The organism is Bacillus sp. CZDM1, from assembly GCF_055502545.1.
Genome location: NZ_JBUESO010000012.1, coordinates 1 through 57671, shown reverse-complemented (window position 1 = coordinate 57671; position 57671 = coordinate 1). Strand labels below are relative to the sequence as shown.

Annotated in this window: 48 protein-coding genes, 8 tRNA genes and 1 riboswitch; of the genes, 3 read left to right on the top strand and 53 right to left on the bottom strand. The window is 38.8% G+C overall.

The window, feature by feature from the left end; translation table 11 throughout:
* Positions 1-42: 42 nt before the first annotated feature.
* From ppdK to ACY3XC_RS22550, 19 genes are all read right to left on the bottom strand, one after another.
* Positions 43-2712, bottom strand: coding sequence for a pyruvate, phosphate dikinase (gene ppdK, locus ACY3XC_RS22640; RefSeq protein ID WP_464870629.1), 2670 nt, complete (start codon positions 2710-2712; stop codon positions 43-45).
* Positions 2713-2714: 2 nt separating this feature from the next.
* Positions 2715-3530, bottom strand: coding sequence for a pyruvate, water dikinase regulatory protein (locus ACY3XC_RS22635; protein ID WP_179160600.1), 816 nt, complete (start codon positions 3528-3530; stop codon positions 2715-2717).
* An 18-nt stretch (positions 3531-3548) separates the two neighbouring features.
* Positions 3549-4190, bottom strand: coding sequence for a helix-turn-helix transcriptional regulator (locus ACY3XC_RS22630; RefSeq protein ID WP_179160557.1), 642 nt, complete (start codon positions 4188-4190; stop codon positions 3549-3551).
* Between the two features lie 180 nt (positions 4191-4370).
* Positions 4371-5180, bottom strand: coding sequence for a bifunctional DNA-formamidopyrimidine glycosylase/DNA-(apurinic or apyrimidinic site) lyase (gene mutM / locus ACY3XC_RS22625; protein ID WP_464870565.1), 810 nt, complete (start codon positions 5178-5180; stop codon positions 4371-4373).
* Positions 5181-5280: 100 nt separating this feature from the next.
* Positions 5281-5354: transfer RNA gene (locus ACY3XC_RS22620), tRNA-Ile, on the bottom strand.
* Positions 5355-5366: 12 nt separating this feature from the next.
* Positions 5367-5440, bottom strand: a tRNA-Gly gene (locus ACY3XC_RS22615).
* A gap of 61 nt (positions 5441-5501) precedes the next feature.
* A complete protein-coding gene (locus ACY3XC_RS22610) occupies positions 5502-5777 on the bottom strand; it encodes a DUF1450 domain-containing protein (protein ID WP_464870564.1) in 276 nt (91 codons plus the stop codon).
* Between the two features lie 134 nt (positions 5778-5911).
* Positions 5912-6034, bottom strand: coding sequence for an FbpB family small basic protein (locus ACY3XC_RS22605; RefSeq protein WP_179160560.1), 123 nt, complete (start codon positions 6032-6034; stop codon positions 5912-5914).
* Between the two features lie 177 nt (positions 6035-6211).
* Positions 6212-6529 (bottom strand): DUF6092 family protein, encoded by a 318-nt coding sequence (locus ACY3XC_RS22600; protein WP_464870563.1) that lies wholly within the window; start codon positions 6527-6529, stop codon positions 6212-6214.
* A complete protein-coding gene (locus tag ACY3XC_RS22595; RefSeq protein WP_464870628.1) occupies positions 6507-7022 on the bottom strand; it encodes a nitroreductase family protein in 516 nt (171 codons plus the stop codon). Before ACY3XC_RS22595 ends, ACY3XC_RS22600 begins: the two co-directional genes overlap by 23 nt.
* 27 nt (positions 7023-7049) lie before the next feature.
* On the bottom strand, positions 7050-7907 hold the full coding sequence (locus ACY3XC_RS22590) for an NADPH-dependent oxidoreductase (protein WP_464870562.1): 858 nt from the start codon (positions 7905-7907) through the stop codon (positions 7050-7052).
* Positions 7908-7947: 40 nt separating this feature from the next.
* Positions 7948-8895, bottom strand: coding sequence for an aminopeptidase (locus tag ACY3XC_RS22585; RefSeq protein WP_464870561.1), 948 nt, complete (start codon positions 8893-8895; stop codon positions 7948-7950).
* 13 nt (positions 8896-8908) lie between these two features.
* Positions 8909-9580 (bottom strand): AroM family protein, encoded by a 672-nt coding sequence (locus tag ACY3XC_RS22580; protein ID WP_464870560.1) that lies wholly within the window; start codon positions 9578-9580, stop codon positions 8909-8911.
* A 56-nt stretch (positions 9581-9636) separates the two neighbouring features.
* Entirely contained in the window at positions 9637-10584 is a 948-nt protein-coding gene (locus ACY3XC_RS22575) for a DUF1177 domain-containing protein (protein WP_464870559.1), read from the bottom strand.
* A gap of 19 nt (positions 10585-10603) precedes the next feature.
* Positions 10604-11665, bottom strand: a complete 1062-nt coding sequence (locus ACY3XC_RS22570) for a DUF917 domain-containing protein (RefSeq protein ID WP_464870558.1) — start codon at positions 11663-11665, stop codon at positions 10604-10606.
* 11 nt (positions 11666-11676) lie between these two features.
* Positions 11677-13302 (bottom strand): OPT/YSL family transporter, encoded by a 1626-nt coding sequence (locus ACY3XC_RS22565; RefSeq protein ID WP_179160568.1) that lies wholly within the window; start codon positions 13300-13302, stop codon positions 11677-11679.
* A 65-nt stretch (positions 13303-13367) separates the two neighbouring features.
* Positions 13368-14303 (bottom strand): DMT family transporter, encoded by a 936-nt coding sequence (locus ACY3XC_RS22560; RefSeq protein ID WP_464870627.1) that lies wholly within the window; start codon positions 14301-14303, stop codon positions 13368-13370.
* Positions 14304-14392: 89 nt separating this feature from the next.
* Positions 14393-15049, bottom strand: coding sequence for an aspartate/glutamate racemase family protein (locus tag ACY3XC_RS22555; protein WP_464870557.1), 657 nt, complete (start codon positions 15047-15049; stop codon positions 14393-14395).
* 162 nt (positions 15050-15211) lie between these two features.
* On the bottom strand, positions 15212-16741 hold the full coding sequence (locus tag ACY3XC_RS22550) for a PucR family transcriptional regulator (protein WP_464870556.1): 1530 nt from the start codon (positions 16739-16741) through the stop codon (positions 15212-15214).
* Between the two features lie 241 nt (positions 16742-16982).
* Here ACY3XC_RS22550 and ACY3XC_RS22545 point away from each other — a divergent pair, with 241 nt between their 5' ends.
* The gene (locus ACY3XC_RS22545; protein ID WP_464870626.1) at positions 16983-17354 is read left to right on the top strand and encodes a VOC family protein; all 372 of its coding nucleotides are present in this window, start codon (positions 16983-16985) and stop codon (positions 17352-17354) included.
* A gap of 99 nt (positions 17355-17453) precedes the next feature.
* Here the strand turns inward: ACY3XC_RS22545 and ACY3XC_RS22540 are convergent, their stop codons facing one another.
* The 18 genes from ACY3XC_RS22540 to ACY3XC_RS22455 form a co-directional block, all read right to left on the bottom strand.
* Complete coding sequence (locus ACY3XC_RS22540) at positions 17454-18740, bottom strand: MFS transporter (RefSeq protein ID WP_464870555.1); 1287 nt, start codon at positions 18738-18740, stop codon at positions 17454-17456.
* A gap of 50 nt (positions 18741-18790) precedes the next feature.
* A complete protein-coding gene (locus ACY3XC_RS22535) occupies positions 18791-19966 on the bottom strand; it encodes a M24 family metallopeptidase (protein WP_464870554.1) in 1176 nt (391 codons plus the stop codon).
* Between the two features lie 36 nt (positions 19967-20002).
* Positions 20003-21439, bottom strand: coding sequence for an aldehyde dehydrogenase family protein (locus tag ACY3XC_RS22530; RefSeq protein ID WP_464870553.1), 1437 nt, complete (start codon positions 21437-21439; stop codon positions 20003-20005).
* Between the two features lie 26 nt (positions 21440-21465).
* A complete protein-coding gene (locus tag ACY3XC_RS22525) occupies positions 21466-22521 on the bottom strand; it encodes a homoserine dehydrogenase (RefSeq protein WP_464870552.1) in 1056 nt (351 codons plus the stop codon).
* Positions 22511-23764, bottom strand: a complete 1254-nt coding sequence (locus ACY3XC_RS22520; RefSeq protein WP_464870551.1) for a M20 metallopeptidase family protein — start codon at positions 23762-23764, stop codon at positions 22511-22513. Before ACY3XC_RS22520 ends, ACY3XC_RS22525 begins: the two co-directional genes overlap by 11 nt.
* A 33-nt stretch (positions 23765-23797) precedes the next feature.
* A complete protein-coding gene (locus ACY3XC_RS22515) occupies positions 23798-24994 on the bottom strand; it encodes a cystathionine gamma-synthase family protein (RefSeq protein ID WP_464870550.1) in 1197 nt (398 codons plus the stop codon).
* Positions 24995-25009: 15 nt separating this feature from the next.
* Complete coding sequence (locus ACY3XC_RS22510) at positions 25010-26014, bottom strand: cyclodeaminase (RefSeq protein ID WP_464870549.1); 1005 nt, start codon at positions 26012-26014, stop codon at positions 25010-25012.
* 25 nt (positions 26015-26039) lie between these two features.
* The gene (locus tag ACY3XC_RS22505; RefSeq protein ID WP_464870548.1) at positions 26040-27224 is read right to left on the bottom strand and encodes a M24 family metallopeptidase; all 1185 of its coding nucleotides are present in this window, start codon (positions 27222-27224) and stop codon (positions 26040-26042) included.
* A 217-nt stretch (positions 27225-27441) separates the two neighbouring features.
* Positions 27442-28443: a hydroxyectoine utilization dehydratase EutB gene (gene eutB / locus ACY3XC_RS22500; protein ID WP_464870547.1), complete on the bottom strand. Its 1002-nt coding sequence runs from the start codon at positions 28441-28443 to the stop codon at positions 27442-27444.
* 221 nt (positions 28444-28664) lie between these two features.
* Positions 28665-30353 carry a PucR family transcriptional regulator gene (locus tag ACY3XC_RS22495; protein WP_464870546.1) on the bottom strand — a complete coding sequence of 563 codons (1689 nt, stop codon included), beginning with the start codon at positions 30351-30353 and terminating at the stop codon, positions 28665-28667.
* A gap of 376 nt (positions 30354-30729) precedes the next feature.
* A complete protein-coding gene (locus tag ACY3XC_RS22490; RefSeq protein ID WP_464870545.1) occupies positions 30730-31440 on the bottom strand; it encodes an ABC transporter ATP-binding protein in 711 nt (236 codons plus the stop codon).
* Positions 31433-32206 carry an ABC transporter ATP-binding protein gene (locus ACY3XC_RS22485; RefSeq protein ID WP_464870544.1) on the bottom strand — a complete coding sequence of 258 codons (774 nt, stop codon included), beginning with the start codon at positions 32204-32206 and terminating at the stop codon, positions 31433-31435. The genes ACY3XC_RS22490 and ACY3XC_RS22485 overlap by 8 nt, the downstream gene beginning before the upstream one ends.
* Positions 32178-33155, bottom strand: coding sequence for a branched-chain amino acid ABC transporter permease (locus ACY3XC_RS22480; RefSeq protein ID WP_464870543.1), 978 nt, complete (start codon positions 33153-33155; stop codon positions 32178-32180). Before ACY3XC_RS22480 ends, ACY3XC_RS22485 begins: the two co-directional genes overlap by 29 nt.
* Before the next feature lie 4 nt (positions 33156-33159).
* Positions 33160-34044: a branched-chain amino acid ABC transporter permease gene (locus ACY3XC_RS22475; RefSeq protein ID WP_464870542.1), complete on the bottom strand. Its 885-nt coding sequence runs from the start codon at positions 34042-34044 to the stop codon at positions 33160-33162.
* A gap of 27 nt (positions 34045-34071) precedes the next feature.
* On the bottom strand, positions 34072-35241 hold the full coding sequence (locus ACY3XC_RS22470; protein ID WP_464870541.1) for an ABC transporter substrate-binding protein: 1170 nt from the start codon (positions 35239-35241) through the stop codon (positions 34072-34074).
* Positions 35242-35540: 299 nt separating this feature from the next.
* Positions 35541-36749 (bottom strand): acyl-CoA dehydrogenase family protein, encoded by a 1209-nt coding sequence (locus ACY3XC_RS22465; RefSeq protein ID WP_464870625.1) that lies wholly within the window; start codon positions 36747-36749, stop codon positions 35541-35543.
* A 17-nt stretch (positions 36750-36766) separates the two neighbouring features.
* Positions 36767-37954 carry a CaiB/BaiF CoA transferase family protein gene (locus ACY3XC_RS22460; RefSeq protein WP_464870540.1) on the bottom strand — a complete coding sequence of 396 codons (1188 nt, stop codon included), beginning with the start codon at positions 37952-37954 and terminating at the stop codon, positions 36767-36769.
* Positions 37955-38253: 299 nt separating this feature from the next.
* Positions 38254-38586 (bottom strand): DUF3870 domain-containing protein, encoded by a 333-nt coding sequence (locus tag ACY3XC_RS22455; protein WP_464870539.1) that lies wholly within the window; start codon positions 38584-38586, stop codon positions 38254-38256.
* A 309-nt stretch (positions 38587-38895) separates the two neighbouring features.
* On the opposite strand from ACY3XC_RS22455, the gene ACY3XC_RS22450 reads away from it, so the two are divergent.
* Entirely contained in the window at positions 38896-39423 is a 528-nt protein-coding gene (locus ACY3XC_RS22450; protein WP_464870538.1) for a CarD family transcriptional regulator, read from the top strand.
* A 219-nt stretch (positions 39424-39642) separates the two neighbouring features.
* Here ACY3XC_RS22450 and ACY3XC_RS22445 read toward each other — a convergent pair whose 3' ends face one another.
* From ACY3XC_RS22445 to norA, 8 genes are all read right to left on the bottom strand, one after another.
* A complete protein-coding gene (locus tag ACY3XC_RS22445; protein ID WP_464870537.1) occupies positions 39643-40467 on the bottom strand; it encodes a cobalamin-binding protein in 825 nt (274 codons plus the stop codon).
* A gap of 230 nt (positions 40468-40697) precedes the next feature.
* Entirely contained in the window at positions 40698-42266 is a 1569-nt protein-coding gene (locus tag ACY3XC_RS22440) for an IS200/IS605 family accessory protein TnpB-related protein (RefSeq protein WP_464870536.1), read from the bottom strand.
* Positions 42267-42420: 154 nt separating this feature from the next.
* Positions 42421-42969, bottom strand: a complete 549-nt coding sequence (locus tag ACY3XC_RS22435; RefSeq protein ID WP_464870535.1) for a cob(I)yrinic acid a,c-diamide adenosyltransferase — start codon at positions 42967-42969, stop codon at positions 42421-42423.
* Positions 42966-44345: a cobyrinate a,c-diamide synthase gene (locus ACY3XC_RS22430; protein WP_464870534.1), complete on the bottom strand. Its 1380-nt coding sequence runs from the start codon at positions 44343-44345 to the stop codon at positions 42966-42968. Before ACY3XC_RS22430 ends, ACY3XC_RS22435 begins: the two co-directional genes overlap by 4 nt.
* 32 nt (positions 44346-44377) lie before the next feature.
* Entirely contained in the window at positions 44378-45757 is a 1380-nt protein-coding gene (locus tag ACY3XC_RS22425) for an ATP-binding cassette domain-containing protein (protein WP_464870533.1), read from the bottom strand.
* Positions 45754-46824 carry a FecCD family ABC transporter permease gene (locus tag ACY3XC_RS22420; RefSeq protein WP_464870532.1) on the bottom strand — a complete coding sequence of 357 codons (1071 nt, stop codon included), beginning with the start codon at positions 46822-46824 and terminating at the stop codon, positions 45754-45756. The genes ACY3XC_RS22425 and ACY3XC_RS22420 overlap by 4 nt, the downstream gene beginning before the upstream one ends.
* Positions 46787-47764, bottom strand: a complete 978-nt coding sequence (locus ACY3XC_RS22415; protein WP_464870624.1) for an ABC transporter substrate-binding protein — start codon at positions 47762-47764, stop codon at positions 46787-46789. The genes ACY3XC_RS22420 and ACY3XC_RS22415 overlap by 38 nt, the downstream gene beginning before the upstream one ends.
* 194 nt (positions 47765-47958) lie before the next feature.
* A riboswitch (cobalamin riboswitch) is annotated at positions 47959-48160 on the bottom strand.
* Between the two features lie 146 nt (positions 48161-48306).
* On the bottom strand, positions 48307-49491 hold the full coding sequence (gene norA, locus ACY3XC_RS22410) for a multidrug efflux MFS transporter NorA (RefSeq protein ID WP_464870531.1): 1185 nt from the start codon (positions 49489-49491) through the stop codon (positions 48307-48309).
* Positions 49492-49592: 101 nt separating this feature from the next.
* Here norA and ACY3XC_RS22405 point away from each other — a divergent pair, with 101 nt between their 5' ends.
* Positions 49593-50420, top strand: a complete 828-nt coding sequence (locus tag ACY3XC_RS22405; RefSeq protein ID WP_464870530.1) for a MerR family transcriptional regulator — start codon at positions 49593-49595, stop codon at positions 50418-50420.
* 388 nt (positions 50421-50808) lie between these two features.
* Here ACY3XC_RS22405 and pelA read toward each other — a convergent pair whose 3' ends face one another.
* The 8 genes from pelA to ACY3XC_RS22365 all read right to left on the bottom strand — a co-directional run bounded on the left by pelA (position 50809) and on the right by ACY3XC_RS22365 (position 57576).
* Complete coding sequence (gene pelA / locus ACY3XC_RS22400; RefSeq protein WP_464870529.1) at positions 50809-55182, bottom strand: pectate lyase; 4374 nt, start codon at positions 55180-55182, stop codon at positions 50809-50811.
* Between the two features lie 835 nt (positions 55183-56017).
* On the bottom strand, positions 56018-56647 hold the full coding sequence (locus ACY3XC_RS22395) for a hypothetical protein (RefSeq protein ID WP_464870528.1): 630 nt from the start codon (positions 56645-56647) through the stop codon (positions 56018-56020).
* Positions 56648-56920: 273 nt separating this feature from the next.
* A tRNA-Leu gene (locus ACY3XC_RS22390) sits at positions 56921-57001 on the bottom strand.
* A 7-nt stretch (positions 57002-57008) separates the two neighbouring features.
* Positions 57009-57082: transfer RNA gene (locus tag ACY3XC_RS22385), tRNA-Trp, on the bottom strand.
* A 37-nt stretch (positions 57083-57119) separates the two neighbouring features.
* Positions 57120-57204, bottom strand: a tRNA-Tyr gene (locus ACY3XC_RS22380).
* Between the two features lie 28 nt (positions 57205-57232).
* A tRNA-Ser gene (locus tag ACY3XC_RS22375) sits at positions 57233-57325 on the bottom strand.
* A gap of 51 nt (positions 57326-57376) precedes the next feature.
* Positions 57377-57453, bottom strand: a tRNA-Met gene (locus ACY3XC_RS22370).
* 47 nt (positions 57454-57500) lie between these two features.
* A tRNA-Ala gene (locus ACY3XC_RS22365) sits at positions 57501-57576 on the bottom strand.
* Positions 57577-57671: the final 95 nt, after the last annotated feature.

The window sequence follows — 57671 nt, the reverse complement described above, 5'->3', positions numbered from 1 at the left end:
TCTCAAGAAAAACGGTACGTAGTACACGTCCTCATACAAAATTTATGCAGTTGTATAAACTTCTTTTTTATTTGATTCATGACGAATCGTTGCTTGTGCAGCCGCTAATCTTGCCAGCGGCACACGGTAAGGTGAGCAGCTTACATAATCAAGTCCAGTTTTGTAGCAGAAATCAATGGACGTTTTCTCGCCGCCATGCTCACCACAAATTCCGGTTTTTAATGTAGGTTTAGCTCCACGGCCGAGTCTAACTCCCATTTCTACTAATCTGCCAACACCGTCTTGATCAAGGACAGCAAACGGATTTTCTGGCAAAACCTTATTTTCAATATAATTTTGAAGGAATTTCCCTTCTGCATCATCACGGCTGTAACCGAATGTTGTTTGTGTTAAATCGTTCGTACCAAACGAGAAGAAATCTGCTTCTTGTGCAATTTGATCAGCGGTAATCGCCGCTCGTGGAATTTCAATCATCGTTCCAATTGTGTACTCAAATTGCTTTCCTGTTTCTTCCTGCACTTTTACAGCAGCATCGATCACAAGCTGGCGCATTTGTTTCAACTCATTAACATGACCAACAAGTGGAATCATGATTTCTGGCTGAACTTCCATCCCTTTGTCAGCAAGCTTAGCCGCAGCATAGAAAATTGCCTTTGCCTGCATTTCATAAATTTCTGGATATACCATACCGAGACGGCAGCCGCGGTGTCCGAGCATTGGGTTGTATTCATCTAATTGGCGAACCTTTTTCAATAGTAATTCTTTTTTCTTCAGCTCAGGAGAGGAAGGATCAAGAATTTGCAGCTTTGTCACTTCGACTAATAGCTCTTCCTTATCTGGTAAGAACTCATGTAAAGGCGGATCCAATAAACGAATCGTTACCGGGTATCCCTGCATCGCTTCAAAGATTCCTTCAAAATCGCCTTGCTGCATTGGAAGCAACTCAGCAAGTGCATCCTTACGCTCGCCGAATGTTTCAGCTAAAATCATTTTTTGAACGATTGGAATACGTTTCAAGTCCATAAACATATGCTCTGTACGGCACAATCCAATACCGCCGGCACCAAATTCAAAGGCTTTTTGTGCATCTTCAGGATTATCAGCATTTGCACGAACAGCTATTTTTCGCTCTTGGTCAGCCCAAGCAAGTAAGAGCTGGAATTCATCTGAAAGCTCTGGTTCAATCATTGGAATTTCTCCCAGCATGATTTCTCCTGTTGAACCATCAATCGTGATTACATCACCGTAGTTGATAACCTTCTCGTCCACTTTAAATTGTTTTGCTTTTACATCAATTTTTAATGCGTCACATCCGCAAATACATGCTTTACCCATACCGCGCGCAACAACTGCAGCGTGACTTGTCATCCCGCCACGGCTTGTAAGGATTGCTTGAGCTGCAACAATTCCGTGAATATCATCAGGTGTTGTTTCTGGACGAACAAGAATAACCTTTTTACCAGCATTTCCTAATTCCTCTGCTTCATCTGCATCAAATACAACCTGACCAGTAGCCGCACCTGGTGATGCTGGAAGACCTTTTGCTAATAAAGTACGCTCATACTTATCATCTATTCTGCGATGAAGCAGCTGATTTAATTGATCTGGGTCGACACGAAGCAAGGCTGTCTTCTTATCAATAATTCCTTCTTCAACCATCTCAACCGCAATCCGAATGGCAGCTTGAGCTGTCCGCTTACCATTTCGGGTTTGAAGAATAAATAAATTCCCGCGTTCTACTGTAAATTCAATATCCTGCATTTCTTGATAATGCTGCTCCAAACGTTTACATGTTTCTGAGAATTGTTTAAAAACCGCAGGCATCTCATCTTTTAAGGTTTGAATTGGCTGTGGTGTACGAATTCCAGCTACCACATCTTCACCCTGTGCATTAATTAAGTATTCACCATAAAGAACGTGCTCCCCAGTAGATGGATTTCGAGTAAAGGCCACGCCAGTCCCTGAATCATTGCCCATATTACCGAATACCATGCTTTGAATATTGACAGCCGTTCCAAGGTGATCCGGAATTTTGTTTAAGCGGCGGTAGACGATAGCACGCTGATTATTCCAAGAATCAAACACCGCGTTAATGGCAAGAAATAGCTGTTCCTTCGGATCCTGAGGAAAGTCTTTTCTTGTATGCTTTTTAACAATTCGTTTATACCCTTCGATGACCTCTTTCCAGTCCTCAGCAGTCATTTCTGGGTCTGCGCTATAACCCTTTTCTTCCCGTGTTTCTTCTAATAATTGTTCAAAATAATACGTATTGATATCAAGGACAACATTGCTGAACATTTGGATGAAACGGCGGTAAGAATCATAGGCAAAACGAGGATTATTCGTTAACTTCCCCATTCCAATAACTGTTTCATCGTTCATTCCAAGGTTTAAGACCGTATCCATCATCCCTGGCATTGAAAATACAGAACCTGAGCGGACAGAAACAAGTAAAGGATTATGTGCATCGCCTAGTTTTTTCCCCATTTTTTCCTCTAGAGTGTTTAGTGCTCCCAATACTTGACTTTCAACGAGCGATGGAATCATTTTTCCTGCATCATAATAGGCATTACATGCTTGTGTTGAAATCGTAAAACCATAAGGAACCGGCAGACCAATCCGCGTCATTTCCGCTAGATTTGCTCCTTTTCCTCCTAGCGTTTCCTTCATATCTCCATTTCCTTCATGAAATAAGTAAACGAATTTATCCATCATCATAAGCTCCTCTCTTTTTTCAACACTTCCAAAATTAGTCCAGCGGTTTCTTCGATTGCTTTATTTGAAACATTGATAATAGGACAGCCTACTCGCTTCATAATTTTTTCAGCATAATCCAGTTCATCAAGAATTCTTTCGAAACTTGCGTAACTTGCTTTAGAGCCTAACCCTAAAGCTTTTAGCCTTTCAATACGAATTTCGTTTAATTTATTGGGTGAAATAATTAATCCAATACAATTCTTCCTCGGAATCTCGAACAATTCCTCTGGTGCTGGTACCTCCGGAACTAACGGAACATTGGCAACCTTAAAACGTTTATGAGCCAAATACATCGATAATGGTGTCTTCGAGGTTCTTGAAACACCGATTAAGACAATATCTGCCTTGAGAATTCCTCGTGGATCACGCCCATCATCGTATTTCACCGCAAATTCGATGGCTTCTATTTTTCTAAAATACTCTTCATCTAGTTTTCTCATTAAGCCTGGCTGATGATGAGGCGTTTTATTAAAACTTGTGGTGAATGCATTCATCAACGGACTAAGCAAATCCACTGCCCTAATGTTTTCTTCTGCCGCACGACGATCTAAATACTCCTTTAATACTGGAATGACAATCGTATAGGCAATGATTGACTTTCCTTTTTTTGCTAGTATAAGGACATCTTCAATGTCTTCTAGATCATCCACATAGGAATTGCGTCGAATCTCTACATTTCCCCCGTTAAATTGTGTTGCAACCGCTTTTACAACAAACTCTGCTGTTTCCCCAACAGAGTCCGAAACCACATAGACTACTTCCTTCTCTACCAAAATTACTGCCACTCCCCTTTATACCGATTTTTGCTCCATTATTTCTAGGTATGCTCGTGTGATGGTTGTTTTTGTAATCCGACCGACAAGTAAATATGTATGGTTTCCCGGATTGATTTCTTTCACTACAGGTAAGGAGTCAATGTGATTCGTAATCATTTTTTTAGCAGCTTCTAACATTGTTTCCTCAGGTGTGATTGTGATAATGTTAGGCATTCTGGTCATAATGACACTGCAGGGTAATTCCTGCAAATCTTTATTGCCTATAGCTGTTCTTAGTAAATCTTTTCTAGAAATGACACCCGCTAAATAGCCGTTGCTATCTACCGCATATAGAGTACCGACATCTTCTAAAAATAGTTGAACAATCGCATCGTATACAGAAGTAGATTTTTCTACTACGATTGGATGAGCTTTATAATCTGCCACTTTTTTATGGAGAAATTTCTCTGCCTGATGCTTTACCTCTTGGTTATTATTAAAAAAATAACCAACTCGAGGTCTGGCATCCAAATTACCAGCCATTGTTAAGATAGCTAAGTCTGGTCTTAATGCTGCTCTTGTTAAGGAAAGCTTTTCTGCAATTTGCTGACCCGTAATAGGTCCACTTTCCTTTACAATCTTTAGAATCTCATCTTGGCGTTTCGTCAGTTTAATCACATTGACCCCCTTTTCAATTTAATTAAGTTATATTTTTTAACAAAAATACAAATGTGTTATACTTATTAATATATAGTATATTACATTTATACAATATAAGGAACAATTTGTTCAACATATTTTTGACAAATTATGAAACTCTTCAAAAAAAAGAATCCTGCCGAAGAGGTAGGATTCTTGCTATTTTTGACAATTGGGACAGAAATAGGTTTTACGAGAAGAAATCATTTCTTTAATAATGGTGCTGCCACATCTTTTGCACTTCTCTCCTTCCCGGTCATACACAAGACAGAGATTATTATAGCCCCCCGTTAAATTGTCCCCTTGGAAAAATGGATTTTCCATGTATCCACCATGCTTTAAAGCATCTAGGAGCACATGCTTCATCGATTGGTAAAGTTGATTTCGTTCAGGCTCACCCATGTCTTCTATACTCCGTTTCGTCTTAATTCCAGCATGATAACAAATTTCATCAGAGTAACAATTCCCAATCCCTCCAATAAACTCCTGATCAAGAAGTTTTGATTTTATTTTTCCACGTCTATCATCAAGTATTTTTAAAAATGCCGGCAAAGTGAACTGAGAGTCCAATGGCTCCGGCCCCAATGAAGATAATTCTTTTTGAACATCCAGTTCACTATATAAATGCAAATAACCCAGCCGCAATCCAATAAAATAAAGATGGTGATTTCCAAATGATAATCGAACCTGTATGGTTCTTTCCGGTTTATCTTCCTCTCTCCCAAAATACATCCAGCCGCCAAGCATCAAATGCAACAGGAGGACCTGCCCATTTTCTAAGTGAAATAATAAATGCTTACCTCTTCTGTTGACGGTCATAAGCTTCTGATTTGTGACACTATTAATAAAGAGCTTAGTGTTCACATTAACCGATTTCTCACGATTGATTTGTACCTGTGTAATGGTTTGACCTGCTATTTTTTGATTTAATAATCTTCGGTAATTTTCCATCTCCGGAAGTTCAGGCATCTATCTGCTCCTCTTTAAGGCTTTTTCATATCTTTTCCTCATAAACGCAAAAAAACCGAACTAATTAAAGTTCGGTTTTTGTATCGATAATTTATTAAAGTGGGCCTAAATGGACTCGAACCATCGACCTCACGCTTATCAGGCGTGCGCTCTAACCAGCTGAGCTATAGGCCCATTTAGATGAATTGGAGCGGGTGATGAGAATCGAACTCACAACATCAGCTTGGAAGGCTGAGGTTTTACCACTAAACTACACCCGCATTAATAGCACCCAACAAATAGTACATGAAATATTATAACACCCTGCAAATAAGTTGTAAACTACTTTTTATCAACCTCTAGATGTTTAAGTTTTTCCAATAATTGCTTTGAGTCTTTAGCTGCAATAAATTCACCATTTACAATCGCATAAGGAGATATTTTGCATTCCTCACATCTACTTTGACAATGGTACTCTTTATATTCAATATTTTTTTTACCCAAAAAAGCACTGTATTCATTTTGAAGCTCATCAGGCAAAAAGCGATTTAGATTTTTTTCACAGAAGTCAACTTTTAATTTTTTTTCCTTCGTAAAAAGTTTAGTAATAAAGTTCATTCGCTGCACATCTCCACTGCTAGGCATTTACATTAAGTATATCAATTTAATATAAATAATTCTCCTAAAATAAATGATAAAGAGCAACCATTTCTAATAGGGTTGCTCTTTTTTTATAGCAATATATGAAATTTTTATCTTTTTGAATGTTTTTTATCAATTTTCGCCTCAATTCTCTCCATTGCTTTTACATCACTTTTTAGTTCCTGTTTATTATCATCCACTAATTTCTTAAAGCTTATACTGCGTTTTCTCATTTGTTTCTCCACCTTTCTTATGTTTTTATTATACTAAAAGTAAAAAGCTTAAAATCAGCAGAAATATTACAACTTTTTGAACTTTTTTATTTTATCAGAACATTATAAAAAAGAATCACCTAAATTATGAACATAACTAGAAAATCCATTTAGTGGATAATTCCCCGCATCATAAAATTATTTATCAATGTTCATCGAAAGATTAACAATTTCAAGAACGGATTCATCAATTGCTCTGCCGAATTCTTTTGGATCTGTCATCGCACGCCATCTTTCTTTCCTTACATTCGATAACCCCTCTTCGAGCGCTTTATCCTTTATCCCAGCTTCTTGAAGAAGAGAAATAGCCCTTTCCATTGAATCTATCATTCTCATTGCTCCATAACTATGCGGTTCCCGATATAGACCTTTTGCGCTTGTAAGTGTGTATGCTACATAATCGCGTAGCTTTTCGATGATTTGTTCCTCTGACTTAATAGTTTCCATATTGGTCATGTGAAATCACCTCCACTGCCAGTTTGCTCGTTTTAGGACGGGGAGGCATGCTTGTATAGCCAAGACTAATTAATAATTCTGGTTCTACATCTTCTGGAAGCCTTAGAATCTTTTTAATAGATTTGCGATGAAAGGAACGGACAGGACAATTTCCAACACCATTTGAATGTGCAGCCAAAAGGACATATGCTGCTGCGATACCTAGATTTACAAAGCGAAGGACTTCAGCTGTATCCACTCCTCCACGATTTATTGATTCCGTTGCATTGGAGCAAAATACTACAACAGCAGCAGGATCTCCTGATAATCCTGGAGCAAAACGTTTGATTAGTCTTAATTGTCTATCATCCTGAACAATGACAAAGTGCGATTCTTGTGCGTTACTCCCAGACGGACTATTTAGTATGGCACTTTCAATATCTTGTATAAATTCAGGCGGTAATTTACTAGGTTCAAAGGACCTTGTACTACGCCTTGATTTCACAGCCTCCATTACTTCCACTTCATTCCACACCCTTCCTTATTTTAATGAAAAACCATACTCTTTCAGAATATGTTTAAGATTTTCTCTTAAGCTTGCAGATACAGCTATGGTTTCAGGACGAGTGCAGCGGCGGGCAGTATGCTCACACCACCCATACTCTATTCCCTCTTTTTCTGGTTCACCAGCTAAAGAAACGCGCCGTCCATCATATGTTCTTCGTGAAATCATTGTTTGATCATATTCATTCAAATACTTATCCAATTCTTCACTGGAATAGGTTTCTTCATGTACAGTCACTTTGGCAGGAAGCCGCGGTTTAACACCTCGCCTCACTCCCTCCCTCTCAAATCCAATCGCTAAACCTGAGACAGCAAATACACCCTTTGGCAGTTTAAGCTCCTTGGCAACCGCCATAGGATCATTCCTAATGGAACCTACCGGACAACATCCAAGGCCTAGAGATTCTGCTGCGACAATTGCGTTTTGTAAGGCCAACGAAGCATCCATTGCGGCAAGTAAAAACATCTCAAGTGTATCTGCTGCAAATCCATACTCTTGTCTAGCGGTAACATATTTCAACCGAAAAATATCTGCACAAAATAATAGAAAAACAGGTGCCTCATGGATAAACTTTTGATTTCCAGACAAACGGGCAAGTTTATCTTTTCGCTGTTCATTTTTGACAACGATGATACTGTAAGCCTGTAGATTGGATGATGTTGGAGCACTACGGGAAGCAGTGATAATAGCCTGCAGCATTTCTTCAGGAATTCGTTTTTGTTCAAATCCGCGGACGGATTCATGAGCAGTAAGCACATTTATCGTTTGATTATGGAAATTACTAGGTAGGTCAATCCCTTCTAGTTCTAACCTGCCGGTAATAAGTTTCGTCATACTAACCACCTTTTTCCCTATAGCAAACTTGGTGTTTCTTTTATTGTTTAAAACTTCCTTTTTCCATCAAACATTCATCATCAATATAAACATCCGGTATGGTAACGACCCCATCGATGTGTACACCGGCAGAGATTGTCCCACCAAAAGTGTTATTGCTTCCAAAAGCAACATGAATCGTCCCATATACTTTTTCATCTTCTAATACAACGCCTGTGATTCTTGCCTTATCGTTTGTACCTATTCCAAATTCGCCTAGCAGTCTACCGTCGCCATCACCAAGAATTTCTAAGAGTCTAACTCCTGCCTCTCCTTCGGCAGAGACAATCCTACCATTTTCAATTGTTAAAAGCACAGGAGTTTCTAGTCGGCCAATCCCTGCAATCGAGCCGTCAATTAAGATTTGTCCATTTGCTGTTCCCTCAAATGGTGCGACATAGGCTTCACCTGAGGGCAGATTACCTGATTCTCCAGCATTTAGATACATTCCTGTACTTGGAATTCCATCCCTGCCATCTATGGAAAAGGTGAGTGTATATCCTTCCTTTTCGATCCTGACCTCTTTTCCTTCAGTTAGAATATCAGTAACGACATCCGTTAAAAATTTCACTTGCGTATAATCAGCAGAAATCGCTCCTTCCAAAAACATATCTTCGGTAATACCAGGCATTGTTGCCAATCGTGTCCCTGCGGCGGCAGCCTTCTTTCTTGCTTTTGTATGTGTTAATGAGTGTTCAGTAAGACATACTACCACATCTGCCTCAATCATCGCTGCTGTTACGGAAGCGGGCGGTTCTTCACCTGATTTTTTTCGTTCCTTCATCACCATTAACATGCTTTCGGCACCAAGTAATTTTCCTGCTTCGAATAAGGATTCACCTAACTCCTTTTTAACATCATCGGTTACAACAAGGAACAATTCGTTCTCTTTGAGTCCTAAACATTTCACCAATACATTTTTGCTAATTTCGATTAACTGTTGATTCATTTTAATCACCCTTTTATATCATTTCTGATGTTAATTTTGCCATAATGGCATTAGAAAGTATAACTGGCACACCTGTTGCTTGTGAAACCATTTCCCTTGCTTTCTCTGTGTAACCCATGCAATCGAGTAAAATAATATCTACTTTATCTTTCAGTTCGTTTGCAGCTGCTTCAAAGCTTTTTGGATCAATATGATAAGGCGATGCAACACCAAAAGTAGGTGATAACCCAAATGGTAAAAACTTCGATATTAATGATTCTTTTTGCTCATCTAGCGGGACAATGACTCCAAATCTTCTGCTGCCAACCATTGCCTTAACGGCTGGTGGAATAACATGATCAGGTTCTATTAAATAGGCGCTCTCAGTAGAAAGTCCGGGAAATACACCTGTACAAAGCAGCAGGATTTGTTTAATCCCTATTTTCTCAAGATCATTAATTTTTTCTTGTACAATCAGTTTAATTTTCTCACGCGACATGATAACTGATTCATTTGAGACCAATCGCGATGTTAAAACATAATCTCCCTCGTCTGGATACAAATTTTCTACTATATATTCCTTTGACATACCGTCCAATACCCCAACTTGAACCAACTGAGCACGCCCATCCAAGTATTTCTCAATAATAGGTGCGACATCGTTTCTTGGTGCTTGACCAATAGTAATCATTCCTAACCTTTCCATCCTTACACCCCTTTATAAAATGAAAATAAAAGGAGAGCAGACGCGCCCTCCCCTAATTACAGCTGAGGAGCTTTTTGCCCCATCGTTTGGAATCTTTCCATAGAACCATATAATTCTGTGATTCTATTAAACTCATCTTTACTATATAATTCACATGTTCCGTTTGTTGCTTCCTTAGCCACTTCTACGGCAAAACGGACGGCATCTGCGATATCGGTTTCATGACTCGCACCAGTTCCACAGCCTGGAACAACGGATTGAGCTGTAATGGCTACCCCGACTACAGGAGCTGATGTAGCAACTGCAGGCTGTAGGATGGAGTTTATATGATACAAATCATTCCCGTATGGTGTAATGTCTTGAGTAGTAATTGGGAAGGTTACTGCGAATTGACCTGTTGCCATCTCCATAATCCTCAGTAAATCATCGCTAACACGGAGAATATACCCTTCCTTCACAGTTGGAGAAATAGCAATTCCTTTATGATTGATAACACGATTTCCTTTTGTCGTATCAATCGATAAAATAGATTCCATTTCTGGGACCACTTCATATTTATTCATTGTAAGAATATCTACCGGCGAATCCATAAAATCTACTGGTTCATGCGGGCGTGTCGGTGCATCTGGACAAATATGGGTAGTTACAATAACGTCCCCAACAAGCGTATCACCTTTAGTTTGCATATCAGCTAGTTTTAATGCGGAAGCAACGGCTGCAACGGCTCCATCAGCATCAGAAACCATTCCAATACGACTTGGTCGGGCCCCTATTCCACCTAATCTGCCCACAATACCAAAAGTTGGTGCGTCTCCACCATTGCTTTTTCCATTTGAACCCGGAATTACAATTTTTATGAAATCAGTACTGCCCTTATCACCTTCAACAGTTTGAACCGTTACAGTTACGTTAGCATAAGTACTAAATAACTCCTTCACCTTTTCCCCTGAAACATAAGCATTGTCTAATATATCGATTGCAGTTAACGTTTGTTTAAGTACCACTTTTTTCCTCTCCCTTTGCTTAGATGTTATATTCAAGAATTGAGCGATTAATAATATCCTCTACCGGTTTCAGTAACTTTTCATTTCTCATCGTACTGCTTAAAATTAACTTTTCCTTTGGAACTGCTATAACAGCGATTTGCTGACCTTTTTGTATAGCAGCAGAAACAATCGGCTCAGCTGTTCTTGCGTCAAGTGTCATAATAAGGTCTGGAAAGGTTCCAAATCTCTCACCATTTTTTTCAATCGTCATGTATTCATTCCAAAAGGTTAATTCATAGGAATCATTTATGGTGACTGTGCCTACATCAAAACCGCCTGTTGTTTCGAGTGAAAAATCCGTTACCGTTCCTTCTGTAACCACTCTTCCTCCCAACGTCCCGACAACAGCATCGATGGCCGCTTCACCGACATGGCTTAACAATGCTTCTCCTACCTGAATCGCTTGCTGAATCGCACCAGCTGCACCATGAGCCTTGGCATAAGCAACGGTTACAGGGTTTCTAGCCACCGCTACTAAACCACCAGCTTCAATAGAAGCCTTTCGAATTAATGTAGATGCCTTGTCAAGCGATCCAGAAACACTAAATTCTAAATAGTTAGAGCCTTTGCCTCCAACTGCTGCCTGATGAGAAACATAGTCCTCTTGCTCTGAAAGGTTCATTGATCCCATTGATCCTGTTGGATGTGCTCGTCCATTACAAGGAATATCGATTACGGGGATACCTGTTACGGCTGATTGGAACCAGCCGTTAACCGTAGTACCTGCTCCATTTTCGTTTGTAATAATTCCTTTAAACGGTTTTCCGATTTTTTGTGAAAGAAGATCTAAAGCCCTTGAATAATGAATCGGTTTAACAAATTTATCTTTTGCAGCAGGTGCCCCAACCAATGAAGCTGTTACAACCAAATCTTCATCTGAAAGCTCATCTACGGTCAATAGTTCAGGCTGACCAATGTCAAGAGCGAGCCTGCCAATTTGCAGACCATCTTCAATCCAGCCTCCCCCGCCGCCGCCGAGGACCGCACCGCCATATACTGCATACTCTACAATTTTTTTGTCTAATTGAATTTTCGCCATTTTACTCTCCCTTATTTACCTATTTTGAATACAGAATTGAAGAAGCTAAATAATGCATCACCAGCGATAAATCCAGCTGCTAAAATACTCATTGGTGCTTCCGCTTCTTTACCCTTTGCTTTTACCCAAATTAAGCGAATCGCAATACCAGTAAGTACGGCAAAGCCTGCATATGGTGTTAAGATCAATAAACCTGTTGCAAACAATACCCCTAATTGACGACTTGGACCACCAATCAGCTGAAGAATGGCACCAGGTATTGCCCAGAGTAATAATTGTTTTGCAACATCTGCAGAAGTTCCTGCTTCAATCGTTGAAACATAAACAGCATCAATCGGCGGTACTAAATTTTGTGCAAAATATCCTTTGTAAGTAACAAGCACTGTTAATAAAGCCACACCAAAGGCAATCATTGATGTAAAGTATTGTTGTTTTCGGCCAGCAATTTCATATTCTCTGTTCTTACCTTCGCCGCGTAAGATATGACCTGTTTTAAAATCATAGCCCATATCAGCAAACGCGGGTCCTGTAGCTGCACTAAATCCTGCTAGCAATGCAAGCGCTAATGGCGGGAACCCAATCATCATCCCAATAAGAAGAGTAATAAATGCTACCGCAAACGCTGGGAACCAACCAGAATGCATTGCCGCGATACCTACGATCATTTCATGAACGAATGCCGCAAAAGCAGCAAAGAATAAGAATCCGATAAACATACCTGGAGACATATCAGTGATAAGGCCACCAGTAATCGCAAGGATTAATGCCACCGTAAGATAGGCACCGAAACCTAATCCTAACGCTTTTCTTGCTTTTTCTATCGGGCGAGTAAACTCTTCTTCGTCAGCAATTTCTATAGTTGCTGCCACTTCATCTTTAGTAGATGGTTGTCCGGAATTTTTCTTTTTAGCAAAAATCAATATCGAAACCTGAACTAATGCAACAATCCCCGCACCAATCATAATTCCATGAGGGATATAAAGTGCGTTTACATCTACGCCAAACACAGGAATGGAGTACTGACGGAATAATAGACCAATCCCAAACATTGAAAGGGCCCAAATATTCCCGATAAAAGCAACACCAAATGCTGACATCGGAATATGAAGGAAGGAACCTATGATACCAATAACAGTACCTACTCCAAGTAAACCAGCCCTCTTACCACCTTTATCACCTGCCAGGATTGCTTGAGCCGTTGCAACTCCAGGCGCCCACGTTCCTTTTGCTGGAAATAGTTTAGAATCAAATAGCTTATAAAGAATAGCTGCATCGACAAACATCGCTAACGCAGCACCAATTAACATTGGAATAATTAGTTCTGGTGCACCCATTAAAAATGGAATACCGATTGGAATTAATAGACTATTAGCTGCACCAAAGGTTGCAGCAGATATAGCTGTTTGCACAAGATTTTGACGATGAACAGATTTGTATCGGCTGAAGATCGTAATCGGAATCCTAGCAATTAACATCGCTATTAGGGCACCAATTATTGAAGTATTTGGCGTTACCCCTAAACTTACAATAATCTGCATCCCAATAATGGCACCAAAGACTGAAGTGACGAGCGTTAAAATAAATGTAAATGGTTCGAATAAACGTGGATGCTTTTCGTCATGAGTTTCATGTTTCATAGAAATTCCCCCTATAATTTATGTTGGTTATTCAGTTAACTCACAATCTCTATATGCTTTGAAAGCTATCTTTGCAAGTTTTTAACTTTGCCCTCCAATTTGTTCTTAATCGCATTGGCTTCAGCTAATTGGTTAGCCATCAATTCCGATGGACCTTTTCTAACAGTACTTTTTTGTAAAATGCTAAATAGGATTCCGGTAAATACAAGTGCGGCCCCGATCATTTGCTGTACCGTCACTGTGTTTTTATAAATCAAAAAGTCCAATAACATTGTCATTAAAGGTTGTAAATTTAACACAACAGCAGCTCTTGCTGCTCCAATATCATTCATGGCCTCATTCCACATTAAAGTAGTGAGTCCCTGTCCGATAATTACAGAGCATATCGCAAAACTCCAAATTGCCATTGAATGATTCCAATCGATGTTAGTACCAATCATGAGGAACGGGTCAAAAAGGATTGCACCCATCATAAAACTATAGGTTGTAATGATAATAGGTGACAGCCTTTTAGAAAGCAATCGAACAAAAATAAGGTTACAGGCAAATGTAGCTGTTCCTCCAAAGAGCAGGACATCACCTATATTAAATACGAATTGACCTCGTACAGATAGGACTAAATAAATTCCAAAGATTGCAATCAAACTTCCAATTACCATTTGCCGTGTTACCTTCTCCTTTAGAAACACAGCAGCTAAACCAGCTGTAAGTAAAGGGGATAAACTAAAAATCAAAGAAGCATTTGTAGCAGTTGAATACTTTAGTCCCATAAACAAAAAGATTTGATTTGCAACTAACCCAATTAAACCAGCAAAACAAAATAACACTAGTTCCCTTCGCTGAATTTGAACGAAAGATTTAGTAAAAGAAGCCAACAAACAAAAGAAAATCGATATGACTGTAAGGCTAAAGGCTGATAGAAAAAAGGGAGAAAATTCTTTTAATAAAAATTGACGCGCTAGGTAGTTTCCCGCCCATGTAAAGACACATATTAAGAGCAAAAGATAGGATCTGACCAATGAAAAACCTTCTTTCAAACAAATCCTACTAGTTTTATCCTATCCATTTCAATTGGACCACTAGTAAGCAATTATTTTATCACTGATGCTTGTACATGCTGATACAACGTAGCCGCAAACATTCCCTCTGCCTCAACAGCATCAATAATAGGAACTTTTATTTCTTCTCTTAATAGATCAGCTAGTCCAATCGTTGAAAATCCAGTACATGCAAACACTAATACTTTTGCCCCTCGATCAATTAACTTTTTAGCAGCATCTATAGCATTTTGGCGTCCAGCTGGTGTCATTAAATCAGTCGTGTTTGACACACCTTTTGGTTTATTATTACCAACAAGTAAGTTACCTAGAAGTTGCTCGATAACAGCTGGTGGAGTTTCAGTAATTCCTAGAACACCAACAGGTTCTCCAATCGCCAATGCGGTAAGCGCCGCCGCACTTCCAGCACCAATGACTGGAATCGATACTTCTTTACGCAATTCACTAATAGCAGGGTCAGCTGCACAGCTGATAACAAGGACTTTACATCCCTCTTTTTCCATTTGCTTGCCTAACTCAACGATTTTAGGAACAGCGATTGCTTCTGTCTCATTATTAAATATTCCTAAAGGTTGATCAGGAATACATTTTGTTACGGTTGGTACATCAAAGGATTGTGCTATCACCTTTCCGTGCTGTTGAAGTACCTCTTCTTGGTCTGTCGTAAAAACACGAATAATGCCAATCATCTAATTCATACCTTTCCTAAAAAGTTTATCCAACATATTTTCTGAAAAGAGAGAAAGTATTGAATGTTTATAATTCTAAATAAACCTATAATATTCGACAATGTCCTTCGAAACCAAAAATAAATAGGGCCAATTGTGCGCTCAGCACAATCGACCCTATGATTAAGTTTCCATTTTTAATTTATAATATATAATACATATGTAATAAACAAATCGTTCTCTGAAATTTTCAGTATCGATATCCGCTATCTCACGGATCCTATCCATCCTGTATTTAACTGAATTTCGATGAATAAAGAGTTCTTTAGCTGTTTCCATTAAACTTCCACCTGAGGCCAAATAAAAATAAAATGTTGTGATGAAATCAGTTCCATGTTCCTGGTCATATTTATAAATCTTACCAATCTTTTTTTTCACTAATTTGTCCATGTCTACAAATTCAGAGGCATCTAGTAATAATTGATACAATTCCAAGTCCTCGAAAGCAAACACTCTATAATGATGATATATTCTAGATCCGATCAAAATAGCTCTCTTTGCCTCTAAAAAGCTACCTTGAATATCCCACAACTGTGCTTTCCCGCCAAAACCTACTCGAATCCCTTGCCACTCATAGATAAAAGGTGTCAGAACCGATTTCCAATTTAGGTTATCTTCAATTGTAATCTGTTTAATTTGTTCACCACTATGCGAGGCAAGTAACAAAACTAAACGATTTCCCTTCACAAGAATATGTGAGTTCACCTTATATACTTGTGCAGTTTGTTCGATCAATAAACTGATTTTTTCAAAAAATACATCATTCTCTTCGTTTTCTAATTCAACGATCGCAATCTCCCAGATTCCTTCCGTCTTAAACCCAAATTGGTTTGCCTTATCTATGATCACTTGTTTTGACAGCGGTAATCCAGTCAAAAGTTCTTCAATAAAGTCACCACGTAACTTGTGCTCAGTATCTAATGCAGTTTTCCTTCTCATTAATTCTAAAGAAAATACAAGCCTAGCTTGCTCCACACAAATAAGCTCTAAATCATCTAAATGTTTTTTGTCAATAATCAATTTTCCTTCTAATTGGTTATCCACTCTTATATTCCAGGATAGTGTACCATTTGAAGGGAAATCGGGGGACATTTGTGGTGATGATACAATCATTTTTCCTGCCTTATCGACTAACCATAAGGACGACTTTAGCAATCCAGAAACTCTGTCAGCTACAACCTGAATCCCCCTATTTTCTACTACAAGCGTGGTAAGTGTTTTGTAAATCTCTTCAGACCTTCTAAGTAAAGAAGCTTGTTTGTCAATAATTTGCTCCATAACCGCATGAGTAATATCCATATAAGGTACATTGTTCGGAAGTTGAATAATTGGCAAATTATATTTCTGACTCATTTGAATCATTTCAATAGGCATATCATTCAAGAATCTTTCAGTTTTGATTGCTAACGCAGCTGCTTCAACCTGCGCTAATTGTTCCACTAATTTGGGCAGCAATCTCGGATCATGACGTATAGCATAGGCTGTCGTTAGCAGTAATTCCCCTTCTCTCAACCACCCAGTAACATCCGGAACTTCCATTATATCAATATATTTAACAACACGAGTTAGACCCTTTTCTCCGCCAATTACCCTAGCATCTTTTAATATTGGTAGGCAAAGAATTTCACTTAACGTTATACCGGCAGATTTCATCAAATTCACCTGATTCATATCATTTTATTAACGTGCTTCCAAAAATCCGGGAATATAGTTTTAATAATAATTCCAGTTTACCATTAATAAAAATTCAATAAAATTAAATGTTTTAAGATAATAAAAATAGACTGGCATTTATCATGTATCAGTTAACCAAATATGGGAATATTGTGTAATTAAAGTTCATCAATTATACTTAAACTTATTTAAAAATTATTATTTCGAGAGAGGTAGAATGATGAAACTAGGAGCATTTTCTGTAAGTCTAACTGTGAAAGACATTCATATATCAAAAGAGTTTTACGAAAACCTAGGATTTCAAGCCTTTGGTGGAGATATTAATCAAAATTGGCTGATTATGAAAAATGAAAATTGCATCATTGGACTATTCCAAGGGATGTTCGAAAAGAACATTCTGACTTTTAATCCAGGATGGAATCAAAATGCTGAAAATCTCGAATCATTTACGGACATTCGTGAAATTCAAAAGCAGCTTAAAGAAAAAGGAATAACAATGCATTCTGAAGCAGATGAATCAACCGAAGGACCAGCGCATTTTACAATTGAAGATCCAGATGGTAATCAGATTCTAGTGGATCAACATAGGTAATATAGAGGAAACAACCTTATTTAGAATTTCTATCTATCAATCATCATACTTATTGCAAATCAAAGTCCTCCACTTTATTAAAGTGAAGGACCCTGTTTTCTACATTGCATCTTTTATATCTGTAATGTCCCTATTTGCATTTGCTGCTTTCATGGACTTTGGCAAAAAGAACATTGCCACGATCGCTAATAAAGCGGTTGCGATTAAATAGAATGCCGGCATGAGTTTATTTCCAGAAGCTGTCTGCAAGGATGTAATGATAAATGGTGCACCGCCTCCAAAAATCGCCGTGGAAACATTATAGGAAATACCATAGGCACTGTTTCTTACTCGATTCGGAAACAACATAGGAAGTGTTGATGGGAAGACACCAATAAAGATCGCTACAATCACTCCTAAGGCAAAGAAACCGACCAGCGGACCTGCTGACGAACCACCAGAGACAAAGGCCATGATTGGAATCGCTGTAAAGATTGCCAGTAATGCCGACAATAGCAGGAACTTAATTCTCCCATAGCGATCGGCCAGCATCCCAAAGATTGGGAATAGAATCATCATTAAAACCATTCCACTTGTTGTGACAATGAGAGATTCCATTGTCGATAATCCCACTTGCGTCTCAAAATAGGAGGGAAGATAAGTCAGTAAGGTATAATAGGCACCATTGGCAAACGCCACAACTAAAAATGAAATCGCTAACGGTTTTCTTGCAGTTGAGAACATCTCTTTCAGCGGAGATTTGGCCAAATCGTTCTCTTCTTTCATCTTTATAAAGGTTGGCGTATCATCAATTTTCGTTCTGACGTACATTCCCACTAAAGCTAAAGGCAAGGAACAAATAAATGGAATTCTCCATCCCCATGCTGCCATTTGGTCTGAACTTAGTGCAGTAGTTAAAATTGCTACAAACACAGAACCAAGAATGTAGCCGAGCAATGAACCTGATTCAAGTAAACTAGTAAATAAACCTCTGCGGGAATTCGGAGCTGACTCATTCATAAATACAGATGCACCTGTATATTCTCCTCCAGCTGCTAATCCCTGAATCATCCGCATGATAATTAATAAAAGTGGAGCAATAAATCCTATAGACTCATAATTTGGAATCACCCCGATGATTGCTGTAGCCAATGACATCATCATAATCGTTACAACTAATATCTTTTTTCGTCCCAGCCGGTCCCCTATCGAGCCAAAAATGATACCTCCAAGCGGTCTAAAGAAGAACGAAATCGCAAACACCGCAAAACCATATAATAAAGCTACAGAACTACTCTCTTCTGGAAAAAACTGAGCTCCGATAATTGCCGCAGTATAACTATAGATACCGTATTCATACCATTCGACTAGATTTCCTATTGCAGTAGCAGTTGTAGCTTTCTTCATTCATGCATCATCCCCTTTTATTCTAAAACGATTTTAAATTTTAAATACCGTTATACAAATTCCTTCAACGCTAGGTTTCTTGGCATTTTAGCGAATGTTTCACAACCGGTTTCTGTGATTCGGATCGACTCACTGACCTCAAAGCCATAATTGTCGAGCCACAACCCCGGAATCAGATGGAAGGTCATATTCGGCTGTAAAATCGTTTTATCGCCTTTTCTAATGCTTACCGTGTGCTCACCCCAATCCGGCGGGTAGTTCAATCCCATGGAGTAGCCGAGTCGTGATTCTTTTACAAATCCACTTTTTTCAATGGTTTTTCTCCATGTTTCTTCAATTTCTTCACAGGCAATTCCAGGTCTCACCATTTCTAAACAGGCGTTAATGCCCTCTACCGCCACCTCTGAAAGGGTTTTCAAATTTTCATTAGGCTTACCAATTTGAACAGTTCTTGCTAAAGGTGAATGATATCTTTTATAGCAGCCCGCTAATTCGATAATTACGGCATCTCCGTCCTTATAACGATCATCAGTCCAGGTTAAATGCGGTGTGGAGGTTTTCTCACCTGATGGCAAGAGCGGTACAATTGCTGGATAATCCCCGCCAAATTCCGCTGTTCCTGAGATTTGCGTGTGAAATATCTTGGCCGCAACGTCACATTCTCTGACGCCTTCTTGAATTAATTCAATCCCCGCCTTCATCGCTTTTTCGGCGATGATCGCTGCGCGTTTCATATACTCGATTTCGGCATCTGATTTGATCAGTCGTACCCAGTTCACTAATAAGGTTGCATCGTGAAAGGCCGCATTCGGTAATCCTTTATTTAGCTGCATATAACTCTTGGCTGTGAAATAATAGTTTTCCATTTCCACACCTATCGAACGGTTATCTTGACCTATTTCCTTTAAAATCCCGGCCACGAAATCCATCGGGTGCTTGATGTCGGAATGAATATAATCATCTGGATAAGGAATAATGTTATCGCGATAAAGCCATGTTGTGACCTTTGCAGCATTGGCATCCATTTCTCTGCCAATCCACATCGGCTGATCTTCGTCAATAATGACGACTAACATCTGATGCACGTAAAACGACCAGCCATCGTAACCGGATAGATAATTTATATTAGCCGGATCGGTAATCAGCAGAACATCGATTCCTTTTTGCTGCATTCGTTCTTTTGTTTTGCGAATTCTCTCTTTATACTCATACGTTGCAAATGACATGCCAAGTTCCCTCCTATGACTGGAATTCCCATTAGTCTAATTTAATTTAAAGCACACCACTTTTGGTTCGGTCATTTCTTGAAGGGCGAACTTGATCCCTTCTCTGCCTAATCCGGATTTTTTAACCCCGCCAAATGGCATTGCATCAATTCGATAGTCGCTGCTGTCATTAATCATAATTCCGCCAACGTCCAATTGAGCAATCGCCTTATGAGCTTTTTCAATGTCTTTTGTAAAAATACCTGCCTGTAAACCATAGTCCACACTATTTGATTTTTGGATTGCCTCATCCAAATCCGCTACCGGGTAAAGAAGAACAACTGGACCAAAAATTTCTTCCTTTGCAATTTGACAATTCTCCGGAACATTTGACAGAACAGTCGGAGAATAAAATGCTCCGTTTCGCTGTCCGCCAGTGAGTAATTGAGCACCTTTTTCAATTGCTTCCTCAACCATTTTTTCAACTCGGATTGCTTCTTTTTCCGTAATCAGTGGTCCCATATCCGTTAAGGTAGATTGTTTATCCCCTACATTGTATAGCTCGGTCCGGGAAATAAATGCTTGTTGGAATGCTGTCATAATGCTCTCTTGGATATACACCCGCTGTACACCTAAACAATTTTGACCTGCTGCCCAAAATGCACCAGATACAGATGATTCAACCGCTTCCAACATATCTGCATCTTCCAGCACAATAACCGGAGAATTCGAACCAAGTTCCATACTTATCTTTTTTAAACCTGCTTTACGAACAATATCTTCTCCCGCTTCCAAGCCTCCTGTGAAACTAATCATTCGTATAGCAGGATGGGTGACAAGGATGTCTCCAATCTCACGACCACGGCCTGTTATAACAGATAACACTTTAGGCGCGAGTCCTGCATGTGAGAAAGCCTCAGCAAGCAAAAGTGCACTTAGGGGTGTAACACTTGCTGGTTTCACAATAATCGCATTTCCAGACGCAATGGCTGGTCCTACTTTGTGGGCGACAAGGTTTAACGGATCGTTAAATGGGGTAATCGCTGCAATAATGCCAATCGGGAAACGGTAATAATAACCAACCCGATTCTCACTTCCAGGCATTTGGTCAAAGGATAGTGTTTCGCCAGTGATTCTTCTTGCTTCTTCGGCACTAATGCGTAACGTTTGAACACATCTCGCTGCCTCTTTCAGCGCTTCCCTAATGGTTTTACTGCCTTCTTTACTTATGATAAAAGCAAATCTTTGTTTATGTTCTTCAATATAATCAGCAGCGGCATTGATTACTCTGATTCTTTCATGCACAGGCATGGCGGCAGCAATCTTCGCACCTTCTTTTGCATCTTCAATACATTGAATCATGTCCTCTTTACTGGCAGCAGGTACAGTATCAATTAAACTATTATCTTGAGGGTCACGAACTTCAATGATCTCGTTACGTCCTACCCATGATCCACCAATCAACATCTTCTGACCTCTAATTTGCACTGTCATCAAATTCCCACCCTTCCCTTTCTTACTTAAACCATCACCGGTTGACGTTCACGGTTGATATTAATCAAGTCTATTAAAAGAGAAAATCCTGTTTCAGTTTTACCTGCTCCTGCCCCGCTTAATGTGACTGGACCTAGTAAATCACATTCATAGGTAATCGCATTGACAGCGCCTCCGATAGAAGCCAAAGAATCCGTAATGTCAACTTTTTCAGGTGCAATTGAGGCAGTCACATTGCCGTTTTCCTTGTTAACCTTAGCAAGTAACTTCCAACGTTTTCCTTCAGATTTAGCGGTTTCAATGTCTTTTAGCGAAATATCTGTAATCCCTTTGCAGGAAACGTCTTCTACTTTTAATGGAATGCCCATAATATAATTTGCTAGAATAACAATCTTATATCTTGCATCATAGCCCTCTACATCACTAGCAGGATCTGCTTCAGCATACCCAAGCTCCTGCGCTTCCTTTAATGCAGCTTCATAGGAGACGCCTTCCTGTTCCATTTTCGTTAAAATGTAATTGGTGGTTCCATTCAATATTCCACGAATTTCCTTTATTTCATTACCTGCTAATGTAACAATCGGCATTCTTAATGATGGAGTACCACTCATGACAGTACCTTCAAAGCCCCATGAAACACCGTGCTTTTTAGCAACTTCTGATAGCTCTTTATAGGCAAGGGCAACGGGACCTTTATTCGTCATCACCACGTTTTTTCCGCTTTCAAATGCTGCTTTACAATGGTCAATCGCAGGCTGCCCTGTTTTTACATCCGTATAGGACACTTCAATTATCGTATCAGCATTTGTGTCAACAATGGTTTTAAAACTATCCCATCCTTTACTTAATCCAGGTGTTTGTGGATAATTTTCTAAATTCCCTGTTTCTTTTAATGTCTTTAAAACTATTTCTATATCAAGACCGTTTGGATTATAGATAGAACCTTTGATAAAATCAGAAATTGCAACAACTTTTGCCTCAAATCCCTCTTTTAGCTTTAATTCTTCTTTTTTCTCCAGCAATATTTCTGCTAACCCCTGACCAACTACACCGAATCCGATAAAAGCTAATTTATGAGACATGGATCTGAACCTCCGTTTTTATGTTAATGGGAGAATGGGATTCTTCTTTCAAAAAATTCAAAGCTGTCTGTGTAAGAATCGCAGCACCTTTTGCCAAGCTGCTCTCATCTAGATCATAGACTGGGGTGTGCAAATCCCTTTGAATTCCATCCTGTGTTCCACTTCCAAGGAAAAATAAAGCACCTGGTATTTTTTGAGTCACATATCCAAAATCTTCACCGCCCATACCAAAGGGACGCTTGACAATCTCAAAATTCGGATACAATTCTTCAATCGACTTTAAAAATAAGTTGTTAATATGAGCATCATTGTATAAAGCAGGTTCTCCTCTTTCTACATCGAGCGAATAGCTGCCTCCCAATGGTTCGACTATTGACAGAGCCTTCATTAACTCCGAACTCAATAAATCACGGGCTTCAGGAGTATAGCTGCGAATCGTGCCGTTTATCACTACTTCATTAGGAATAATATTGCTTGCGGTTCCGGCATGAATCTGCCCAATACTAATCACGCCCGCTTCTAGAGCCGGTAATTTTCGGGCAACAATCCCATGTAAGGCCTGCATGACAACTCCAAGCATCCAAATCGGGTCCGTCCCAAGTTCAGGATATGCACCATGGCCGCCGGTTCCGAAAATTTTAGCAGTAAACACATCAACATTTGCCATACTGTACCCATCATTCACTTGAGCTGCTCCTACAGGAAGCCATGGGCACATATGAAGGGCAATGGCAGCATCCACACCATCATACGCACCAGCTTGTACCATGTATGGCGAACCTGAAAATCCCTTTTCATCTGTACTCTCTTCTGCTGGCTGGAAAATAAATTTGACTGTTCCCTTCAGCTCTTCTCTTTCAAACTTTTTAGCAAGAAGATGGGCTGCTCCAAGTAAGATTGTCGTATGGGCATCGTGTCCGCAGGCATGCATAACCCCTTCATTTTTTGATTTATATACGAATGTATTTTCTTCCTTGATCGGCAGTGCGTCCATATCAGCCCGAATTGCTATTACAGGTCCTTCTCCTGAAGTTAATGTACCGACTACACTTGTTTCTACTCCTATTCCTGTTTCAACATGAAAACCCTTAATCTTTTTTAGGACTTCAGCAACGAATTGGGAGGTCCCGAACTCTTGAAAGCTGAGTTCGGGATGCTGATGAAATTTACGTCTCCATTCAATAAGTTGATCTGATAATCCATTTGCCTGAATGACTAAAGGATGATTAGCATGATCTGCCATCTGTTCATTTCCCCCTGGTATTTGAATGGAAGATTATTTTACTTTTAACATACTTTCAACATGGTTGAATGCTTGTTCAAAATCAGCAATGATATCTTCGATTTCTTCAATTCCGCATGAGATTCGGATAAGTCCTTCTGGAATTCCCACTGCAGCACGTTCTTCTGGGGTACATTCTACATGGCTTGTTGTACGAGCTGGTCCAACTGTTGTTTCGACTGCACCTAAGTTTGCTGCACGGTTTGCATATTGCAGTTTAGGAAGAAGATCACGTACTGTATCAACACCGCCCTTAACCGCAAAGCTGAGCATGCCGCCAAAGTCCTTCATTTGTTTTTTCGCAATATCATGGTGCGGATGTGTTTCAAGACCAGGGTAATAAACAGCTTCTACCATCTCTTTTGTCTGCAAATATTTTGCTAGAGTCATTGCACTTTCACATTGCTGACGAACTCGTAAATGAAGAGTTTTCATCCCGCGTAAAATAAGGTAAGCAGCCATTGGGTCCATTGTGGCTCCATTAATTTCACGGAAGTGATAAATCTTTTCAACTAGTTCTTCAGAACCGCAAACCACGCCGCCTAATGCATCTGCGTGTCCACCCAAAAACTTTGTTGCACTATGGATAACTAAATCAACACCTAAAGAAAGTGGATTTTGATTCATTGGGGTAGCAAATGTATTATCAACGATAACGAGTGCACCAGCAGCTTTACCTGCTTTTGCCATACGTTCGATATCGGTAATTTTAACAGTCGGGTTTGTTGGTGTTTCTAAGTATAAAATTTTGCAGCCTTTTTCCACTTCACGTTCAATTTGTTCATGATTTCCAGTTTCACATAATGCTACTTCAATTTCCTGACGAGGTAAGAACTCAGTAAAGATTTTATTTGTTCCGCCATATGTATCTTTAATAGAAACAATACGGTCACCAGGTACTAAGAAGGTAGATAATGTATTACTGATTGCTGCCATCCCTGTTGAAAAGCTTGTTGCTGCTTCTGCTCCTTCAAGGATTTTGATTTTATCTTCAAAAGCCTGAACTGTTGGATTTGTATTACGTCCATAGATATGTCCTTTCTTTTTTCCAATTGCTACATCATACCATTCATCCATATCGTCATAACCGTAAGCTACACTTAACACTACTGGTACTTGTGTTGCTCCATGTACTAAATAATCCTTTTCTCCTGCCCATACTGCTTTCGTTCCCATTTTTGCGTTTTTCATTAAAACCACTCCTCTTTAATTTTTTAGTAAGATTTTTTTGTTTTCAATTCTTAACCCTTTATTCCTCTTGGTCATTTCTTGATATGCAAACAGGGCAATGGCTGTATCCTGTACACCCGTACCTGTTAAATCACAAACGGTAATTTGTTCTTCATTTACCCGTCCTGCAGCTTTTAAAGATGTCAGGTCACCTAATTCAACAACCTGTGACTCCTCAGTGAGTACACCAGCTGTAAGGGCATGGTGGAGTTCTCCTAAACGAGCACATTGGGCTTTTGTATCACATACAAGGATGTCTGCTTTCGCCAATACTTCCGGCTCTAATTCTTGTTTATGCTCTGCATCCGATCCCATCGCAGTAATATGAAGACCTGGATGCAGCCAATCTGCTTTTATAATCGGCTCTTTTGCTGGGGTGGTCGTAATCACCGTTTCACTGTTTCTTACCACTTCTTCTGCACTTCCAACCGCAATCACTTCTACCCCTAATTCAGCTGTCATTTCTTCAGCAAATTTTTGGGCCCTTGCCAATGACCTGGCATATACAAGGACTTTAGTAAAACTTCTCACAATATTTAGTGCCCTAAGCTGATATTTTGCCTGGCTGCCCGCTCCAATAACACCAACGGTTTCAATTGATTTCTTAGAAAGAAAGGCAGCCGCAACCGCACCTGCAGCAGCAGTACGAACATCTGTTAGATATCCATTATCTAAGAGTATTGCTTCCGGAACTCCAGTTTGAGTGCTGATTAAGACCATCATTCCATTTCCAGTTGTCAGTCCAAGCTGATAATTATTAAAAAAACCGGAAGAAATTTTGATGGCAAACATATCTTTTCCCTTGATATAAGCTGTTTTTACATCTACTTCACCGTCTCGATCCTCAATATCCACTCTCATAATCGGCGGCATCGATGCCTCATTATTTGATAGCTTCGTAAATGCATCTTCTACTAGCTTCACAGCCTCAGAATTCAGTTGCACATATTCCTTTAAATCTTGTTCTGTAAAAATAAGCAATGTTTATTTCACCACCAATCTATGTCTAATTTGAATACTGAAATCCCTTTAAAGTTAGGTCCCTTGGGAGCCTAGCAAAGGTTTCACAACCTGTGTCCGTAATTCGAATGGACTCGCTCACCTCAAAGCCATAATCGTCAAGCCACAATCCCGGAATGAGGTGGAAGGTCATGTTAGGCTGCAGGATTGTTTTGTCGCCTTTTCTTATGCTCACAGTGTGCTCTCCCCAATCCGGCGGATAATTACATCCCATTGAGTAGCCCAACCGAGATTCTTTTACAAATCCACTTTTTTCAATTGTTTTTCTCCATGTTTCTTCAATCTCTTCACAAGCAATGCCTGGACGAATCATATCCAAGCAGGCATTAATGCCTTCTACAGCTACACCTGAAAGGGTTTTCATTTCATCTTTTGGTTTTCCTATCTGTACCGTCCTTGCCAGTGGTGAATGATATCTTTTATAGCAGCCTGCCACTTCTAAAATAACGGCGTCTCCATCTTTATAGCGGTCATCTGTCCAGGTTAAATGTGGTGTAGAAGTTTTTTCTCCGGATGGCAGCAATGGAACAATGGATGGGTAATCTCCGCCAAATTCTTCAGTTCCAGTAATCTGAGTGTAAAAAATCTTTGCCGCTACATCACATTCCCTGACTCCGGCTTCAATTAAATCAATTCCTGCCTGCATCGCCTTTTCTACTATCTTAGCAGCACGTTTCATGTACCCAATTTCTGCATCTGACTTTATCAACCGTACCCAATTAACTAGCAAACTAGCATCTTGGAAGCTGGCATTTTGCAGTCCTTTTTTTAGCTGCTCATAGCATTTGGCTGTAAAATAATAGTTTTCCATTTCTACTCCAATAGTGCCGTGTGCTTTGCCAAATTCTTTTAATCGATCAGCGACAAAATCCATCGGATGCTTGACCTCTGATTGAACATAATCATCTGGGTAAGAAATGATATTTTCATGGGAGAGCCATGTGGTTGCTTTTGCCCCATTGGCATCCTGCCCGCGCCCAATCCATTTTGGCTGTTCTTCATCAATCATTAAAACCAGCATCTGATGTACATAAAATGACCAGCCATCATAACCGGATAGATAATTAAGGTTAGCAGGGTCTGTGATAAGCAAAACGTCGATTCCTTTTTGCATCATCCGTTCTTTTGTTTTGCGAATTCTCTCTTTATATTCCGCTATTGAGAAAGACATATTTTCTCTGCACTCCGTTCTCCTAAGGTTTGTGTTTAATTTTTTTGAATATTTCTATTTGTTTGTATTATACGAAAATGGATTCCATTATTTCATCTGACATTTTGTATGAAAGATTTTCGAGATTTCTAGTCAAATTTATCAGCTCAAATAAACTGTTTCTTGCATAAAAAAACCGCCATAAAATCCTAAAATGGCGGATTCTTTTGACGGTCTTTCATTTTAGTTTACCAGTGTAAGTTTGAATTAACGTAAGCAGGATGGATAGATCGACATTCTGACCGCTAATAATTACAGCTATATCACCCTCTTGATGCGGGATTTTGCTGCCTAAAACAGCAGCAATCCCTGTCGCTGCTGCACCTTCCATAATCATCCTATGTTTGTCCATCATAAACGCCATACTATAAGCAATTTCCTCTTCAGGAATAAGAACTACATTGTCCATATATTGCTGGACCATTTGAAAAGTGTATTGATTATCAAGTCCTATTCCGCCTAGTAAACTATCAGCGAGTGTCTCACTTTCCTCTAACATAATTGGTTTCCCAGCTTTTAAACTTTCATACATGACTGCCGAACGTTCCATCGAAACACCAGTTACTCTTATATCACGATTATTGGATTTCAATGCCAAACCGATTCCTGAAAGCAGTCCCCCCCCTGAAAGCGGAACAATCACATCTTTTATATAAGGAAGATCCTCCAATAATTCCAATCCAATCGTACCTTGTCCAGCAATAACATGTGGATCATCAAACGGCTCAATCACGGTTAACCCTTTCTCATTTTCAAGCTCATAACAGCGAACACCCGCTTCATCTTGGCTGTCACCAACAATCTCAATTTGAGCCCCGAGCCTTTTTAATGAGTCCACTTTTGCTTTTGGCACTCGATTAGAAATACAGACAACGGCATCAATCCCAAGCTTTTTAGCAACATAGGCAACCGCCATGCCATGGTTTCCTGTTGAGTACGTTGCCACTCCTCGTTTTCTTTCTTCTTGACTTAAGCTCAGAATTTTATTAGCCGCCCCTCTTACCTTAAATGCTCCCACTTCATGAACATTTTCTAGTTTTAGATAGACATTACGATTGACTTTTTCTGATAAGATAGTTGATTGAATGAGTGGTGTCCGATTGATAATCTGACTAATTCGTTTTCTTGCATCCCATACATCACGAATTTTCATATCTTTTTTCATTTTAGTAGAAGTCATGGAACTTTCCCCTCCTTGATATTTACTATATGTTTATAAATACTAAGCTCTTCTATCTGAGATATCAATTGTCAAAATTGACGATAAGAAACGTTTCTTTTCATACATTTTTTTTATAATTTGATGATATTTATCTTATCTACAAAAAAACCAGCTTAGAAGATAAACGATATCCCTTTAGCTGGTTTCATTCTATTTAGTTCATAGTGTAAAGTATTGTGTTAATTTCCCATTTTCCAAGTTTTGATACTTAAATCTAACAAGAACAAATCATCGGGATCCACAAGTGAAAGACCTGTTAATTCTTCAATTTTTCTTAAACGGTAAAGTAAGGATTGCCGATGTAGAAACAATGCTTTTGCTGTCTTACTTACATTTCCTTGATAATGATTATATGTACTGATTGTCTCGATTAAATCAAGATTCCGTTGATTATTATATTCTAATAAGGGCTCAACTGTAGTCATAATAATTTCTTTCATCTCTGAATTTTGAAATAGATTTAAAAGCACACGGTCAACTCGGGTATTTTCATACATAACCCGATTGCCAATCCCTTTTTTATTCCTGCATATATTTAAGGCAACTTTGGCATTTTGATAGCTTTCTTTAAAACCAAATATATCCTCATTATAATTTCCAATACCCCAATAAATGACAACTTTCGGGAGTAAACTTCTTAAGCGACGTTCAACAAGATCTAAAAAGTTGGTTACGCCTTCCTTTTTCTTTTCTAATGAAATTTCAAGAAAAACTAACAACTGCTGCTCCTGATAGGTAATCATTACTTCTTTATTTAGTGAATTTGCAGCGTAGTAGATTTCTTCCTTCAGATAATGAACCATGCTTTCAGTCCATTGCTGATAAGCTCCTTCATCTATATTCCTTGTTTGAAAAAGCATTTTCAAGTTTTCAGGTGCACCAATAATGCAAATATACGGCAATTTAAGATTATAACCCACGATTTCGGCTCTTGAAACCGCTTGCTCCAATGAAGTGAATTCTCCATTAATCAGCTCTTTTATAAATGAGTCATGAAGCAGTAATTTTGCCTCCTCGACCGCATTTTTCCTTGAAAACCAAAGAGCTATTGTTGTCACTGCGTGTTCTAATACATTGACGGTATACTGTGTTAAAAACTGATCCAACGATATATCAGATGGAAGGATAACAAATAAAAAGTCTTGAGTATTTCCTGAGACCTGAATAACAGGAAGCTGTACTATACAGTAACCTTCAATTTTAATTGTTTGTATTTTTTGGATCATTGGGTCATGTGAAGATAATGACCTTTTCTTTCTATCTGGGATTATTCCTTTTACTGCATATTCGCGCCAATTATCTAGTAAACTAGGAATCTCTTCACTTTGAGCTTGAATAGTCCCAATTTGATCAGTAATAATAACTGGGCAACCTACATTCTGGTATAAATAGTCTGCAATACAGGTAAGCTCTGTTTCTTTAAGAATTAAATTTAAAAGCTCCTGCTGCACTTTTTCTGATCTGCGACTCTCTTTATGATTGATATCATTTAATTGCAGCATTACCGCTTCAATGATTTCAGAAAAACGAACTTCCCATGGAATTTCAATAAGAATAAATTGATTCTTATTCGCCAGTTCCATGATCTCATGTGGAATCTCAAAAACATGACGTCCAAGTGCCACCGCTAGAGCAGTTGCCTCTGAATCCATAACATCCTGAACAAATTTCTCGAATTCCTTAAGGTTCTGGCCACAACCAATAGCAGTAGTTAAAACTAATTCGTTCTTACGGACAAAGCTCTCAACCGGCATTTCCATCGCAGAAACCCATTGAACCACTCTGTCCATAACTAAATTCTCTCCAGCTATGACCTTCGCATCCTTCAAAATATCTAATTTTAAAATATCATATATCTTTAAACTCATATAAGCTCCTATCTACTAGATTCAATTACCAATTTGATTACTAGCCATGTTACTTATTAAAATGATTTTTCTAGATGTAAAGTAAAAATAGGAGGACAAAGCTCAGGAAATTGGATTATGATCATTCTTCTCCTCTTTGCGAATTATCAAATGTTCCATGATTACTTTGCATCATTTTTTTCTTTTTCATTCTAACAAATTCCCACTACTCAGTAAATTGGTAATTGGTTTTGTTGCCGGCAGGAAGGTAAGAGAATTAACAAAAAAACCGGTCAAATGACCGGTTTTTCCTTTTCTCATTTTATTTGGCGGAATGACTCTTGAATCGAGTGTGTCACGCACCAAAATCAGGAATGCTATGTACACAGGTATTCCTCTAACTTGATCTTCTTCCAAGGTATGCTTCTACAATCCTAGGATCTTCTAAAAGAGTTTCTGATTTTCCGCTGATACTTACTTTTCCTGTTTCCAATACGTAACCATAGTCAGCAACCTTCAGCGCTTGCTTTGCGTTTTGTTCAACGAGGAGTACTGTCGTTCCAGTATCTCTTATTTCTCTTATAATCTTAAAAATATCTGCAACAATTAATGGAGCAAGTCCCATTGAAGGCTCATCTAAAAGCAATAGTTTTGGTCGTGAAAGTAACGCTCTTGCTATAGCTAGCATTTGTTGCTGCCCGCCAGAAAGGGTTCCGCCAAGCTGATTCTTTCTTTCTTTTAAAATCGGAAAGTGCTTCATGACATCTTCAATATCATTTCCAATCTCTTTATCATTTCGATGGTAAGCTCCCATTTCAAGGTTTTCCATCACCGTCATACTCGAGAGAATCGCTCTTCCCTCTGGAACAAGAGCAATCCCCTTTTTAACAAGCTGGTCTGGCCTTAAACTTGTAACATCTTCTCCTAAAAACTCAACAGTTCCCTGCTTTGGTTTTAATAACCCTGCTATGGTTTTCATGGTCGTTGTTTTTCCTGCACCGTTTGCACCAAGGATCGTCACAATACTACCTTGTTCCACTTCAAGGCTGACTCCTTTTAGTGCCTGAATTTTCCCATAAAAAGTCTCAATTCCTGATACTTTAAGCAATATGATCATCCTCCTCTTTTCCGAGGTAGGCTTCAATAACAGCTTGATTGTTTTGAATTTCCTCAGGTGTACCCTCAGCCAGTTTCTTTCCAAAGTTTAATACGGTAATTCGGTCACACAACTTCATGACAAGCGGCATGTCATGTTCAATTAAAAGGACGGTAATCCCTTTTTGTTGGACTTTTTTTATTAAATAAAATAATTCCTCTGTTTCGGTTTCATTCATTCCTGCAGCTGGCTCATCCAACAATAATAGCTTCGGATGACTTGCTAATGCTCTGGCAATTTCAAGTCTTCTTTGCTGGCCATAGGCTAAATTTTCTGCTGCAACATCTCCATAAGAGGATAAACCCACCAGCTCCAGGAGTTCATTTGCGGTTTGATGCAGCCTTTCTTCTTCTTGACGCTGTGATTTTATCCGAAAGACGCCGCTTAATACTCCCGATTTACTGCGGGTATGTCCTCCAACCAGCACATTTTCTAAAACGGTCATTTGAGAGAAAAGTCGGATATTTTGAAAGGTGCGGCAAATCCCCTTATCGGTAATTTTGTGGGGTTTGAGCCCCGTTATTTTTTCGTCAAGAAAGGTAATCTCTCCAGATGACTGGGGAAACATGTTCGTAATGACATTAAACATCGTTGTTTTCCCTGCACCGTTTGGTCCAATGAGACCGTAGATCTCACCATCCTGAATGGAATAGGTAACATCAGTTAAAGCGGAGATGCCGCCAAAGTTTTTAGAGATGTTTTTGATTTTCAGAACCATGAGCGGCCTCCTTTTTTGAAAACTTCTTTTTAAACCACTGCAAAGTCGATACATCAATCAATCCTTGCGGACGGAATGCCATCATAAAGATCAGAATAAGTCCATAAATGACATAGCGGTATTCGCTAATAAATCTTAGCGCCTCGGGCATGATCGTCATAAAAGTTGCTCCAAAAATAGCACCCCAAATGACTTCACTGCCGCCAAAAATGGCAAAAATCAGGATTTCGACCGCACGATGATAGGAGAAATCCGCCGGACTGATAAATCCCATAACATGAGCAAATAACGCTCCGGCAAAACCGGATATTACTGCTCCTTGCGCAAAGGATAACACTTTATAATAGGTAATATTGATTCCCATGGCTTCTGCAGCTTTTTCATCCATTTTGATCGATGCGAAAGCTCGTCCCACACGGGATTTGCTTTGTCTGATCAAAAACCAAATGAGCACAAGGTTAATAAGTAATAATATGATGAGGACGAGTAAATAAACAAATTGATTATTTCTTAAGCCGATTATACTTGGATCAAATCCGGCATCTCTAAAAATTCTGAAGAGCTCTCTGCCTATTTGAGGAATACCCGAAATTCCTATGGCACCTTTCGTAACAGATTCCCAGTTTACAAAGAATACACGGATGACTTCACCAAAGCCCAGGGTGGCAATCGCCAAATAAACACCTGTTAATCTGAGAGAAGGCATTCCAATCAGAATTCCGACGATCCCTGCAACTAAAGCCCCCGCAATGATTCCAATAATCATGGGTACATCATAGTTGATGGTTAATAAAGCAGACGTATAGGCTCCAATTCCCATAAACCCGGCATTTCCTAAAGAAAGTTGTCCGGAAGAAAGAGTAATGTATATGCTTAATCCGAGAATAATATTGATCAAAATAAAGGAAGCGACTTGTAGGTAATATGGATTGATTAATTCTCCAAGCATGCTATTACCTCCCCGCCCCAGCTGTCTTTTGCCCAAAAAGCCCTTGTGGTCTTAATAAAAGGATAATGATGATGGTTACAAAGGCAATGGCATCACGATATCCTGAATCTCCGTAGGCAACTACCAACGTTTCGGACAATCCAAGAATTAATCCGCCAGCCATGGCACCCTTCACATTTCCCATTCCTCCTAATATGATAATGGCCAGTCCTTTAAGTCCCATTGATAATCCCATTTGCGGGTTAACGGAGTTGAATGCCATACCTACTAATATTCCAGCAATACCACCCATTGCCGATGCAATAACCACTGTTAACGTAATGATTCGTTTTGTATTAACTCCCAGGATACTAGCCGTTTCCAAATTTTCTGCGGTTGCACGAAGAGCTTTTCCAGCTTTTGTTTTGGATAGCCAATAGGAAAGAGACATCATTAAAACAACCGATATGACAAAAATTAGGATTTGCACAACATAAACGGTGATGGAGCCGATTTGGAAACGAATCTCAGCAAACGCATTACTGAAAGGATGATTTCCTGCACCGAATATGTGATGCGAAAGATTTTCAAGTAATATCGAGACTCCGATCGTACTTATTAATGGAGCAAGGTGTGAGACGCCTTGCTTCCCGCGCAGCGGTCTTAGTGCAAAGCGCTCTAGCATATAACCCATAATGACCGTTACAATGATGGCCGCGGCAAACGCAACCCAAAGCGGCAATCCCAGTGTACTTGTAACGATTACTCCTATAAAAGCCCCGAACATAAAGATTTCACCGTGTGCCATATTAATGATGCCAAGAACCCCAAAAACCAGTGTGAAGCCAAGGGCAACGATGGCGTAGATGCTTCCTAGTGTTATTCCGTTAATTAGCTGCTCTAATAGCAAGGCATCTCACCCTTTTACTCAAATTTTTTATTCAAATATTTGAAACTTTCCGTCTTTGATGATAAGTACAGTCGGGTCCATAACAACATCCCCATCTTTATCAAAGGAGAATTTACCAAGGACACCCTCTAAGTCTTTGATTTCAGCAAGTGCATCGCGAAGTGCGTCCCTGTCAGCTTCACCTGCATTTTTTAAAGCCTCTGCATAAATATATAGAGCATCATAGGCCTGAGCAGCAAATTGGTCTGGTTTCTTGCCGAATTCGGCTTCAAATTTTTGTACGAAATCCTTTACCTTCGGATCTTCTTTATCACCAAACCATGGAGTGGCAACAATTAATCCCTCAGAAGCTTTTCCAGCAATTTCAATGACCTGCGGTGAGTTAAAGCCATTTCCTCCTACAAAAGGTACATCAATACCAATTTTTCTAGCTTGATCCATGATGACAGCGCCTTCATTATAAAGAGCCGAGCATAGAATCAAATCTGGATTAAGTCCCTTGATTTTGGTCAATTGAGCATTATAGTCAGACTGTCCTTTTTGGAAGGTTTCAATCGTTAAAACTTCAAGTCCCATATCTTCTGCTTCTTTTTTCATCGTATCAAATCCTGATTTTGTGAAAACATCGTCATTGCCGTACATGATAGCAATCTTCTTCGCACCGAATTTATCGGCTGCTTTTTTAATGGAGGCAGGAATGGCAAGTGACTCAGGCAATGAATTTCGGAAAACGTAGTCCCCAATTTGTGGAATTCCCACAGCGGTAGTGGAAGTACCCATAATAGGAATTCCATTTAAGTCCGCCTCAGGACCAACAACATTCATTTCAGTACTTAAAGTTGGTCCCAAAAGAGCCACGATGTCATCGTCATTCATGAGTTTTTGTGCAGCTGATAAAGCCTGTTCCTGCTTTCCTGCAGAGTCTTCAATCACAAGCTCAATGTTCACATCGCCTTTTGCATTAATTTCTTTTTGAGCTAACTTCAAACCACTTGTAATCGCTTCACCATAAGCAGCTCCAGGACCACTTAAATACGAGATGACTCCAATTTTGGCTTTTACGCTTTTACCTGCTTGTCCACCTTCTTTAGAATCATCCTTTCCTGATGTTTCTGTACTACTGCCGCTGCAAGCTGTTAACGCAACAATCAATAGAACAGAAATGAATAAAAATGTCTTGTTTACAATCTTTCTCATTGCACTACCCCCTAATTATTTAAAAATTTTAAATATGTATCTATTAAATAACAAAAATTTTACAAAGTAAATCATTTCGACGGAATTTTTAGAATTTTTGAAATTAAACAACGACATGTGAAATACATCTTTTCTTAAACTCCATTTTACTTTGATAATCATCTTTCCGACCCATCATATAAATTCTCCCAATAAAAAACCTGTATAGAATAAAATTCTATACAGGTTTTAAAAATTCCTATTAGATTGTCAACAGCCCGAAATGACCGGTTTTTCCTTATTTCATATTATTCTCGCAATTATTTAGTGACGGAACCTTGCTCAAATAGCCATGCAGGCAATTGTTTACGAAGAATCTTATCCTCCCTATAACCTAAAGCGTACTCCCCCTGCATAATCGTATGGATCTCCCTTGTACCTTCATAGATTACAGGAGCTTTGGAGTTCCGCAAAAAGCGCTCTACTGGATATTCATCTGAATAACCATAAGCCCCATGGATTTGAACAGCATCATTTGCAGCATCAAATGCAGCATTACATGAAATCCACTTAGCAAGAGACGTCTCCTTTGTATTTCGTTTCCCCTGATTCTTTAACCAGCCAGCTTTAAAAACTAGCAGTCTAGAAATCTCAAGATTGGCGCTCATCTTTGCAATCATTTGCTGAACAAGCTGGTGTTTTCCAATCTCTTTGCCAAATGTTTTCCGTTCATGGCAATACTTAAGACTTGCTTCAAGGCTAGCTTCTATTAAGCCTACTGCTCCTGCAGCAACAGTAAATCGGCCGTTATCTAGGGCAGCCATGGCAATTTTAAACCCCTCTCCTTCTTCACCCAATCTGTTCTCAACAGGAACTTTGACATCCGTTAAAAATACTTCTCCAGTATTTCCTGCGCGAATCCCCAACTTACCTTTGATAGCCTTCGTTTCTACTCCTGCAAAACTGCGTTCTACTATAAATGCAGTGATTCCTTTATGCCCAATATCATGATCTGTCTTGGCAAAAATCAAGAAATGGTCGGCAACATCACAAAGAGAAATCCATGTTTTAGATCCATTCAGAATATAGTAATCTTCATTTCTTGCAGCAGTTGTATTCATCGCAGCAACGTCAGATCCCGCATTGGGTTCTGTTAATCCGAAGGCACCAATTTTACGACCCTCTGCTTGAGGGACTAAATACTTTTGTTTTTGTTCCTCATTTCCCCATTGCAATATGGTCATGCTATTTAGCCCAGTATGAACAGAAACGGCTGTACGATAAGCAGTATCTCCCCGTTCCAATTCTTCACATACAATGGCCAGTGTATTATAATCCATGCCAGCCCCGCCATACTCTTCAGGGATACAGACTCCCATAACTTGCAAATCCGCCAATTTTTCCAAAATCGCTGGTTCAAAATGACCTTGACGATCCCACTCCTTAATGTTTGGAATGATTTCCTTATCGACAAATTTTCTAACCATATCCTTTACACTTTGCTGCTCATCTGTTAATTCAAAATTCATCATTTTATTTTTCCTCCCTATATAATTTTATTTTGTTTTAAATTTGAAATTTCTTCAGAATTGTATCCAATGCTCTCTAACAGTGCTTCAGTGTGTTCACCAAACAATGGAGGATGACGCCTCATGGTTACCGGTGTTGCTGATAATTTTAGCGGTGAACCTGTTAATTGAAGATTGTCAATTAATGGGTGTTCCATCTCCACTACCATCTCTCTAGCCTTTATCTGTGGATCCTCAAACATTTCAGCAACTGTATTGATTGGTCCATTAGGAATTCCAGCTGCATCTAATACTTCTTTCCATTCTTTCTTCGGCTTTTTTGACAGCAGTTCTTCACAAATGGCAATCAGTTTATACGTATTCTGTAAACGCTGTTCATTATGAATAAATTCTTCCATTTCTGCTAATTCAGGTCTACCCAGAACAGCAGCAAATCTCTTAAACTGCTGATCGTTTCCTACGGCAATAACAAGATCGCCGTCCTTGGTCTTAAACACCTGATACGGGGTAATATTTGGGTGCCGATTCCCCATACGTTTTGGAACCACTCCGCTGGATAAATAATTGCTTGCGACGTTAATTAATGAAGAAACCTGACAATCCATCAAGGAAATATCAATTTCCTGCCCTTCCCCAGTCACATTTCTATGTTGCAAGGCACCTAAAATCCCAATACAGGTATATAATCCTGTTAACACATCTGCAATAGCGACTCCAACTTTTACTGGACTCCCATCAGGCTCGCCAGTGATACTCATCAGACCACTCATTGCTTGAATGATATAATCATAGCCAGGTAAATCCTTATATGGACCAGTTGACCCAAAACCTGTAATGGAAGCGAAAATCAACCCAGGGTTATTTGCTTTTAGCTGCGGATAGCCTAAACCCATTTTTTCAAGTGTCCCAGTTTTAAAGTTTTGAACAACGATATCGCTTGTTGCTGCCAGTTTGGAAAAAATCTCTTTACCTTCTTCTGATTTAAGATTAAGTGTCATACTTTGTTTATTCCGATTTGCACTTAAATAATATGCACTTTCGCCATTTACAAAAGGCGGCCCCCAGCCTCTCGTTTCATCGCCCGATTCAAAGTGTTCAATCTTTATTACTTCTGCTCCCAGATCCCCTAGAATCATTGAGCAAAATGGTCCCGCCAGTACCCGCGAAGCATCCAAAATGCGGATTCCATCAAGTGCCCCCTTCACGCTAATCACCTCTTTCCGACTATTTGAAATACAAAAAGGAGCCAGCAAAACAAACAATGAAGTTCCTCATTGATTGCTCTACTGACTCCTACTCTTAGCTCGTCTTCCGACAAAGGAAGATCAAGTGAATATAGTCAATTTTATTTTAATCATTTGCTTTACTTTCAATCCGGTCGTGCAGCAAGGGTATTGCTGTCACCCAGTTGTTATATAAAATAATATATCAATAGTTAGAATTTTTCAATAATAATTGTAAAGAAATATATATTTTTTTATTCTTCTAACTCTATGAAAACCAATTACTTACTTTTTTCAGTAGATTTTATTTGTTGATAATGGAGATCTAGATCTTTTAATGCAGCCACCAATGCATTCGTAGCTTTACCTCGATAATAGGTTTGAAGTGCAGCGATTGCTTCATCAATCCCATCGTTTAAACTGATCCCCCTTAACACCTGACCAACAAATTCACGGGCATGTTCCGTTGCCAATGTACAGGATGCCTCGAGTATGACCCCATATTTTCTATCAATTTCTGCTGTAATCGTCAATGTTTCAAATACACTTTTAGCTGCTATCCCTTGGGGTAACTTTGCATGCCCAGCAATAAACAGGGTTTTTCCGTTCATCATCTGAAACTACCTCTCTTTTAAAAAAATAATTAATATGTATTACATAATTTATAGATGTCTAAAGGATTACGACTTATCACCAATTTATCAAAGGTGATCTATGTTTGGAAAACTTAAGTCTTGTTAATGTATTCTCCAAATAATTCAATAATCCTGTTCATTCTATTAATTGCAAAATTAATATATTTTACTTCACTCTTATGTATTACATAGATAAACATCGTCAATTAGATTGACAATACAATCAGAAATAGTGTAAAATAAGTTTAGTCAACCTAGTTGACTATTTGTTTTTAAGGAGGTAGCACTGTGTTTAAGATTGGTGATTTGATCGTCTATTCAGGACATGGTATATGCAGAGTAGATGAAATCTCTGAAAAGACATATACCGGGATTACTAAAGCTTACTATGTCATACATCCCATTGAAAATAGTCAGAAATTAACGATTAGTACCCCTGTAGATAATGATAAAACCGTAATATTGAAATTAATGAATAAAGAGGAAGCAGAAAACATTTTAGAATCTTTTAATTCTGCTGGAATTAATTGGATTGAAAAGCCGCAATTGCGTGGCCAAGTTTTTAAAGATATTGTGTATACTGGAAATCGAATGGATATTGCTAAAGTTGCCAATACCCTGCTGCGGAAAAAGCATGAAATTGAAAAGGCTAGTAGGAAGTTTTACGAACAAGATAGTAGAATTTTAAGTACCATACAAAATATCTTGTTTAAAGAATTGGCCATCTCACTCAATACTTCTCCAGAAGCTATTTTTGAAAAGATAAAAAGCATGTTACGCATTAACAATAAAACAGCTATTCAAGATATTTGTTAAAAAGGGAGAGAAACCCTCCATTTTTAAAATAAAAAGCACTCATAAATGTTGTACTAACAACATTATGAGTGTTTTTTTATGACTTATCCAAAACTTATTTTTCATTTACACTTGAACTTTCCTTATATATTTGTTCCGTATTAAAGCTTAAATAGCAAATATTTAAATCGTTCCAACAGGGATATATTCAGAGTCTTTCGATAACTATCATAAAAGAAATTAAACTTCCTCATCTAATAAAGGATCGTTATTTTCGTTAAATGGCGGGTAAATAGCAGGGTGAAGGATACTCGCTATTTTAAATAAACCAAGTAACAATCTAGGGGATGGCCTGCAAAATAATGGCTCATCTAATATATACAATTGATTGTTTTTAATAGCCGACAACTGTTCCGACCCAGGACGTTTTAGGATAACCTTTGGGTTAACTTTTTCTTTTTGTACCCCCACCCAAATAAGGCAAATAACATCGGGATTTCTTTGTAAGATCTCTTCCCACTCCGTTTTTACACTTGACTGTGCCATATCTTCATATATATTTCTTCCCCCTGCAAGTATACTAATTTCAGTTAACCAATTGGTTGCTCCAGGAGTAAAAATAGGTTTTGCCCACCATTCCCAATAAAGGGTTGCAGGCTTTTGCACTAAATTAGATAAAGATTGATATTTTTCGAGTATCGTATTGTATTTTTCAAATAATTGATTCGCCTTGTCAGAGGTATTCGTAACTTCTCCAACAAATAATATACTTTCTCCAACCTCCGTTAACGTCTTAGGATTGGGGACAATGACAAATGGGATGTTTCGTATTTTCAACTCTTCGATATTGCGTTCCATTCCGGGTACGGAGAGAGAGGCTAATACTAAGTCAGGCTGTAAAGCTTCCACTTTGTCCATATCAATATTCAAATCCGAACCTAATCTTGGCAATGATTGAATATCCTCCGGCCAATCCGAATAGTTATCCACTCCTACTAACGAAGATGTTAATCCTAAGTAGGCTGCTAATTCTGTATTACTTGGACATATAGATATTAATCTCATAAATAAACCTGGTTACTAAAATCTATCAAATTCTACATTTCGCCTCCGAACCAAGAAAAGGAGACATACCGTGACGGTTCCCACGTCATTCCATCAGGAAGGGATTTGCACCCTTGTCATGAACCTAATGTTCAAGACAGCCCGCGTTGCTCTGTTAGAGCCGGTGATTTGCAGTAGACCATTCCTTCCATTGGTCAGCCTACCACAAAGAATGGATTTTAGTACCAGGATTACACCTCCTTCAGTTGTAATTCCTGGTTCTTACTCATTAATGTTTTATGAATCACGTTCCATAGTTTCCAACTATGGTTTTCTTTGAAAATTTCTATATTTTTCAACAACATCCCCATATACTTCCGCCTTTGCTTACCGTTTTTTGACTTTTTCTCGGATTCTTCCATTGACCCAAGAATAGAAATCAACTTTGGCTTTACTAGCGTGCGTAACTGGTTTAGGATTTCTTGTGGTATTTTTTCATCACGACCAATCCCTCTTCTCCCAATCACAAAAGCAGCTGCTTCATGAACGGATAAGCCGTACTTTTTACTATATTTAAACCGTCCGATAACGGTTGTATAAGCGGGATTTACTTTTTTTATTTTAAAACCAAATCTAATTCCCCTAGTGATAATCGCCTTTTGTAATTTTGTTTTTGCAAACGAATGGACAAGACGGTTGAATCGTTTATTCGTATCATGATCTTGTTTTAGTTTGATATCTTCTATGACGATAGCTCCCACGTTCCAAGTCAAAAGATACTGAACGATTTCTTTTGCGATTTCTCCTGAAATATTGGACCTGCGGTTGCTTTTTACATATTCCATTTCATGACAATAAAGGGTTTTAGATTCTACTAAATTTCCTTGTTTGGTTAAAATAGAAACCGCTATGCGATCAATGTTCACATCAATTCCCGCAAGTAAATCAGACTGAATCGTTTCAGTCCAATTCAGCATAGAACCATGGACAACCTCTTCATAAGTGATGTGGACAAAGATCTTACTATTTTTCCGTTTTAACTCAATGGAATAGGGGATATATACTTCCATAGGTTTGTTCTTTGAGGTAACACCAACTTCATTGGGTAATACTACCCCAACAACATCATCGAAATATTTATCCGGTACATGTAGTTTGAATCGTAATCTAGGACTCCTTTTTCTACCCTCAACGAGTAGTGGATTGGCCACTTCTATAAAAAACTGCTGTTCCACCTCGTCGAATACGATTCGGGTGTTCAAATTACCCATTTTTGACTTATCACCACGAGAATAAAGGGTATTAGAACGTAGACCTTTCCATTCATTTCTTGATATTTTCCCTTTTAAACGCTCATAAAAATTCTGTTTTCCACCAAAGATGACGGTTGGAATTGTCTGGTCTTCCTGGTGTTTTAATAAAATGGATTCCTTTACTTGAAGTTTTTCTAAGCGGGCACTCAACCCTTTTAAACAGGTCTCAAGAGGAACTTTTTTCGGCCTTTTCCTACCTGTCTGATAATATTCTAATTTCATGGAGGTCTTATTAATTTTCCCTTGTACTTCCTGGATTCTTAAGGGTAATAGTTTTTTTTGACTTGAGATCGTGGCTTGGGCTTGCATGACAGCATCTTCAGCATATCTTTTGTTCAAATGAAAGAGAGCACTTATCGATTTAATTAAATTGTTTGACTGTTCACCCTCTACCAAGCGATTAAAGGAATACCGCAAAGCAGAACAAAAAACTGTCATTAATCGATTTAGTTCTTCAAACTCGGCGGCACTACCATCGGCTATTTGACAAATTTTCGTTACCTTCATTCCACCCCTCCTAACAAGAACAAATGTTCTATATTAATTATAGGATTTTATTGGAAGAAAGTCAAAAATTAGTCCCTTTTCTTTTGTCAGATTTTAATACTATTTTGTAGTTTATTATAGATTTATTTAAGCCGTTACAACCCCCTTCAAGAATTTAAAATTCTATTCCCTTCACAGCAGGGATGCCTTCATCGTAATAATGTTTTTCCGAATCAATAACTGAAACGAGATCAGCTATGTCTTTAATTTCTTGCTTGGCATCTCTTCCGGTAATCACCAAATGAACATGGGAAGGTTTATTTTTGATTACATCTATCACTTCATGTAGAGGCAAAACATCATCAATGGGAAACTTATTTATGGCTAATGCATTATTGAGTTCGTCTAAAATGACCAAATCGTACTCGCCGCTCATTACAGCTTCTTTTGCTTTCGGCCATCCTTGCTTTAAGGCTTCTCTATGTTCCTCGGGTGTTTTTGTCCAAGTGAACCCAATTCCCAGTTGAACCATCTCTACTCCTAGCTTTTTCAGTGCAATTTTTTCTCCATATGTACGCTCAGGTGATTTGATAAACTGATAGATTTTCACTTTAAATCCTCGACCAATTCCTCGAAGGGCTAATCCTAAAGAGGATGTCGTTTTTCCTTTTCCATCTCCTGTATAAACAAGTGTTAAGCCATTTCGATTGATTGATTTAGTCATATGTCTTTCCCCCTATTCTCCAGACATTTTCTTATCCAATTCTCTACCATTTCTGGGCAAGAGGCAAAATGAAAATGAGTGTACCCCGCTGCTAAATTATGTAGTAAATACCCTTCTTTACTTACACCTCTCATGCCTATCGTTTCATACGCATAAGGTACATCCTCTTCAAGTGCTTGGAAGGTTGAGTAATGAAATTCATGTCCCCTGGCACTCCTATCATTAAGTATAAAATTATTATTTTGTCCACTAATCTCTCGATAACCTAATGCCGCTAATTTAGTTTGCATATGTACACTGCCTGGAATAACACCCGCCATTTCAAATTTTTTCTTATCCGTTGTTTCTATGAACTCAGTTAAATACATGAAACCTCCACATTCGGCAAGTGTAGGCAATCCACTTTCAATCGCATGCTTTACTGATCGCTTTGCTTTTAGATTACTAGCTAGATCTTGTGCAAACTCTTCAGGGAATCCGCCGCCTATATAAAGTCCATCAACATCATCAGGTATCTCCTCATCCGCAAGCGGCGAGAAATATACAATTTCAATCCCTTTTGCTTCCATGATTTCTAAATTCTCAGGGTAATAGAAATTAAAGGCGCTATCTTTTGCTACCGCAACTTTCACCAGATAGTCCCTCTGCTTTTCAAAAATGGAAGACTCGCGGCTTGCTTCTAACGGTTCAGCAACGGCTAATTCAAAAAATCTATCTATATCGACAGTTTCGCTGATTAGAGTACCTAATTTAGCAAAAAACGAATCCAGTTCCCCTCTTTCCATAGAAGGAATGAGTCCAAGATGTCTCTCAGGAATTTCAATATCTAATTCTCGCTTCAAATAACCGATAACAGGAACGTGACATTCCTGCTCAATCGCATTTTTTACAAGCTGAAAGTGACCTTCACTTCCTACTTTATTCGCAATGACAGCTACAATAGTAGGACCCTCAGCAAACAATTGAAAACCTTTCACGATCGCAGCAGCACTTCTCGCCATACTTTCACAATTAACAACAAGCAAAACTGGGCTTTTCGTAATCATACTTATTTCAGCCGTACTTCCCTCATTGGTTACTGGACTTTTCCCGTCAAAAAAGCCCATAACCCCTTCGATGATTGAAATATCTGAACCCTTACTGCCATGAGTGAAAATATCCAGCACAAGATCTTTTGTGAGCATCCAGCTGTCTAAATTTCGTGACTCGCGTTTCGTTACAGCGGTATGATAGGAAGGATCAATATAATCAGGTCCACATTTAAAACCCTGGACGGTTAAACCTTTTTTCATTAACGCTGCCATTAACCCAATAGTTAATGTTGTTTTCCCCACACCGCTTCCAGTACCTGCAATTACCATTCGTCGTTCTGTCATCTGCCATTCCCCTTTTTAATGGATCTAAGATTTTAGTGGACCTTCTCTAGATATTTGCAGAAACTTTCCTTTATGGAACCATAAACCATTTGTCCGATTGCTTTGCCGACAACTGTTCCTGAACCGGCGCTGGCTATTTTTTCCCCTTGCTGTGTAAAGGCAAGCAGCATGGTGTCTGATGATGCAACATTCCCACTCATTTTGGAAAAACGAAGATCATGTATGGCTTTCACTTTTGCTTCAATAGCAGACATATATCCATCAACAAGGGCACCATCCGTAAAATGGGCATCTATAAATAACATGATGTTGATGGTTTTTCCTGTCCCTTCTGTCACGATTATCATCATGTGAATACCTTCTATTTCTTTCGTAACCATGGCCATATCCTCGAGTTTTACGGCTGTCATGATTCCGGCTGATTGTTCATGTGGCATCGAATAGTTTTCCAACACCTGCAGTATATCTGAATGCGGACCTTGAAACTGACAAAAATGTTTTATCCATTGGATACCAGCACCGACGGCGGTATTGGATATGGTGCGCAGTGGCTGATCAAATTGAACATGAAGATAGTCGTCACTTTGTTTTATTTTATAGGAATCCTCAAAGTTAACTAACCGACTTGATGAAAAATGGTTTGGTGTCATCAGGAGCTGTGGTTTAGGAACAGTTGGATGTGATTGGGATTTCACTTTCACCTCGTAAACCTTCTTTAATTGATCTTCTTTCCTTAATAAATCTACATCTCCTACTTCTAAAAATTTCCCATTATGTAGTAAGGCTACTGTATCTGCATAAAGTGAAGCAACATTCAAATCATGAAGAATCGCAAAAATGGTTAGCCCTGTAGTTTGTTGTCGTTCTTTCAGTAGATTCAGCATTTGAAATGTATGTTTAATATCAAGATGATTGGTAGGCTCATCCAAAAGTAAGATTTCAGGCTCCTGTGCTAAGGCTTTGGCCAATAAGACTCTTTGCTTTTCACCACCACTAATCAGTCGAAATTGAGTTTTCCGAAACTCACTTATTTGGGTTATTTCCATAACCTCTTTAATGACTTTCCTGTCCTTCTTCGATAGTTGCTTTAAGATCCCCTTTTGATGCGGATAACGCCCAAGGCTAATGATTTCTTCAACAGTATAATCGAAAGATACTTGAACTTCCTGTGTTAAAACAGCCATTTTTTTTGCTTTATCTAGTTTTGATAGAGATGAAATTTCTTTTCCACAGATTGAAACTTTCCCGCTCTTTATTGGTAACTGTCCTGTAATAAGCTTAAAAAGGGTGGTCTTTCCACTTCCATTTGGTCCTAGAAGGGCAAAAAACTCTCCTTTTTTCACTTCTAAATCTAGCCCCTTAATAATGGGGGAATGGGCATAGCCGCCAACTAAGTTTTGAACACGTATCATTTATTGGCCCCCTTCCCAAATCGTTCTCTAATCAATAATAGAGCAAATACTGGCGCACCAATTAAGGCCGTGATTACACCAATTGGCAGTTCTTTTGGCGCGATGATCGTTCTTGCCATTAAATCAGCTAAAATGAGAAAAGCTCCTCCAATAAACAATGATAGTGGAAGGACATGGCGATGATTAGGACCCGTAATAAGTCGGACTAAGTGTGGAATTACAAGTCCCACAAATCCAATCGACCCTGACACAGCTACTGCTGCTCCCGTTAACAAAGACGCACCAATTAGAACGAATGTCTTTCCCTTCTTAACATCAACTCCAATATGATCGGCTGCATACTCTCCCAGTGCTAGAGCATTTAATTCACGATAGTGATAGATTAATATAAATGAACCGATAAGCATGAACGGAAGGATTAGTTGAATATGACTCCACCCTCTCATTCCAACACTTCCATAAAGCCAATAAATAATTTGTGTCATAGATTCTCTATCACTTAATGAAATAATGAGAGAAACAAGTGCACCAATAAAGGCACTTATAATAATTCCAGCCAGAATAATGGTTTCAATCGCTAAACTTTTGCTGCTTAATCGAACGAGTCCGAAAACAATCAATAAAGAAATTAACCCAAATAAAATGGCGACCACTGGAAGCGTAAAACTTCCCAACCCCACAATACTTACTTGGAAAAACAATACCAAAACGGCGCCCAGAGAGGCACCAGAGGATACTCCTATGGTATATGGGTCTGCTAATGGATTTCGTAATAGTCCTTGAAAAGCTGCACCTGCTAATGCTAGTGATGCTCCAATGCAAAATGCTAATAGAACTCTTGGCAGACGGATATTCCATATAATCATTTCTTCATTTTTTGCTACATCGGTAAGCCAGCCCATATTTAACGTTTTATCCAGTATGATGTGTAAAATTGTAGGAACAGTAACGGTTACACTGCTATAAAACAAGCCAAGAAGGCTTATACCAAGTAAAAGCCCTCCGCTTATAACATACAACCAACCTATTCTATTGTTTAAAAACTTCAGGATAGATAAGTTCCGCAAGTGTCTCGACTCCTTCAATTAAACGAGGACCAGGTCTAGTAACCGTATCGCTATCCACATCAAATACGTTTCCACTTTTTATAGCTGGGACTTCTGCCCATCCTTCACGCTTTAGCACCCCAGCTGTTGGATTTTCTACATAGTAGCCATACGTTGTGATAATCACATCTGGGTTTAATTTTACTATTTCTTCCTCAGTCAGCTTTACCCAGCCATCTTGATCTTCTGCAGCATTCGTGGCTTGAATGGACTCCAGCATCTCATGCATAAAGGTGTTTTGGCCTGTCGTAAAAATATCAGGAGCCGGTGAAACTTCCACCCAAACTTTCTTTTTATCCACCTTCGCTGCTGCGGCTTTGTCTTTAATCGCTTGAAGACGCTCTTTCATATCTGTAATGATTTCTTCTGCCTCCGTCTTGCTTCCGGTAGCTGCACCAATCATTTCAATATTGCTATATGTATCCTCAAAGGATGTGGCACCACCAACTACAATGACATCAATTCCAGCCTCTTCAAACTTTTGTAAAACATCAGGGTGTGTTTTGAAATGATAGTCCGTCACAAGAGCAATATCTGGAAGAAGAGAAAGAACTAGTTCTGCATTGATATCCTGTGCACCCACCTTCTCTATTTCCAGTGCTTCCTTTGGATAGTTATCGTAATCCGATACACCAATGATTTTATCGCCTAACCCTAGTGCAAAGGCTATCTCTGTATTACTAGCTTGAATGGAAACGATGGTTTCAGGTTCCTCCTCAATCGTTACCTCTTGATTCGCATCGTCTGTGATTGTTACTGGGAATTGCTCTTTACTTTCCTTTTGCTTTTCGTTTTGGGTAGCAGCCGCTTTATCTTGGGTGCTCTGTTCCTGTGTACCACAGCCTGCAATAATACCCATGCTTAGCAGCAGAACAACACCCATTAGACCCCATTTTTTCATAAAATCTTTCATCACTTTTTTCCTCCTTCTATTTTTGGCAACAAAAAAACGCTTTTCCTATGGAAAGCGTGTATAAAGGCAGATTTATAATACTTAGTCTTGTAGACAGCATAATAACTTGCAATCGTCATAATAAATAATAAATATTTACATAATAGATTACCTGCACTTTAAACATTCCTTTCCTCGAGGAAGCTTAAAAAACATAATAGGCAGGTCTCCTGACTTGCGAATCACTGGTTGGTTATCCCTTCCCATGTTAAAAACACAGTGGATATATATAACCTTCCTTCTCGCTTACAGTGGCGGGACCGTGTTGGACTTTCACCAACTTCCCTCTTAGTCTTAAATGATTCTTACTCTGATCATTTAAGAAACCTATTTGTCTAGTATTCATTTTTTTGTTATAAAAGCCATTATAGTAGAGTATTCCTCCTTTGTAAACTATTTCTATTGTCCATATTCATTTAAAAGTCCGTTTGTACATTTATATTCTTTTTAAGGTATCCTGAAAAGGTCTTAGATATAGTATCTCTGACTAATTAACTAGCCTTCACTTCGATAGAAGAACCCTTTGCTTGTTTCTTCCATAACAAGGTAATAACGATTCCCAAAGATAATATTACAGTCGCAAAGTAGTATGGATAGTTGATATCTATATCAAATAATATTCCCCCTATAATGGGCCCGCTAATATTTGCTAAACTGGTAAACATCGAGTTCATTCCTCCAACGAAACCTTGTTCATTACCGGCGATATTTGAAAGATAGGAAGTAACTGCTGGACGGAATAAATCGAAACCTACAAAAACAATAAATGTAACTAGTAATATAGAGAAATAAGAATGAACAACAGTCATCAAAAAGACCAATACAGCTGATAATAGTAAGCTATAGCGAATCAGTTTTATTTCACCCCAAATTCGTGTAAGCCTATCAAATAATATAACTTGTGAAACTGCACCAAAAATTGCACCACCTGTGATAACAACGGCTATATCCGATGGTTTAAATTGAAATTTCTGGTCCACAAATAGACTAAAGAACGATTCAAATGCTGCTAAACCAAATGAGGCAATAAATATTAATATAAACGGAAGGAGATATTTTGGTTCCAACACACGCTTCAAGCCATTCTTAGTTTCTGAGAATTGTTCATTATTTTCCTTTGTACGATTTGGCTCAGATAATAAAATAATCGAAAGAATAGCGGCTAATGTACCAAGTGCACCTGCGAACAAGAATGGTATACGTGTTCCAAATTCCGCCAAGAATCCACCGATACCCGGACCTATGATAAATCCTGTACTTATGGCAGCCGACATATACCCGAGTGCTTTGGGACGAGTATCCAAATTAGTTATATCTGCAATATAAGCAGTAACCGCCGGCATAATGAATGCCGCACTAATTCCCCCTAAAATACGAGAGAAAAATAACATTTCGATTTCTTTGCCGATTCCAAATAAAAATTCTGAGATACCGAAAATAAATAAGCCAATTACAATCATAATTTTCCTGCCATATTTATCTGCTGCTTTACCAGCAAATGGTGAAACAATCAATTGAGCTATGGCGAAAGCTGCTGTTAAATAACCGACTGTTGTTCCAGTTATGCCTAATTCATTCATCAGCGTTGGTAAAACTGGAATCACAAGTCCAATCCCCAAAAAGGCTATGAATAAATTCATTAATAATAATCCTAACGTAACTTTTTGAGTCTTCATTTTCAACATTCCCCTTAACAATTCGAGCTTATTGTATATGTTTTACATTTTCTATACTAGTGTATATAGTTACTATATAGTCAAGGGAGGAGCTGTAAAAAATGAATAAAAAGAATGGAAAATATTTAACTACGGGCGAATTTGCGAAGCTTTGCAAAGTAAACAAACAGACTCTCTTTTATTACGATCAAATTGGTCTATTATCTCCGATATTGAAAAACGAAAAAGGGTATCGCTATTATTCAATTCACCAAATAGAGCTATTCTTTGTTATCGATTTATTAAAAGATCTTGATATGTCGCTTAACAATATTCAACTCTACATGCAAAATAAATCTCCTGAAAGTTATTTGTCATTAATGTATCAAAAAAAAGAAGAAATCGTGAAAAAGCGTCAGGAAATTGAAATGAAGGAAAAATTTATCGAGGCTCAAATAGCATTAATCGAAAAAGCGTCACACATTGATTTTCACCAAGTTACACTTGAGCAATTACCTGAAGCAACTCTTTATTTAAGTAGGAACATTGAAAATATTACGGAAGAGGAATTTGTAGAGGTCGTTTCAGACTTTCTAAATGAATTGAACGAATCACATCTAGATACTGGATTTCCAATAGGTGTTATCACGAAACGGGAACAAGTATTAAAGGGCGAATATACGAATTACAGCTTTTTATATATTGAACAGCCTAAGCCAAAGGAAGGACATCCGTATTTTAAAACAGTTAAGGGTGATTTTATTATTGGCTACCATATTGGGGATGAGAAAACAATTCATCACACATATAACCGGCTTTTTTTAGAAATGGAACGGTTAGATGTAACGATAGGAGAATATGTGTTTGAAGAGTATATCTATGATTCAGTTGTAAAGAATCATAAGGAGCATTATGTCACTAAAATTATGATTCAAGTCATAGAAATTTAATCTTCAATCATTCTATAACCAATATACTTACTTACAGGAATACCCATAATGTTATAACTTAGATTTATATGATTTTGGGGATAACCCATAAAATCTTTTAAATATTTTTTAAAAATAACTTTTACTTTCGAACCCTAACTCATATGCTATCTGTTCAGCTTGTTGTACAAAGGTAAACTCATCATGGCAGGAAAGGATAACATTATATGAATTGATATTAGATTTTTTCAGTTTGCTCTATTTATTCAATTCCATCTATAATCCAATCCATCCATAAACCGCTTGTTTTCTAGTAAATGAACTAATGATTATGTCATGGTGCAAAGATTATTTGTTTTGTAGGAGCAATAAAAAACGAGCAATCCCAATGGATTGCCCGCCATTAATCTTACTGCAGAGGATTCCAGCCTTTTAGTACATTCTCAATGGTATAGTTTGACGATTCTTCATCTGTTAATTGAGGTCGTTCTAAATTAGCACCTGGCCCTTCATTCTTATATTCATAGAATCTTGCGTCCTTTGCACTGAACCCGGACATATCTGTCCAGCCCTCTCGCTGAATGTGCTCCCCTAATTCACAATTCATAAAGACCACGCTTGCAATCGCGTTCGGGTCACCACCAGGGTGCCAAGGTCTCCCTAAGTAAACAGTTCCTTCCGCAGCTTCACTTATTAATCTACTATTGATAAATAAGAAGCCGTAAGGATCATTTATATTTGTGCTTGCCGCTGTGATGTATCCGTTATTGGTGGAAGACCCACGGTCTAACGATACGATATCACAGTTATCAAATACAGCTCTTGCTGCCCCGAAAATAAAGTCAACATCCCCTTCAATATAGCAATTACCAAAATATTGGGTTCCGCCATTTGCATATAAGGTATCCTGATTACCAAGAAAACGGACATGATCAAACTTCATCCGGTCGCCGCGAGTATATACCGCAACAGCCTGAGAACCACCTTCTACGGTACTTTCATCAAACGAGTTTTCCATCGTTAAATTTTGGGCTGTAAAATCACTGGCGTACAGGTAGACACTCGCACTTCCACTCGTACCGTAAGTACCTCCTTCAGGCCTTTCCCTCTTTGCATAATTATCGTACGTTAAAATCGTTTTTTCCGCACTCTCACCAATTAATGAAAGAAATGGCTTGTTGGCTGGTACTGTTACGACTTCTTTATATGTCCCATTTTTGATGAAAATTTCTACTGGTTCTGTGTTATTGTTGGGAACAGCATCAATTGCTTTTTGGACAGTATCATAATCCCCGATGCCATCCTTAGAAACGACAAGCTTAACAGAGATAGCTCGCAAGTCTTTTGTAGAATCTTCCACTCTTGTCAATTCTCCTTTAGCTATCTTTCTGCCATAATCATCAACAGTGACACTTTCTAACGCTTCTACATAAATATGATTTTCAAAATAACCCGTTGTTTTTGCTGCCTCTAATAGTTGTTTAGCGTAGCTGCCACCCCAAGAATAGCCATCACGACGTTCCTGTTCAATCTCCTGGATTGTATGCATAATGACACCATCCCTGCCCGAGAAAATCGGCTTGTTTGTACCAATTTCATAGAAACGGTACCAGGATACTGCCCCTTCTTCCTCTACGAAGTAGACTCCATTAGGGTCTGCACTTACATAACGAATTCCTTCGAGCTTCACTTCATCGAACCATTGCAAAGCAGCTAGGATCGCTTTCCTGATTTCAGGAGTTTGTTCTGGGCGGGACATTAAAAATTTAACAATGCCAACAGATTCACTGCCTGAAATGGATGGATGCTCATAAGTACGTGCATGTTGAGGTGCATATGTTACGGGATCATGCTGAGCGCACCAGGCCGTTAATTTGCCGTCCACCTTGATTTGTGCTTTTAAAATATAGTCGATTCCTTTGTACATGGCCTGTTCTAATTTTTGTCTGTACTCGTCATTAATCATATTTTCATTAAACGGATAGCTTTCATTTAATAACTCATCAAACAGCTCTAACACATTAATCATCGCATTATCGTTAAAGGTTACATAATTTGAATAATAGACAGAGTCTTCAGGTGATGTCCCTCGCATTGGATATACCTGTGGAAATCCACCTGTTTCCGTTTGCATGAGTAAGAGGAAGTCAATTCCTTTTAACACACTTTGCTTCAAGACTTCATCCTTTGTTTCCTTGTACACTTGAGAGATAAAACGAATTTGATTAATGGTTGCATTATTATCAATCGATCCTAATTCTTCCCCATTTGGACCAAATTGTGTCGTACGCTTTTCCTTTCCATTCCATGGTCTGCTATACTCACTTTCCATACTCTTCGTCCAGCCGCCATGATCCATTTGCCAAGATACGAGATTATTTGCTTGTACTTTTAGCTCCTCTAGATTTCCTGTAAATTGATTATTAACCTCTTTGACCAATTTCCCTTCTTGTAAGGAGTCCTGTAACTCATAAATGACAACGGTATCACCAAATTTGTTTATTCCAACTGCTGCCTTTGTTGGGTACATATTTGTAAAAGAGGGATTTAATCCTTTAAAGCTACCCGTTGCAGCATGTAAAGCTAATGCTTTTACATCGAAACTCTCGAATCTTCCATTTAGCATCACTGCTACTAAATTATCGCTAACGGCTTCAGCGGTCACAATATGAACTTCGTTTTCATTATGGTTTACTGTTGAAACCATTTTTTTGAGAATGAATGCAGTTTCATCATGGGTTAATGTATGGTTTGAACCAAATCCAACCCCTTTATACATATATCCATTTGACACAACGGCCCCTACTGCATTATTGGTATCTTCCGAGTTATTGCTCGTGCTCTTTCCTGGTATGAGGTCTAGAACATCAGCAATGATAACGGCAGCCTCTCTGCGTGTAATAATGTCATCAGGACGGATCGTTCCATTTTGGTCTGCTTCTACATAGCCTGCTTGTTTAGATTCCTCAAGCACATAGCTCCACCACTTATTCTTTGACACTTCCCAAACCGAGGTTTCGGAATCCAGATTTTTATAAACCTCTTCTGTATGGTAACCAAGCACTCGATTGATGCTGGCAAAAAATTCAATTCTAGAAACCTTATTCCCTGTCTTTGAGTCTTCCTGTGATAATATCCCTTCCGTTTCTAGTCTTTTCAGCGTGATTCCGTCAACTAATTCTTCCATGCTAACTTCTTCCACCACAACCGGCTTACGCCCGCCAGTGTTGGTATCATTAGAAGTGGTGTTATGGACACGTAAGTGGTCAATATTTGACCCGCCGCTTGGACCCACACCTGTTGCAACGATTGTATTATCTCCAGCCTCTAAAACCGCCTTTGTAGAAACTGTTTTCCAGCCAGTCCACTCACCTGTAGAAGGAAATGCCAATTCATTGTTTACAACTTGATCATTTACTTTTATCTGAGCCGGTCTGTTATCTGCAGCCCCATTTGCATAACGAAATTCTAGTGTATACTCGCCGCTTGCTGGAATATTCGTTACATTCCAGGTAATGGTGCCGCCAGGTGCGTTCGGGTTGTAATCAACAAACCCTGTTCCTGTATACCCAGGATGCTGGTTATCTACGATCGCAGCTGTAATTTGTGCATCTTCTGCCTCAAAGATGGAATCAAACTCTTGATAAATTTCTATACGGTCCAGGTTAGGCCCTTCATTTTGACCGAGTGTTTTGATGACAATGACATTTTCACCCGATACTAGTGAAGCTTTTACCTGATGTAATTTCCAGGCTGTCCATTCATCTGTAGGGTCAAATCCTTCCTTTTCCTTTACCGTTTCACCGTTCACCATTATTTCAAGCGAACGTGTATCTGTTGATCCATTAGCATAGCGGAAATTTAACGTGTATTCACCTGTGTTTTCAATGTTTGCTTTCCATGTAATAGAGGATCCATCTGAAGTAGGTTTAAAGTCAACAAATCCGGTTCCTGTAAAACCAGGATGTTTATTATCGACAATGGCATTAAACAATTCTCCATTCTCTGCCTCATATACACCATTTCTATCATCATTCGTTGGAGGCTGTTCTCCAGTTCCTGGCGGCTCCTCTAGTTCTGGCTCAGGTTCAGGTGTAACTTTGATTGGAAGATCCTGTTCATAGAAACCAGCAAAAACCTGTACATCATCTAAATAATGACTTTTTGCGCTTGACCCGGTCGTATAAGAATCAATCGAGCCAATAGTTGTTACTTCACGATGAAAAGGAGCATCTTCTAGCTTAAGCTCATTATTAACGTAAACATCTGCAGTACCCGTTGATGGATCTGCCACAACCTTTATGGCATACCATGTATTAGGGTTATAATCTACAAGACCGGTGAATGTGTTATCACTATTTTTATAGGATATGACACCAGATCTTGTTTCTATATGTACTCCCGCATTGGTGCCTGTTTCGTCAAGTACTCGAAGTACCTTTGTCGTGCTTCCTAACACTGTTTGCATGAAATTTACTGCTACTGTAACGGTCCCTGTTTGAGGTTCGAAAGGTTTTACAGCTTTAATCGTATCGGTACCGTTGTCCTCAAAGTAAAGACTCTTATCCTCGTTACTTGGCACTTCCGAAACGGTTACACTGCCATTTTCACCAGATACGGTATAACCTTCTGGTACACTTCCTGTTTCTAATGCATTAAATTCGTCCTGAAAAATTGGAGCCGTCTCGGCTGCGAAAGCCCTTTCATTTTGCAAAAAGCTAAAACTAGGTGTAAGCACTAACAAAGATGTGGTAACTAGTACTACTCCCTTTCTGAATTTCATCCATCTCCTATCCATAGCTTCCTTCCTTTCTCGCTAAATTTTCTTGCAATTCTGATTTTAATTAATAAGGAAGGAAATCACTATAATCAATTCCTTAGAAATAGGTTGATAGACTCATAGATTTCTGTATATCAATAGATAAAGAGTATAACAAAGAAATTTGATTGTAACTTTTGACCCACTCCTTGCGTCCTCCATTTCCATTTCAAAGGGCTAATAAACAGTGACTGTTTTTATTAGGAATCGTGCACTTGTCGAAAGCGCACAGAAGAGTCGATTATTTTATTATCGAATCTTTCTAGCATATATCATGAAAATCTTACGTCAGCATAATGAATTTCTAATAATATCAAGAACAATCGTTCGTCAAATTCCAGGTGGTGCCAGGCACGAGAACTTTTTTTGGATTTGCAGCCGTATACTTCGCTGTTACCTATTTATCTGGAATAGGATTCTTCTTCAGTGTGAGCATATTAGGTCTTGTGGTACTCTCCTCTGCGAATCTTGCCTATAAAAGAATAGCAAGTAAACAAGAGAAATTAAGCGCTTAGCAAAGTTGAACTTTCATCTCTAAAACCTTTTTGCGACAAAACAAAAAACACTCACAAATGTTGATTAACAACATCTGCGAGTGTTTTTTTAATGAAGTTAATTTGTTCTAAGATACCGGTGGTCGGGGTCGAACCGACACATAATTAGGATGGGATAACATTGTGCTGAGGGGGTAATTCTAATAAAATAAATAATCCGAACGAAAATCACTAGGCGCACCTAACACATAAAACCTCGAAAAATGTTTCTTTTATTATTCCCTTTCCCATTCTCCATCTGATGTCTATCCATTTTTATAATTACAAATATCATCTACAAAGTCGCATCCAATACCTGAGCCATCATCACCTATCCAGCCAAATGTCTGATACTTTTTTCCATCTTCCCAATATACATCTCCAACCGTATCAGGTTCTCCTTCAAAAAGATTTTTTACCTCTTCCAACTTCATCCCTTCTTCTAACTGTTCATACAGTTGTTCATAATCTTCTCCTTTAAAACCAATAGTTGGAGTATACGTTATTTCTTCTTTTGAATTTTGCTTTTGGACTGGATCAGAGTCCCTAAATGCAAAACCAACTATAATAATACCTACTATTATTGCAAGTCCAATAAAGCTACTGACTGGGTCTATATCACTTTTTTTCTGTTTACTGCTTTTGTTATGTTTAGCTTTCTCATATTTGTTTTCACGTTTTTTTACCTCATTCCTAAATGCCTCATCATCAATGTTATAGCGATGACTATATAGGTAGTTACTATTCTTATCATATTCATGAATACATCTTATCTGAAATGTTGGATAAACCTTACGAAACTTTTCTAATGCCTCTTCCAATGATTCAGTAATATAACTTGCACTTGCTTTTGCTCCACTTGGTAGAGTATGTAATATATCAAACCTTTTACTCATACATTACTCCTTTCAGCAAATAGTTGTTACTGCATTTAATGATAATTTGGAAGCTAGATTACTATCCATTAAATAAAATTAGACAGAAATACTTAAATTTCCTTTTATTAATTTTATTTTCTATATCTCTTAATTAATCATTAAAGGTACTTAATAATCGTTTATTGTTGTCCATACGATTAGCACTTTACTTTAGTACGGTAAAATGCAAAAAAGCCAATACCTTGAATTACTCAAAGCATTGACTTTATTGGTTTTCTGATAATGTTTAGATACCGGTGGTCGGGGTCGAACCGACACTCCAAAGGAACACGATTTTGAGTCGTGCGCGTCTGCCAATTCCGCCACACCGGCAAATCGTTGGCAGGGGTAGTAGGAATTGAACCCACACCAAAGGTTTTGGAGACCTTCGTTCTACCTTTAAACTATACCCCTAAATTGGAAAGTTACTTTCACTTTCATGAAAAAACATTGGTGGAGGGGGACGGATTCGAACCGCCGAACCCGGAGGGAGCGGATTTACAGTCCGCCGCGTTTAGCCACTTCGCTACCCCTCCACATTGGAGAAATGAATATTAAAATTTATGGAGGAGGAAGAGGGATTCGAACCCCCGCGCGGTGTTACCCGCCTGTCGGTTTTCAAGACCGATCCCTTCAGCCAGACTTGGGTATTCCTCCAAATAAAATATGTTGCCCAGAACTTTGGTTATTTTACTTCGTAAAAAATCTTGGTAGCGGCGGAGGGGATCGAACCCCCGACCTTACGGGTATGAACCGTACGCTCTAGCCAGCTGAGCTACACCGCCAAATATTTGAATAAGTTGTAAGTTATTTTTACCTTCGTAAAAAACTTTGGTGGAGCCTAGCGGGATCGAACCGCTGACCTCCTGCGTGCAAAGCAGGCGCTCTCCCAGCTGAGCTAAGGCCCCGATATGTTCATTTTAAAGATGGTCGGGAAGACAGGATTCGAACCTGCGACCCCTTGGTCCCAAACCAAGTGCTCTACCAAGCTGAGCTACTTCCC

Excerpts from the sequence above, each read along its gene's own strand:
- ACY3XC_RS22535 (WP_464870554.1), bottom strand. The coding sequence starts at position 19,966 with ATGTCATTTGCAACGTATGAGTATAAAGAGAGAATTCGCAAAACAAAA.
- ACY3XC_RS22605 (WP_179160560.1), bottom strand. The coding sequence starts at position 6,034 with ATGAGAAAACGCAGTATAAGCTTTAAGAAATTAGTGGATGATAATAAA.
- ACY3XC_RS22425 (WP_464870533.1), bottom strand. The coding sequence starts at position 45,757 with ATGATACGTGTTCAAAACTTAGTTGGCGGCTATGCCCATTCCCCCATT.
- ACY3XC_RS22435 (WP_464870535.1), bottom strand. The coding sequence starts at position 42,969 with ATGACTAAATCAATCAATCGAAATGGCTTAACACTTGTTTATACAGGA.
- ACY3XC_RS22470 (WP_464870541.1), bottom strand. The coding sequence starts at position 35,241 with ATGAGAAAGATTGTAAACAAGACATTTTTATTCATTTCTGTTCTATTG.
- ACY3XC_RS22505 (WP_464870548.1), bottom strand. The coding sequence starts at position 27,224 with ATGTCTTTCTCAATAGCGGAATATAAAGAGAGAATTCGCAAAACAAAA.
- ACY3XC_RS22430 (WP_464870534.1), bottom strand. The coding sequence starts at position 44,345 with ATGACAGAACGACGAATGGTAATTGCAGGTACTGGAAGCGGTGTGGGG.
- ACY3XC_RS22520 (WP_464870551.1), bottom strand. The coding sequence starts at position 23,764 with ATGGCAGATCATGCTAATCATCCTTTAGTCATTCAGGCAAATGGATTA.
- ACY3XC_RS22405 (WP_464870530.1), top strand. The coding sequence starts at position 49,593 with ATGAATAAAAAGAATGGAAAATATTTAACTACGGGCGAATTTGCGAAG.
- ppdK (WP_464870629.1), bottom strand. The coding sequence starts at position 2,712 with ATGGATAAATTCGTTTACTTATTTCATGAAGGAAATGGAGATATGAAG.
- ACY3XC_RS22515 (WP_464870550.1), bottom strand. The coding sequence starts at position 24,994 with ATGAAAAACGCAAAAATGGGAACGAAAGCAGTATGGGCAGGAGAAAAG.
- norA (WP_464870531.1), bottom strand. The coding sequence starts at position 49,491 with ATGAAGACTCAAAAAGTTACGTTAGGATTATTATTAATGAATTTATTC.
- ACY3XC_RS22440 (WP_464870536.1), bottom strand. The coding sequence starts at position 42,266 with ATGAAGGTAACGAAAATTTGTCAAATAGCCGATGGTAGTGCCGCCGAG.
- ACY3XC_RS22480 (WP_464870543.1), bottom strand. The coding sequence starts at position 33,155 with ATGCTTGGAGAATTAATCAATCCATATTACCTACAAGTCGCTTCCTTT.
- ACY3XC_RS22570 (WP_464870558.1), bottom strand. The coding sequence starts at position 11,665 with ATGGCGAAAATTCAATTAGACAAAAAAATTGTAGAGTATGCAGTATAT.
- ACY3XC_RS22465 (WP_464870625.1), bottom strand. The coding sequence starts at position 36,749 with ATGAATTTTGAATTAACAGATGAGCAGCAAAGTGTAAAGGATATGGTT.
- ACY3XC_RS22445 (WP_464870537.1), bottom strand. The coding sequence starts at position 40,467 with ATGAGATTAATATCTATATGTCCAAGTAATACAGAATTAGCAGCCTAC.
- ACY3XC_RS22550 (WP_464870556.1), bottom strand. The coding sequence starts at position 16,741 with ATGAAATCTGCCGGTATAACGTTAAGTGAAATTCTTTGCCTACCAATA.
- ACY3XC_RS22485 (WP_464870544.1), bottom strand. The coding sequence starts at position 32,206 with ATGGTTCTGAAAATCAAAAACATCTCTAAAAACTTTGGCGGCATCTCC.
- ACY3XC_RS22580 (WP_464870560.1), bottom strand. The coding sequence starts at position 9,580 with ATGGAAAGGTTAGGAATGATTACTATTGGTCAAGCACCAAGAAACGAT.
- ACY3XC_RS22395 (WP_464870528.1), bottom strand. The coding sequence starts at position 56,647 with ATGAGTAAAAGGTTTGATATATTACATACTCTACCAAGTGGAGCAAAA.
- ACY3XC_RS22595 (WP_464870628.1), bottom strand. The coding sequence starts at position 7,022 with ATGGAGGCTGTGAAATCAAGGCGTAGTACAAGGTCCTTTGAACCTAGT.
- pelA (WP_464870529.1), bottom strand. The coding sequence starts at position 55,182 with ATGAAATTCAGAAAGGGAGTAGTACTAGTTACCACATCTTTGTTAGTG.
- ACY3XC_RS22495 (WP_464870546.1), bottom strand. The coding sequence starts at position 30,353 with ATGAGTTTAAAGATATATGATATTTTAAAATTAGATATTTTGAAGGAT.
- mutM (WP_464870565.1), bottom strand. The coding sequence starts at position 5,180 with ATGCCTGAACTTCCGGAGATGGAAAATTACCGAAGATTATTAAATCAA.
- eutB (WP_464870547.1), bottom strand. The coding sequence starts at position 28,443 with ATGACTTCTACTAAAATGAAAAAAGATATGAAAATTCGTGATGTATGG.
- ACY3XC_RS22590 (WP_464870562.1), bottom strand. The coding sequence starts at position 7,907 with ATGACGAAACTTATTACCGGCAGGTTAGAACTAGAAGGGATTGACCTA.
- ACY3XC_RS22555 (WP_464870557.1), bottom strand. The coding sequence starts at position 15,049 with ATGATTGGCATTATTCGTGTTTTTACGACAGACCAAGAAGAGGTACTT.
- ACY3XC_RS22525 (WP_464870552.1), bottom strand. The coding sequence starts at position 22,521 with ATGTCTCATAAATTAGCTTTTATCGGATTCGGTGTAGTTGGTCAGGGG.
- ACY3XC_RS22540 (WP_464870555.1), bottom strand. The coding sequence starts at position 18,740 with ATGAAGAAAGCTACAACTGCTACTGCAATAGGAAATCTAGTCGAATGG.
- ACY3XC_RS22415 (WP_464870624.1), bottom strand. The coding sequence starts at position 47,764 with ATGAAAAAATGGGGTCTAATGGGTGTTGTTCTGCTGCTAAGCATGGGT.
- ACY3XC_RS22545 (WP_464870626.1), top strand. The coding sequence starts at position 16,983 with ATGAAACTAGGAGCATTTTCTGTAAGTCTAACTGTGAAAGACATTCAT.
- ACY3XC_RS22610 (WP_464870564.1), bottom strand. The coding sequence starts at position 5,777 with ATGAACTTTATTACTAAACTTTTTACGAAGGAAAAAAAATTAAAAGTT.
- ACY3XC_RS22455 (WP_464870539.1), bottom strand. The coding sequence starts at position 38,586 with ATGATGAACGGAAAAACCCTGTTTATTGCTGGGCATGCAAAGTTACCC.
- ACY3XC_RS22530 (WP_464870553.1), bottom strand. The coding sequence starts at position 21,439 with ATGACAGTGCAAATTAGAGGTCAGAAGATGTTGATTGGTGGATCATGG.
- ACY3XC_RS22585 (WP_464870561.1), bottom strand. The coding sequence starts at position 8,895 with ATGAATCAACAGTTAATCGAAATTAGCAAAAATGTATTGGTGAAATGT.
- ACY3XC_RS22565 (WP_179160568.1), bottom strand. The coding sequence starts at position 13,302 with ATGAAACATGAAACTCATGACGAAAAGCATCCACGTTTATTCGAACCA.
- ACY3XC_RS22600 (WP_464870563.1), bottom strand. The coding sequence starts at position 6,529 with ATGACCAATATGGAAACTATTAAGTCAGAGGAACAAATCATCGAAAAG.